This is a genomic window from Providencia sp. PROV003 (genome assembly GCF_045040775.1).
Classification (GTDB): Bacteria; Pseudomonadota; Gammaproteobacteria; order Enterobacterales; family Enterobacteriaceae; genus Providencia; species Providencia huashanensis.
In genome coordinates this window covers 230686-288356 of the sequence record NZ_CP096369.1, presented here as the reverse complement: position 1 = coordinate 288356, position 57671 = coordinate 230686, and the positions used below count along the sequence as shown (strand labels likewise).

Annotated in this window: 42 protein-coding genes, 1 tRNA gene and 3 rRNA genes (2 of these 46 only partly in view); 29 read left to right on the top strand and 17 right to left on the bottom strand. The window is 40.1% G+C overall.

All coding sequences use genetic code 11. From position 1 onward, the window contains the following. Positions 1-685: the 5' portion of a phosphoribosylamine--glycine ligase gene (gene purD, locus M1F14_RS01170; RefSeq protein WP_042849014.1), read on the bottom strand. It extends 599 nt beyond the left edge of the window; only the first 685 of its 1284 coding nucleotides appear in the window; it begins with the start codon at positions 683-685; its stop codon lies off the left edge, out of view. Between the two features lie 17 nt (positions 686-702). Then, positions 703-2292 (bottom strand): bifunctional phosphoribosylaminoimidazolecarboxamide formyltransferase/IMP cyclohydrolase, encoded by a 1590-nt coding sequence (gene purH, locus M1F14_RS01165; protein WP_042849013.1) that lies wholly within the window; start codon positions 2290-2292, stop codon positions 703-705. 829 nt (positions 2293-3121) lie between these two features. Here purH and M1F14_RS01160 point away from each other — a divergent pair. The 9 genes from M1F14_RS01160 (at position 3122) to aceK (ending at position 16672) form a co-directional block, all read left to right on the top strand. Next, a 16S ribosomal RNA gene (locus M1F14_RS01160) occupies positions 3122-4661 on the top strand. A 133-nt stretch (positions 4662-4794) separates the two neighbouring features. Then, positions 4795-4870, top strand: a tRNA-Glu gene (locus tag M1F14_RS01155). 357 nt (positions 4871-5227) lie between these two features. Next, a 23S ribosomal RNA gene (locus tag M1F14_RS01150) occupies positions 5228-8136 on the top strand. Between the two features lie 146 nt (positions 8137-8282). Continuing rightward, positions 8283-8398 (top strand): 5S ribosomal RNA (rrf, locus tag M1F14_RS01145). The 16S, 23S and 5S rRNA genes sit together here with 1 tRNA gene alongside, the layout of an rRNA operon. A 928-nt stretch (positions 8399-9326) precedes the next feature. Then, a complete protein-coding gene (locus M1F14_RS01140) occupies positions 9327-9527 on the top strand; it encodes a hypothetical protein (protein ID WP_071547640.1) in 201 nt (66 codons plus the stop codon). Between the two features lie 1038 nt (positions 9528-10565). After that, positions 10566-11495, top strand: coding sequence for a homoserine O-succinyltransferase (metA, locus tag M1F14_RS01135; protein ID WP_048608842.1), 930 nt, complete (start codon positions 10566-10568; stop codon positions 11493-11495). Positions 11496-11860: 365 nt separating this feature from the next. Then, complete coding sequence (gene aceB / locus M1F14_RS01130) at positions 11861-13459, top strand: malate synthase A (RefSeq protein WP_042848541.1); 1599 nt, start codon at positions 11861-11863, stop codon at positions 13457-13459. 55 nt (positions 13460-13514) lie between these two features. Continuing rightward, positions 13515-14822: an isocitrate lyase gene (gene aceA, locus M1F14_RS01125; protein WP_181469028.1), complete on the top strand. Its 1308-nt coding sequence runs from the start codon at positions 13515-13517 to the stop codon at positions 14820-14822. A gap of 107 nt (positions 14823-14929) precedes the next feature. Continuing rightward, a complete protein-coding gene (aceK, locus tag M1F14_RS01120; RefSeq protein ID WP_042848538.1) occupies positions 14930-16672 on the top strand; it encodes a bifunctional isocitrate dehydrogenase kinase/phosphatase in 1743 nt (580 codons plus the stop codon). A gap of 94 nt (positions 16673-16766) precedes the next feature. On the opposite strand, the gene M1F14_RS01115 is transcribed toward aceK, so the two are convergent. Then, a complete protein-coding gene (locus M1F14_RS01115) occupies positions 16767-17408 on the bottom strand; it encodes a bifunctional 4-hydroxy-2-oxoglutarate aldolase/2-dehydro-3-deoxy-phosphogluconate aldolase (protein WP_181469029.1) in 642 nt (213 codons plus the stop codon). A gap of 27 nt (positions 17409-17435) precedes the next feature. Then, entirely contained in the window at positions 17436-19286 is a 1851-nt protein-coding gene (gene edd / locus M1F14_RS01110; protein ID WP_048608838.1) for a phosphogluconate dehydratase, read from the bottom strand. Positions 19287-19577: 291 nt separating this feature from the next. Between edd and M1F14_RS01105 the strand changes: the two genes are divergently transcribed. The 3 genes from M1F14_RS01105 (at position 19578) to M1F14_RS01095 (ending at position 22537) form a co-directional block, all read left to right on the top strand. Continuing rightward, positions 19578-20399 carry an N-acetylmuramoyl-L-alanine amidase-like domain-containing protein gene (locus tag M1F14_RS01105; protein WP_232370509.1) on the top strand — a complete coding sequence of 274 codons (822 nt, stop codon included), beginning with the start codon at positions 19578-19580 and terminating at the stop codon, positions 20397-20399. Between the two features lie 448 nt (positions 20400-20847). Then, complete coding sequence (locus M1F14_RS01100; protein ID WP_173424841.1) at positions 20848-21111, top strand: helix-turn-helix domain-containing protein; 264 nt, start codon at positions 20848-20850, stop codon at positions 21109-21111. 568 nt (positions 21112-21679) lie between these two features. Then, positions 21680-22537 (top strand): N-acetylmuramoyl-L-alanine amidase, encoded by an 858-nt coding sequence (locus tag M1F14_RS01095; protein WP_042848535.1) that lies wholly within the window; start codon positions 21680-21682, stop codon positions 22535-22537. Between the two features lie 89 nt (positions 22538-22626). On the opposite strand, the gene iclR is transcribed toward M1F14_RS01095, so the two are convergent. Then, entirely contained in the window at positions 22627-23457 is an 831-nt protein-coding gene (gene iclR, locus M1F14_RS01090) for a glyoxylate bypass operon transcriptional repressor IclR (protein WP_042848533.1), read from the bottom strand. 202 nt (positions 23458-23659) lie between these two features. On the opposite strand from iclR, the gene metH reads away from it, so the two are divergent. From metH to M1F14_RS01075, 3 genes are all read left to right on the top strand, one after another. Next, positions 23660-27343 carry a methionine synthase gene (gene metH / locus M1F14_RS01085; protein WP_181469031.1) on the top strand — a complete coding sequence of 1228 codons (3684 nt, stop codon included), beginning with the start codon at positions 23660-23662 and terminating at the stop codon, positions 27341-27343. Positions 27344-27410: 67 nt separating this feature from the next. After that, positions 27411-28001, top strand: a complete 591-nt coding sequence (locus tag M1F14_RS01080; protein WP_173424840.1) for a hypothetical protein — start codon at positions 27411-27413, stop codon at positions 27999-28001. Positions 28002-28203: 202 nt separating this feature from the next. Continuing rightward, positions 28204-29640: an SEL1-like repeat protein gene (locus M1F14_RS01075; RefSeq protein WP_230233525.1), complete on the top strand. Its 1437-nt coding sequence runs from the start codon at positions 28204-28206 to the stop codon at positions 29638-29640. Between the two features lie 52 nt (positions 29641-29692). Here the strand turns inward: M1F14_RS01075 and lysC are convergent, their stop codons facing one another. Further along, a complete protein-coding gene (lysC, locus tag M1F14_RS01070; protein WP_181469033.1) occupies positions 29693-31069 on the bottom strand; it encodes a lysine-sensitive aspartokinase 3 in 1377 nt (458 codons plus the stop codon). A gap of 40 nt (positions 31070-31109) precedes the next feature. Next, complete coding sequence (locus M1F14_RS01065; protein ID WP_155405749.1) at positions 31110-31271, bottom strand: hypothetical protein; 162 nt, start codon at positions 31269-31271, stop codon at positions 31110-31112. A 359-nt stretch (positions 31272-31630) separates the two neighbouring features. Between M1F14_RS01065 and pgi the strand changes: the two genes are divergently transcribed. From pgi to ubiA, 3 genes are all read left to right on the top strand, one after another. Further along, entirely contained in the window at positions 31631-33277 is a 1647-nt protein-coding gene (pgi, locus tag M1F14_RS01060) for a glucose-6-phosphate isomerase (protein ID WP_048608830.1), read from the top strand. 319 nt (positions 33278-33596) lie between these two features. Next, a complete protein-coding gene (ubiC, locus tag M1F14_RS01055) occupies positions 33597-34100 on the top strand; it encodes a chorismate lyase (protein ID WP_071547646.1) in 504 nt (167 codons plus the stop codon). Between the two features lie 152 nt (positions 34101-34252). Further along, positions 34253-35107, top strand: a complete 855-nt coding sequence (gene ubiA, locus M1F14_RS01050; protein WP_042848521.1) for a 4-hydroxybenzoate octaprenyltransferase — start codon at positions 34253-34255, stop codon at positions 35105-35107. An 85-nt stretch (positions 35108-35192) separates the two neighbouring features. Here ubiA and plsB read toward each other — a convergent pair whose 3' ends face one another. Further along, the gene (gene plsB, locus M1F14_RS01045) at positions 35193-37694 is read right to left on the bottom strand and encodes a glycerol-3-phosphate 1-O-acyltransferase PlsB (RefSeq protein ID WP_042848520.1); all 2502 of its coding nucleotides are present in this window, start codon (positions 37692-37694) and stop codon (positions 35193-35195) included. 126 nt (positions 37695-37820) lie between these two features. On the opposite strand from plsB, the gene M1F14_RS01040 reads away from it, so the two are divergent. Both M1F14_RS01040 and lexA read left to right on the top strand, forming a co-directional pair. Beyond that, positions 37821-38195, top strand: coding sequence for a diacylglycerol kinase (locus M1F14_RS01040; RefSeq protein ID WP_042848519.1), 375 nt, complete (start codon positions 37821-37823; stop codon positions 38193-38195). A 135-nt stretch (positions 38196-38330) separates the two neighbouring features. Then, on the top strand, positions 38331-38948 hold the full coding sequence (lexA, locus tag M1F14_RS01035; protein WP_042848518.1) for a transcriptional repressor LexA: 618 nt from the start codon (positions 38331-38333) through the stop codon (positions 38946-38948). A 197-nt stretch (positions 38949-39145) separates the two neighbouring features. On the opposite strand, the gene zur is transcribed toward lexA, so the two are convergent. Beyond that, the gene (zur, locus tag M1F14_RS01030) at positions 39146-39661 is read right to left on the bottom strand and encodes a zinc uptake transcriptional repressor Zur (RefSeq protein WP_042848516.1); all 516 of its coding nucleotides are present in this window, start codon (positions 39659-39661) and stop codon (positions 39146-39148) included. A 939-nt stretch (positions 39662-40600) separates the two neighbouring features. On the opposite strand from zur, the gene M1F14_RS01025 reads away from it, so the two are divergent. The 7 genes from M1F14_RS01025 (at position 40601) to M1F14_RS00995 (ending at position 47032) form a co-directional block, all read left to right on the top strand. Beyond that, complete coding sequence (locus tag M1F14_RS01025; protein ID WP_042848515.1) at positions 40601-41197, top strand: fimbrial protein; 597 nt, start codon at positions 40601-40603, stop codon at positions 41195-41197. 93 nt (positions 41198-41290) lie between these two features. After that, positions 41291-43777, top strand: a complete 2487-nt coding sequence (locus M1F14_RS01020) for a fimbria/pilus outer membrane usher protein (RefSeq protein WP_048608803.1) — start codon at positions 41291-41293, stop codon at positions 43775-43777. Positions 43778-43811: 34 nt separating this feature from the next. Continuing rightward, complete coding sequence (locus M1F14_RS01015; protein WP_071547649.1) at positions 43812-44549, top strand: fimbria/pilus periplasmic chaperone; 738 nt, start codon at positions 43812-43814, stop codon at positions 44547-44549. A 68-nt stretch (positions 44550-44617) separates the two neighbouring features. Continuing rightward, entirely contained in the window at positions 44618-45067 is a 450-nt protein-coding gene (locus tag M1F14_RS01010) for a fimbrial protein (protein ID WP_226619011.1), read from the top strand. A gap of 10 nt (positions 45068-45077) precedes the next feature. Then, the gene (locus tag M1F14_RS01005) at positions 45078-45572 is read left to right on the top strand and encodes a fimbrial protein (RefSeq protein ID WP_042848511.1); all 495 of its coding nucleotides are present in this window, start codon (positions 45078-45080) and stop codon (positions 45570-45572) included. Beyond that, positions 45572-46111 (top strand): fimbrial protein, encoded by a 540-nt coding sequence (locus M1F14_RS01000; RefSeq protein ID WP_181469035.1) that lies wholly within the window; start codon positions 45572-45574, stop codon positions 46109-46111. The genes M1F14_RS01005 and M1F14_RS01000 overlap by 1 nt, the downstream gene beginning before the upstream one ends. 63 nt (positions 46112-46174) lie before the next feature. After that, positions 46175-47032, top strand: a complete 858-nt coding sequence (locus M1F14_RS00995) for a hypothetical protein (RefSeq protein WP_042848508.1) — start codon at positions 46175-46177, stop codon at positions 47030-47032. A 70-nt stretch (positions 47033-47102) separates the two neighbouring features. Here the strand turns inward: M1F14_RS00995 and M1F14_RS00990 are convergent, their stop codons facing one another. The 8 genes from M1F14_RS00990 to M1F14_RS00955 all read right to left on the bottom strand — a co-directional run bounded on the left by M1F14_RS00990 (position 47103) and on the right by M1F14_RS00955 (position 55483). Further along, positions 47103-47579: a FidL-like protein gene (locus M1F14_RS00990; RefSeq protein WP_042848506.1), complete on the bottom strand. Its 477-nt coding sequence runs from the start codon at positions 47577-47579 to the stop codon at positions 47103-47105. Between the two features lie 98 nt (positions 47580-47677). Next, a complete protein-coding gene (locus M1F14_RS00985) occupies positions 47678-48415 on the bottom strand; it encodes a helix-turn-helix domain-containing protein (protein WP_232370510.1) in 738 nt (245 codons plus the stop codon). Positions 48416-48868: 453 nt separating this feature from the next. Continuing rightward, a complete protein-coding gene (locus tag M1F14_RS00980; protein ID WP_042848504.1) occupies positions 48869-50863 on the bottom strand; it encodes a TonB-dependent siderophore receptor in 1995 nt (664 codons plus the stop codon). 133 nt (positions 50864-50996) lie between these two features. Beyond that, the gene (modD, locus tag M1F14_RS00975) at positions 50997-51842 is read right to left on the bottom strand and encodes a ModD protein (RefSeq protein WP_042848502.1); all 846 of its coding nucleotides are present in this window, start codon (positions 51840-51842) and stop codon (positions 50997-50999) included. Beyond that, complete coding sequence (locus tag M1F14_RS00970) at positions 51839-52657, bottom strand: class I SAM-dependent methyltransferase (RefSeq protein ID WP_181469036.1); 819 nt, start codon at positions 52655-52657, stop codon at positions 51839-51841. The genes modD and M1F14_RS00970 overlap by 4 nt, the downstream gene beginning before the upstream one ends. Positions 52658-52668: 11 nt before the next feature. Next, positions 52669-53436: an ABC transporter ATP-binding protein gene (locus M1F14_RS00965; protein WP_042848499.1), complete on the bottom strand. Its 768-nt coding sequence runs from the start codon at positions 53434-53436 to the stop codon at positions 52669-52671. Continuing rightward, complete coding sequence (locus tag M1F14_RS00960; protein WP_181469038.1) at positions 53433-54449, bottom strand: iron ABC transporter permease; 1017 nt, start codon at positions 54447-54449, stop codon at positions 53433-53435. The genes M1F14_RS00965 and M1F14_RS00960 overlap by 4 nt, the downstream gene beginning before the upstream one ends. Further along, complete coding sequence (locus M1F14_RS00955; RefSeq protein WP_048608789.1) at positions 54446-55483, bottom strand: ABC transporter substrate-binding protein; 1038 nt, start codon at positions 55481-55483, stop codon at positions 54446-54448. The genes M1F14_RS00960 and M1F14_RS00955 overlap by 4 nt, the downstream gene beginning before the upstream one ends. Positions 55484-55682: 199 nt before the next feature. On the opposite strand from M1F14_RS00955, the gene gntR reads away from it, so the two are divergent. Continuing rightward, positions 55683-56678 carry a gluconate operon transcriptional repressor GntR gene (gene gntR, locus M1F14_RS00950; RefSeq protein WP_042848495.1) on the top strand — a complete coding sequence of 332 codons (996 nt, stop codon included), beginning with the start codon at positions 55683-55685 and terminating at the stop codon, positions 56676-56678. Positions 56679-57208: 530 nt separating this feature from the next. After that, positions 57209-57671 carry the 5' portion of a gluconokinase gene (gntK, locus tag M1F14_RS00945; protein WP_042848493.1) on the top strand. It continues 80 nt past the right edge of the window, so 463 of the gene's 543 nt are visible here — the first part of the coding sequence; it begins with the start codon at positions 57209-57211; its stop codon lies off the right edge, out of view.

Here is a 57671-nt window from a genome sequence, read left to right as displayed (position 1 = left end):
CGCCTGTATTTGGGCCAGTATCGCCGTCACCTACACGCTTGTGGTCTTGGCTTGTTGCCATTGGGATGACATTTTCACCATCGACCATTACGATAAAGCTAGCTTCTTCACCATCAAGAAACTCTTCAATTACGATCCGATGCCCTGCATCACCAAACGCATTGCCAGCCAACATATCATGTACTGCATCTTTAGCTTCTTGCAGAGTCATCGCAACAATAACGCCTTTGCCTGCCGCAAGCCCATCCGCTTTAATCACGATTGGCGCACCAACTTTATCTAAGTAAGCCAAAGCGGGTTCTATTTCAGTAAAGTTCTCATATGCTGCGGTTGGAATATGATGACGAGCTAAAAAGTCTTTAGTAAACGCCTTAGAGCCTTCAAGTTGGGCAGCACCTTGAGTTGGACCAAAAATAGTTAGCCCAGCTTGTGTAAATGTATCAACAACACCAATAACTAAAGGAGCCTCAGGACCTACAATGGTTAAATCGATTTGATTATCTTTCGCAAATTGTAGTAATCCATCAATATCAGTAGCAGAAATATTAACGTTCTCAATAGCTGGTTCTAATGCGGTACCTGCATTACCCGGTGCCACATAGACTTTATCGGCTAGAGGAGACTGAGCCGCTTTCCACGCTAAAGCATGTTCACGACCACCGCCACCAATAATTAATATATTCATTATTAAACTCCTAATAACTAGTGACGGAAATGACGCATATTTGTGAAAATCATTGCGATGCCATGTTCATTTGCAGCATCAATGACTTCATTATCGCGAATCGACCCGCCAGGTTGGATCACACAAGTCACTCCAACAGCGGCAGCGGCATCAATACCATCACGGAATGGGAAGAATGCGTCAGATGCCATTGCACAACCTGCAACTTCTAAGCCTTCATCGGCAGCTTTGATCCCAGCAATTTTTGCTGAGTATACTCGGCTCATTTGACCAGCACCGATTCCCACTGTCATGTCATTTTTGGCATAAACGATGGCGTTTGATTTCACAAACTTAGCGACTTTCCAGCAGAATAAGGCATCTTTTAATTCACGCTCAGTTGGTTGGCGCTTTGTGACTATGCGTAACTCTTCGGCTTCAACCATACCTAAATCGCGGTCTTGGACTAATAAACCACCGTTGACACGTTTAAAATCTAAGCCAGCAACAGGTTTACTCCATTCGCCACATTCAAGTACGCGTACATTTTGTTTGGTTTCAAGAATTGGCAGTGCATCCTTAGCAATCGAAGGCGCGATAATCACCTCAACGAATTGGCGCTCAATAATTGCCTGTGCAGTTTCTTTATCTAATGGGCGGTTAAAAGCGATGATACCGCCAAAAGCAGAAGTTGGGTCAGTTTTAAACGCTTTGTCATAAGCGGTGTGAATATTATTGCCAATTGCGACACCACAAGGATTAGCATGCTTAACGATCACACACGCAGGCTCATCAAATGACTTAACGCACTCAAGGGCTGCATCAGTATCAGCAATATTATTATAAGAGAGTGCTTTACCTTGAATTTGTTGTGCAGTCGCGATAGACGCTTCTTTTGGGCTTTCTTCTATATAGAACGCCGCATCTTGATGACTATTTTCCCCATAACGCATATCTTGTTTTTTGATGAAATTTAGATTCAATGTGCGAGGGAAACGGCCAGAAGGTTGTGTGGTATCACCATAATAAGGGGCAACTAATTCACCGAAGTAATTAGCAATCATACTGTCATAAGCAGCTGTATGCTCAAATGCTTTGATAGCAAGGTCAAAGCGTGTTGACCAATTAAGGGAGTTTTCGTGACCATCCATTTCATCAATAATGGTTTGGTAATCATTACTATTTACCACAATTGCAACGTCTTTATGGTTTTTTGCTGCGGAGCGTACCATTGTTGGACCACCGATATCGATGTTCTCAACAGCATCTTCAAGTGTGCAGTTTGGTTTTGCTACTGTTTGAGCAAAAGGATATAAATTCACAACTACCATGTCGATAGGTGCAATATCATGGGATTGCATGATGGCATCATCAGTACCACGGCGACCTAAGATCCCTCCGTGCACTTTTGGGTGCAATGTTTTTACCCGACCATCCATCATTTCAGGGAACCCTGTGTAATCTGACACTTCAGTTACTTTAAGTCCTGATTCAGCTAGTAACTTTGCAGTACCACCAGTAGATAGAAGCTCAACACCACGTTGAGATAGCGCCTTAGCGAATTCAACAACCCCTGTTTTATCAGACACACTAAGCAGGGCACGACGAATAGGACGAAGCAGTTGCATGAGATAGATCCCTTGGATTTGAATAAATAAGGCAATAACAATATCTAATTAGCGAAAAGCCAGAGTGCTCTTCTTATATACCTATTTATAAAAGCAGTGCGGAATTTGCAAGCTTCTTCAATAGCAATATATAAGTCACTAACAATTTCAGAACATAAAAATAAAATCAATGCTGAAATTTCGCGCTAATTGTAACGCAAACGTTTGCGTAATGCGCGATAAATTTTAAATTATTTTTAGCCTGTGGATAATTTCGTGGATAACTCAGTATAAGTGGGGGTTTTGCTGTGGAATGCAGCAGTTGAACTAAAAATGCCAAAAAATCTTAAAAAAAAGGTTGCGAGATTTCTGAGACCCCCTATAATGCGCATCCACTGACCGGGAACAAGACAACGCAAAGCGCGATGAACACTGAAACGGCAGCGAGAGATTCTGAAAAGAAAAAGCAAAAAATTGCTTGACTCTCACAGAGGAAAGCGTAATATACGCCACCTCGCGACAACGACCTAAGTTAATAAAAACTGAGTCGAATTTCCAAAAGAAATGTCGCAACGCTCTTTAACAATTTATCAGACAATCTGTGTGGGCACTCACAGGACACTATCAAAAAAATATTTGATTTTAAGTCTTGAAGAGTGACTAACACGTTAATTCATATATATGAAATAAAGTAGTAACGCTTATTTTGGAAGGATAACGCGAAGGCAAGCAGAGATAACCCGAGACAGTACTTAGGTACGGCGAGGGGAAGCGATGTGAAGCCGACAACGTTAGCCGAACAAAAGAACGTTACGGTCAGTAAGACATTCTTTGAGCATCAAGCTACTTTTAATTGAAGAGTTTGATCATGGCTCAGATTGAACGCTGGCGGCAGGCCTAACACATGCAAGTCGAGCGGTAACAGGGGAAGCTTGCTTCTCGCTGACGAGCGGCGGACGGGTGAGTAATGTATGGGGATCTGCCCGATAGAGGGGGATAACCACTGGAAACGGTGGCTAATACCGCATAATCTCTTAGGAGCAAAGCAGGGGAACTTCGGTCCTTGCGCTATCGGATGAACCCATATGGGATTAGCTAGTAGGTGAGGTAATGGCTCACCTAGGCGACGATCCCTAGCTGGTCTGAGAGGATGATCAGCCACACTGGGACTGAGACACGGCCCAGACTCCTACGGGAGGCAGCAGTGGGGAATATTGCACAATGGGCGCAAGCCTGATGCAGCCATGCCGCGTGTATGAAGAAGGCCTTAGGGTTGTAAAGTACTTTCAGTCGGGAGGAAGGCGTTGATGCTAATATCATCAACGATTGACGTTACCGACAGAAGAAGCACCGGCTAACTCCGTGCCAGCAGCCGCGGTAATACGGAGGGTGCAAGCGTTAATCGGAATTACTGGGCGTAAAGCGCACGCAGGCGGTTGATTAAGTTAGATGTGAAATCCCCGGGCTTAACCTGGGAATGGCATCTAAGACTGGTCAGCTAGAGTCTTGTAGAGGGGGGTAGAATTCCATGTGTAGCGGTGAAATGCGTAGAGATGTGGAGGAATACCGGTGGCGAAGGCGGCCCCCTGGACAAAGACTGACGCTCAGGTGCGAAAGCGTGGGGAGCAAACAGGATTAGATACCCTGGTAGTCCACGCTGTAAACGATGTCGATTTGAAGGTTGTTCCCTTGAGGAGTGGCTTTCGGAGCTAACGCGTTAAATCGACCGCCTGGGGAGTACGGCCGCAAGGTTAAAACTCAAATGAATTGACGGGGGCCCGCACAAGCGGTGGAGCATGTGGTTTAATTCGATGCAACGCGAAGAACCTTACCTACTCTTGACATCCAGAGAATTTAGCAGAGATGCTTTAGTGCCTTCGGGAACTCTGAGACAGGTGCTGCATGGCTGTCGTCAGCTCGTGTTGTGAAATGTTGGGTTAAGTCCCGCAACGAGCGCAACCCTTATCCTTTGTTGCCAGCGATTCGGTCGGGAACTCAAAGGAGACTGCCGGTGATAAACCGGAGGAAGGTGGGGATGACGTCAAGTCATCATGGCCCTTACGAGTAGGGCTACACACGTGCTACAATGGCGTATACAAAGAGAAGCGACCTCGCGAGAGCAAGCGGAACTCATAAAGTACGTCGTAGTCCGGATTGGAGTCTGCAACTCGACTCCATGAAGTCGGAATCGCTAGTAATCGTAGATCAGAATGCTACGGTGAATACGTTCCCGGGCCTTGTACACACCGCCCGTCACACCATGGGAGTGGGTTGCAAAAGAAGTAGGTAGCTTAACCTTCGGGAGGGCGCTTACCACTTTGTGATTCATGACTGGGGTGAAGTCGTAACAAGGTAACCGTAGGGGAACCTGCGGTTGGATCACCTCCTTACCATTGAAGTGTTTTTGTGAAGTGCTCACACAGATTGTCTGATAGAAAGTAGAGCAATAGGCTATACGTGGGAGACTTACTTGAAAGAGTAGGACTTGCATGAGATACCGCAGCAGTATGTGCAATATCTTGTGTCCCCTTCGTCTAGAGGCCTAGGACACCGCCCTTTCACGGCGGTAACAGGGGTTCGAATCCCCTAGGGGACGCCAATTGCGCCGATATCGAGTGAAAGACGATGTCCCCAATAATGATTAAGCCAATTACCTTGTAGTTGGTTTAACAATTATGCTCTTTAACAATCTGGAACAAGCTGAAAATTGAAAACAACGCACATTGTTTATCGCTTAAACAATGTGAGAGTCTCTCAAAAATCTCAACTTGAAGTGTTTTTCAAACACACAAACGAGTGGCATGAGCGAGCAGTGTGAAATTCAAGGCGGCTAGCGCACAGCAAGCGCAGCGTACAATAGTACGTGAGCATTGCGAGCACTACCCAACGAAGAAGTTCACCACGCACAGCCATGACGTTAAGTGTCGTCTGATAAGAAGACACCTTCGGGTTGTGAGGTTAAGCGACTAAGCGTACACGGTGGATGCCTAGGCAATCAGAGGCGATGAAGGACGTGCTAATCTGCGATAAGCGTCGGTAAGGTGATATGAACCGTTATACCCGACGATTTCCGAATGGGGAAACCCAGTGCAATTCGTTGCACTATCGTTTGATGAATACATAGTCAAACGAAGCGAACCGGGGGAACTGAAACATCTCAGTACCCCGAGGAAAAGAAATCAACCGAGATTCCCCTAGTAGCGGCGAGCGAACGGGGAGCAGCCCAGAGTCTTAATCAGCATTAGTATCAGGAGAACGGTCTGGAAAGTCCGGCAGTAAAGGGTGATAGCCCCGTATCTGAAGATATTAGTGTTGTGAACTCGACGAGTAGGGCGGGACACGTGTTATCCTGTCTGAATATGGGGGGACCATCCTCCAAGGCTAAATACTCCTGATTGACCGATAGTGAACCAGTACCGTGAGGGAAAGGCGAAAAGAACCCCGGCGAGGGGAGTGAAATAGAACCTGAAACCGTGTACGTACAAGCAGTGGGAGCCTTGATTTATCAGGGTGACTGCGTACCTTTTGTATAATGGGTCAGCGACTTATATTCTGTAGCAAGGTTAACCGTATAGGGGAGCCGTAGGGAAACCGAGTCTTAACTGGGCGAATGAGTTGCAGGGTATAGACCCGAAACCCGGTGATCTAGCCATGGGCAGGTTGAAGGTTGGGTAACACTAACTGGAGGACCGAACCGACTAATGTTGAAAAATTAGCGGATGACTTGTGGCTGGGGGTGAAAGGCCAATCAAACCGGGAGATAGCTGGTTCTCCCCGAAAGCTATTTAGGTAGCGCCTCGTGAACTCATCTTCGGGGGTAGAGCACTGTTTCGACTAGGGGGTCATCCCGACTTACCAACTCGATGCAAACTACGAATACCGAAGAATGTTATCACGGGAGACACACGGCGGGTGCTAACGTTCGTCGTGAAGAGGGAAACAACCCAGACCGCCAGCTAAGGTCCCAAAGTCATAGTTAAGTGGGAAACGAAGTGGGAAGGCTCAGACAGCCAGGATGTTGGCTTAGAAGCAGCCATCATTTAAAGAAAGCGTAATAGCTCACTGGTCGAGTCGGCCTGCGCGGAAGATGTAACGGGGCTAAACTATGCACCGAAGCTGCGGCAGCGATATGTAAATATTGTTGGGTAGGGGAGCGTTCTGTAAGCCTGTGAAGGTGTACTGTGAGGTATGCTGGAGGTATCAGAAGTGCGAATGCTGACATAAGTAACGATAATGCGGGTGAAAAACCCGCACGCCGGAAGACCAAGGGTTCCTGTCCAACGTTAATCGGGGCAGGGTGAGTCGACCCCTAAGGCGAGGCAGAAATGCGTAGTCGATGGGAAACGGGTTAATATTCCCGTACTGGTGATAATTGCGATGGGGGGACGGAGAAGGCTAGGCTGGCCGGGCGACGGTTGTCCCGGTTTAAGGATGTAGGCAGGTGAATTAGGCAAATCCGGTTCACTATATGCTGAGGTCTGATGACGAGTCACTACGGTGGCGAAGTAGCTCATGCCCCGCTTCCAGGAAAAGCCTCTAAGCTCTAGATTATCACTAATCGTACCCCAAACCGACACAGGTGGTCAGGTAGAGAATACTCAGGCGCTTGAGAGAACTCGGGTGAAGGAACTAGGCAAAATGGTGCCGTAACTTCGGGAGAAGGCACGCTGGCGCTAGGTGAAGTGGTTTACCCATGGAGCTGAAGCCAGTCGCAGATACCAGCTGGCTGCAACTGTTTATTAAAAACACAGCACTGTGCAAACACGAAAGTGGACGTATACGGTGTGACGCCTGCCCGGTGCTGGAAGGTTAATTGATGGGGTTATCCGTAAGGAGAAGCTCTTGATCGAAGCCCCAGTAAACGGCGGCCGTAACTATAACGGTCCTAAGGTAGCGAAATTCCTTGTCGGGTAAGTTCCGACCTGCACGAATGGCGTAATGATGGCCAGGCTGTCTCCACCCGAGACTCAGTGAAATTGAACTCGCTGTGAAGATGCAGTGTACCCGCGGCAAGACGGAAAGACCCCGTGAACCTTTACTATAGCTTGACACTGAACATTGAGCCTTGATGTGTAGGATAGGTGGGAGGCTTTGAAGTGTGGACGCCAGTCTGCATGGAGCCAACCTTGAAATACCACCCTTTAATGTTTGATGTTCTAACGTTGCCCCGTTATCCGGGGTGCGGACAGTGTCTGGTGGGTAGTTTGACTGGGGCGGTCTCCTCCCAAAGAGTAACGGAGGAGCACGAAGGTTGGCTAAGCATGGTCGGACATCATGCGGTTAGTGCAAAGGCATAAGCCAGCTTGACTGCGAGAGTGACGGCTCGAGCAGGTACGAAAGTAGGTCTTAGTGATCCGGTGGTTCTGAATGGAAGGGCCATCGCTCAACGGATAAAAGGTACTCCGGGGATAACAGGCTGATACCGCCCAAGAGTTCATATCGACGGCGGTGTTTGGCACCTCGATGTCGGCTCATCACATCCTGGGGCTGAAGTAGGTCCCAAGGGTACGGCTGTTCGCCGTTTAAAGTGGTACGCGAGCTGGGTTTAGAACGTCGTGAGACAGTTCGGTCCCTATCTGCCGTGGGCGTTGGAAGATTGAAAGGGGCTGCTCCTAGTACGAGAGGACCGGAGTGGACGCACCACTGGTGTTCGGGTTGTCATGCCAATGGCATTGCCCGGTAGCTAAGTGCGGAAGAGATAACCGCTGAAAGCATCTAAGCGGGAAACTTGCCTTGAGATGAGTCTTCCCTGACCCTTTAAGGGTCCTAAAGGAACGTTTAAGACTAAGACGTTGATAGGTTGGGTGTGTAAGCATAGCGATATGTTGAGCTAACCAATACTAATGAACCGTGAGGCTTAACCTGACAACACCGAAGGTGTTTTAGAGATTGAGAGATGAGATTGATTCAATGAGCGTGAGAAGCCGAGAGGCGAGGGACATGGCAGCTTGTTCAAGATTGCAGTTCTGGTTTAGTGACGAAATGTACTAAACGGGAACAAACCGAATTTGTCTGGCGGCAATAGCGCGGTGGTCCCACCTGACCCCATGCCGAACTCAGCAGTGAAACGCCGTAGCGCCGATGGTAGTGTGGGGTCTCCCCATGTGAGAGTAGGGAACTGCCAGACATTAAATTAGTGAGAAAGCCACCCAATGGGTGGCTTTTTTGCGTTTGGGGGTTAGGTGATGAGGCGTGGCAGTGTGGAGCGAAGAGTGAGGTGTTCAGTCTCAGGGCGACTCTGATTGTGAGGGCTCTGCCTAGGGGAATGAGGCATTGAGACCACTGCATATTTTATTATCCTGTAGGCTAACTTCTAACTTCTAACTTCTAACTTCTAACTTCTAATGTCTAGCTTTTAAATTAACAGTCTGATTAGCAGAGGACTAGGTTAACCCCTCATTAGTACAGAGATATTCTTTTCCTGCCCATCTCGTTTTAACTTGTTTATTCCTTTATTCCTTTATTCCTTTATTCCTTTATTCCTTTATTCCTTTATTCCTTTATTCCTTTATTCCTTTATTCCTTTATTCCTTTATTCCTTATGAACTGAGCGGACTCTGTTTTTGTAACCCATCATCCTGATTTTTTATTCCTCAAGTTTTCGTCTGGCCGTGATTTGAGGCGGTGTTAATCCTCCCTCAACGGTGCAATAACATTGTTATGTTGAATAAGTGTGTGGAATTTAAAGTAGTAAGTAACAGCTCACTTATCGAGGTTGGTTTAACACATTGAGAAATAAAAATAAATCAATCAGCTAGGGGAGAGACTAAAGCTAGGAGTAGAGAGGTTTAGCATCAGCTCATCCGAAAAGTGTAATGATATTGGTATGGTGGATAGGTGTGTCGTATTTGAAGTGGTAAGTAACAACTCACTGAGTTGGGGGGAGCAAATACAGAGTGAAGCTAGCGTGAGCTTGGCTGTAGAGTAAGGACTGAGCATGGCATGAGGAAGTTGGGCATCTGTTCACTCTGAATGCACAGTGATATTGATGTGTTGAATGGGCATGTCGGATTTAAAGTAGTAAGTAACAACTCACTTATTGGGGGGAGTTTAATATGTTAAAAAACAAATTAAATCAATTGCCTAAGGTAGAGGCTAAGCTGGGAGTAGAGATGTTTGGCACTAGTTCATGCGGAAAGTTTAATGATATTGGTATGGTGAATAGGTGTGTCGTATTTGAAGTGGTAAGTAACAACTCACTGAGTTGGGGGGAGCAAATACAGAGTGAAGCTAGCGTGAGCTTGGCTGTAGAGTAAGGACTGAGCATGGCATGAGGAAGTTGGGCATCTGTTCACTCTGAATGCACAGTGATATTGATGTGTTGAATGGGCATGTCGGATTTAAAGTAGTAAGTAACAACTCACTTATTGGGGGGAGTTTAATATGTTAAAAAACAAATTAAATCAATTGCCTAAGGTAGAGGCTAAGCTGGGAGTAGAGATGTTTGGCACTAGTTCATGCGGAAAGTTTAATGATATTGGTGTGGTGAATAGGTGCGTCGTATTTAAAGTAGTAAGTAACAACTCACTTATCGAGGTTGGTTTAATCCACTGAAAAAATAAGAATAAATTAATCAGCTAGGGAAAGGCTAAGCAGGGGGGAGAGATGTTTGGCTCTAGTTCATGCGGAAAGTGTAATGATATTGGTATGGTGAATAGGTGTGTCGGATCTAAAGTAGTGAGTAACAACTCACTGAGTTGGGGGGAGCAAATGCAGAGTAGAAGCTAGCGTGAGTTTGGCTGTAGAGTAAGGACTGAGCAAGGCATGAGGAAGTTGGACATCTGTTCACTCTGAATACACAGTGATATTGGTGTGTTGAATAGGCGTGTCAGATCTAAAGTAGTAAGTAACAACTCACAAGTTTTGGGATATAGGGCATTTTAGAGCTTAAATTAACGACTACATATTATTTTAGTAATAGCTAAAGCTGCCATTTGATAATGACATAAAGACGTTTATTAAATAATTTTTGGTACAGTATTTTGAAATAATTTTGCGATGTATAACTAAATAATACAGTCACTGCTCAGCTGCGATGAATACTGCCCTAGTTTTACCTAATGCTTAAAACGTCTAAGTAGAATATCTATCTATAAAATATCACTATTGATTAAAAAATATATAAAATCAATACATTATAAGATAGGTATACTCAAGTTAATGCCATGACAAATGAATCTACGTGAAATTATTTCAATTAGTCTTGAAAAGCTCGACAAGGTAAGTAACATTGGTTAGATTATTTAGCATTCTAGAAGTCTAAACGTATAAAAGTATATAAAAGGGGATGAATGATGCCAATTCGTTTACCAGACGAGTTACCCGCAGTTAATTTCTTACGTGAAGAAAATGTTTTTGTCATGACAACGACAAGAGCTAGCCTTCAGGAGATCCGTCCCTTGAAAGTGTTAATACTGAATTTAATGCCTAAAAAAATAGAAACGGAAAATCAGTTCTTAAGGCTTTTATCTAATACACCATTACAGGTTGATATCCAGTTATTGCGTATTGACCAAAGGGAATCTAAAAATACTCCTACAGAGCATTTGAATAATTTTTATTGTGATTTTGAAGATATTAAAGATCAAAATTTTGATGGTTTAATCGTAACAGGAGCTCCGTTAGGGCTAGTTGAATTTACCGATGTATGTTATTGGGAACAAATAGAAAAGGTAATTAGATGGGCGAAAAGCCATGTTACTTCAACGCTCTTTGTGTGTTGGGCCGTACAGGCTGCATTGAAAGTTCTTTATGATTTGCCAAAATGGACTAGAGAAGAAAAACTTTCAGGCGTATATCAGCATGATACATTGGAGCCGTATGCATTATTAACGCGAGGGTTTGATGCTTCATTCTATGCTCCACACTCTCGTTATGCGGATTTCCCTGAAGAGCTTATCCGCAAGCATACCGATCTTGAAATTTTAGCCAGTTCAGAAGAAGCTGGTGCTTATTTATTTGCATCAAAAGATAAACGCTTGGCATTTGTTACTGGCCACCCTGAATATGATAGAGATACGCTCGCTCAAGAATACTGGCGAGATGTTGATGCAGGTATTTCACCAGAAATCCCATGTAATTATTTTAAAAATAATGATCCTAATAAAGGCCCAACAATTAGCTGGCGAAGCCATGGGCACTTACTTTTTTCGAATTGGCTTAATTATTATGTGTACCAGATCACACCATTCGATCTTACTCACATGGAGCCTACACTAGATTAAAATAAGGGATGTTGAGCTTAAAATGTTTGTTATGTCACTCTAACTAATTATAGTTAGCATTTTATTTAGATTAATATTCCAGAAAATTTACAATATTTAAAACTAAAGCAGCCATTTATGGCTGCTTTTTTTATTTTTGGGGTAAATTATTTAACAATTTTACTTTTTAGTAATTGTTTTATTTAACAAGTGCTTAACACTATTTATCTTGTTATAAGAATCATTGTTCAAAAATAAATAATTGTAAAATGCCATTAATATCATAAAGATAAGGTGTATTTTATATAAAATGGAAACGGTTTTTGATTTATTTGTTATTTGATCGTAAGCTTAATTCATAGTCAGATGTGAATGAGGAAAGGTCAATGGAAAATCAATTGTTAATATCAAAGTTAGCATTTTCAAAGGAAATATCTCAGCAAGATACTAGGGTCTTACATAATGATTCTATTGAGTTTCTTTCAAATTTGGTTGAGGCGTTTTTACCACGTCGTGAAGAGTTACTAAAACAAAGAACCATAAGGCAACAAAAAATTGATGCGGGCGAATTGCCGGATTTTATTTCGGAATTTGATTCCATTAAAAAATCAGAATGGAAAATACAGAATATACCTGAGGATTTACGTGACCGCCGGGTTGAAATAACAGGTCCTGTCGAACGAAAAATGGTTATTAATGCTTTGAATTCTAACGTTAAAGTATTTATGGCTGACTTTGAAGACTCTCTTTCTCCCTCATGGGAAAAATTGATTGATGGGCAAATCAATTTAAGTGATGCAATTAATGGCGATATTTCTTACACCAATGAAAAAGGTAAGGTTTATCAGCTTAAATCTGACCCTGCTGTTTTAATTGCACGTGTACGAGGGCTACATCTAGACGAAAAGCATGTATCACTTGCGGGAAAAAATATTCCGGGGGGGCTATTTGATTTTGCACTTTACTTTTTTAATAACTATCAAGCGTTGTTGAAGAAAGGAAGTGGGCCTTATTTTTATATCCCTAAATTGGAATCTTGGCAGGAAGCAAAATGGTGGAGTGATGTATTTAGTGCTGCAGAAGATGCTGTCAGTTTGCCTCGTGGAACAATTAAAGCAACAGTTTTAATTGAAACTTTACCTGCGGTATTCCAGATGGATGAAATTTTGTATCACATGCGTCACCACATTGTCGGGTTAAATTGTGGTCGTTGGGATTATATTTTTAGTTATATCAAAACATTAAAAGAGCACCCAGATAGGGTACTACCCGATCGCCAAGTGGTTACGATGACCCAAGATTTTCTAAGTGCTTATTCACGTTTGCTTATTAAAACTTGTCATCGTCGTGGGGCTTTTGCTATGGGGGGAATGTCCGCATTTATCCCAAGTAAAGATGAAACAGAGAACCAAGCTATATTGGCTAAAGTAAGAGCAGATAAAGAGCTTGAAGCAAAAAATGGTCACGATGGTTCGTGGGTTGCTCACCCAGGTCTTGCAGATACAGTGATGGATGTCTTTAACCAAGTTCTAGGAGAGAACACCAATCAACTGCATGTTACTCGTGATTCTGACGAACCAATCACAGCGGAGCAACTATTAAAACCTTGCGCAGGCGAACGAACCGATGCAGGTATGAGGGCAAATATTCGGGTCGCTGTGCAATATATTGAAGCATGGATTTCAGGTAATGGGTGCGTTCCTATCTATGGCTTAATGGAAGATGCTGCTACCGCTGAAATTTCTCGAACTTCGATTTGGCAATGGATCAGGCATGAAAAGTCACTAACCAACGGCGAAAAAGTGACAAAAGCGTTGTTCGAAGAAATGCTAGATGAAGAGCTTCAAGTTATTCAAAAAGAACTTGGTGATAAGCGTTTTCAGCATGGTCGTTTCCGTGAAGCAGCGGAGCTAATGCGCCAAATTACGACACAAGATGAACTTATTGAGTTCTTAACTATTCCTGGTTACCAATTATTAGATTAGTAACAACAAATATAAATTCGATAAACCCTACATATTCTTATAAAGGAAGTTAATCATGACGACATCGCGCTTAGACCAAATTGCCCAATTAGAAAATGAATGGAAGAAACCACGTTGGAAAGGCATTAATCGCCCGTATTCTGCTGAGGAAGTTATCAAACTTCGCGGTTCTGTTAATCCGGAGCATACCCTTGCTCGTAGGGGGGCAGAGCGCTTTTGGGAACAACTGAATGGCAAATCTAAGAAAGGCTACGTCAATGCACTAGGTGCATTGACGGGTGGGCAGGCATTACAACAAGCGAAAGCTGGTGTTGAGGCCATTTATCTTTCTGGTTGGCAGGTTGCTGCTGATGCAAATACAGCCTCAAGTATGTACCCTGATCAGTCACTTTACCCAGTTGATTCGGTTCCTTCTGTCGTTCAGAAAATTAACAATACTTTTCGCCGGGCAGATCAAATTCAATGGGCGAATGGCATTGGGCCAGATAATAAAGAATATATTGATTTCTTTTTACCGATTATTGCAGATGCAGAAGCCGGTTTTGGTGGGGTATTGAATGCCTTTGAGTTAATGAAAAATATGATAGAAGCAGGGGCAGCGGCTGTGCACTTTGAAGACCAATTGGCTGCGGTGAAAAAATGCGGTCATATGGGCGGTAAAGTATTGGTTCCGACTCAAGAAGCTGTTCAAAAATTAGTTGCCGCACGTTTAGCCGCTGATGTCTCTGGTGTACCAACGATCCTGATCGCAAGAACTGATGCCGATGCAGCTGATCTTCTGACATCTGATTGTGACCCATATGATTCGGCATTTGTCACTGGTGAGCGTACTTCTGAAGGGTTCTTCCGGACTAACGCAGGTATCGAGCAAGCGATTAGTCGTGGTTTGGCATACGCGCCTTATGCAGACCTCGTGTGGTGTGAAACATCAAAACCAGACTTAGATGCTGCGCGCCAGTTTGCTGAAGCAATTCATGCTAAATACCCAGGTAAATTATTGGCTTACAACTGCTCACCTTCATTTAATTGGAAGAAAAATTTAGATGATTCCACAATCGCACGTTTCCAATATGAGTTGTCAGCCATGGGTTATCGCTTCCAATTTATTACTTTAGCGGGCATTCATAGTATGTGGTTCAACATGTTTGACCTTGCACATGCTTATGCACAAGGTGAAGGTATGAAACATTACGTGGAAAAAGTGCAAGAGCCTGAATTTGCGGCGATAAATAAAGGCTATACCTTCTCTTCTCACCAACAAGAAGTAGGTACTGGTTATTTTGATAAAGTTACAACGGTTATTCAAGGGGGGACTTCTTCAGTCACTGCTTTAACAGGGTCGACAGAAGAAGAACAATTCTAGTTAATTGGCTTCATTTCATTCGGTGTCCTTATTGGTTAGGTGTATCTATTAATTTGCAGGCACGTTGAGTGCCTGTTTTTTTTAAATTAGTTCAAATAGGAGCGAGTATGATACTCACGACTGAACAGATAATAGCCCAAACCATTCTACAAGGATTTGATGCGCAATATGGGCGTTTTCTAGAGATAACCTCAGGAGCTCAGGAAAGGTTTGAGCAAGGGGATTGGCATGCTATCCAACATGCAATGAAAAGAAGGATCCAACTTTATGATCACCATGTTGGTTTGGTTGTTGCCCAGCTACAATTCATGGGGTTAGTTCAATCTTTAACACCAAACAAACTATCAGAAATAAAAAATGTGTATAAAACGTTGTTGCCAGATTACCCACGCTTCGAGATAGCAGAAAGTTTTTTTAATTCAGTTTATTGCCGTTTATTTCAACACCGAGACCTTACACAAGATAACTTATTCATTTTTACTTCTCAGCCTGTAAGGCGGTTTTCTATTTCCCCTCGGCCATTGGCTTGGGAGTATCAGGTTGATGATAATCTGTATGGGTTACTATTTTCGATTCTAAGTGGGTTACCATTAAGAATAAAATGGCGAAATTTAGAGTTTGATATTCATTGTATTATCAATATATTGCACTCACGGTTTTCAGGATTTGAAAAGCGAAAAGTCTGTTTTCATATTGCCAATGAACTGTTTTATCGTAACAAAGCTGCTTGGTTAGTTGGTAAAATTTATATTGATGATGAAGTCTATCCATTTTTACTTCCCATTCATCATGATGATGATAAGCAAATTTACATCGATACCTGCCTCACCGAATTTGATGAAGCGAGTATTGTGTTTGGCTTTGCTCGCTCTTATTTTATGGTGTATGCACCTTTCCCTGCGGCATTAGTATTTTGGCTGCGGGAAATTTTGCCCAGTAAATCCATTGCTGAATTATATATGGCGATTGGTTGTCAAAAACATGGAAAAACAGAGTATTACCGTGAGTATCTTGCTTATATTAATTTTGCCCGTGAGCAATTTACGCTTGCACCAGGTGTTAAAGGAATGGTGATGCTTGTATTTACAGCGCCTTCTTTTGACCGTGTTTTCAAAATTATCAAAGATAAGTTTGCCCCACAAAAGGATGTCACGAAAGAAAGGGTGCAGGAATGTTATCGGCTTGTCAAAGAACACGATAGAGTTGGGCGTATGGCAGATACACAAGAATTTGAAAATTTTGTGATTGATAAAAGCGCTATTAGTGAAGAATTGATGACAGAGCTATTAAACGAGGCTCCTTCACAAATTGAAGATTTAGGAGACCAAGTGTTGATCCGCCATTTGTACATGGAAAGAAAGATGGTGCCTTTAAATATCTATATGGATAACGCAAATGAGGAACAGCTAAAAAGTGTTTTGAATGAGTATGGCTTGGCAATTAAACAGTTGGCGGCGGCGAATATTTTCCCTGGTGATATGTTATTTAAAAACTTTGGTGTTACGCGTCATGGTCGGGTTGTTTTTTATGACTACGATGAAATTTGTTATATGACAGAAGTTAATTTCCGTAAAATTCCTGTGGCATTATATCCTGAGCAAGAGCTCGCTAATGAGCCATGGTATAGCATTGGTGAACAGGATGTTTTTCCTGAAGAATTTGTTTCTTTTATTTGTCAAACGGCAGAAATTGGTGATTATCTGCGACGTTATCATGCCGATTTATTTTCGGCAGATTACTGGCAAAAGTTGCAAAAGCGAATTTTGGCAGGTCATGTCGAGGATGTTTATGCATATCGAGAAGAGCTACGTTTTTGCCATAGGTTTAATGAAATAGCTTATGATTCATGAGATAGAAAATTGATAGGGTTAAAGAAAGCTACATTGAGAACGACTCAGTCAGTAGTATCGAATCGTTCTCAACGGTAAATAGAATTTCGCTGTTTTAACGCTTTGCACCCAATACTGCTTCTTGGGCAAGTTGGGTTATTTTTTCGTAGTTGCCAGTAGTTAAAGCCTCTTCGGGCACTAACCAAGAGCCACCAATACACAGAACGCTCTCTAGTTCTAAATAACTACGATAGTTTTCTGGTGAAATTCCCCCTGTTGGGCAGAACTTTACGTGTGAGAAAGGGCCGACAATGGCTTTTAAGGCTTTAACGCCACCATTCGCTTCTGCTGGGAAAAACTTGAATGCTTTCAAACCATAATTCATACCCAGCATTAGTTCTGAAACCGTTGAAATGCCGGGGATCAGTGGGATATTTCCTTGGGTTGCAGCACTCAATAATTCTTCGGTTAAACCGGGGCTAATAGCAAATTTAGCGCCAGCTTTTGTCACATCAGCAAGTTGTTTCGCATTGAGTACAGTCCCTGCCCCAACAATGGTGTCAGGGACTTCTTGAGCAATCAGGCGAATTGCTTCAATTGCACATTCGGTACGTAATGTGACCTCAAGTACATTAACGCCGCCTTTCACCAAGGCTTTAGCGAGAGGGACGGCTTGTTCTAGTTTTTTAATGACAATGACTGGGACCACAGGGCCTTGTTTGAGCACGCTTTCAGCGGTTATGTTCCAATTATTCATTTTTTATTCCTATTTAATACCAATAGATTAAAAATCAATGCTACAAGCACCTTCTTCTGCGCCAGACAAGTTTCTTCTTAATGCGCCAAAAAGTTCTCTGCCACAACCGCTACGTTCTGCGATTAAGTCCGGTTTGAAAGATTGTCGTTTGTTTAATACAGTGTCATCGACAAGTAATTGTAATTCACCAGTTAACGCATTTACTCTAATGATATCGCCATCTTTTACTTTTGCGAGTAATCCACCGTTATAGGCTTCGGGAGTGACATGGATTGCGGATGGAACTTTACCTGATGCTCCTGATAGCCGGCCATCAGTCACTAAGGCAACTTTATAACCTTTATCGATAAGCACTCCCAGTGGTGGCATTAATTTATGAAGTTCAGGCATCCCGTTAGCGGATGGGCCTTGGAAGCGAACTACGATGATACAATCTCGATTAAGGTTGCCTGACTCAAAGTGTTTTGCGATATCATTTTGGTTATTAAATACTACCGCAGGCGCTTCAATAATTTGATTTTCTTCGGGGACCGCGGACGTTTTCATCACAGCACGGCCTAAATTACCTGAGAGTAATTTAGTACCTCCATGGGGTGAAAAAGGCGTGTCAATTTCAGCAATAACATCTGTATTGAATGAATGTTTGGGGCCTTCTCGCCATTCAAGTTGCCCGTTATTTAACCAAGGCTCTAATGTGTAACGCGTTAAACCAAAGCCTGCTACAGTATGAACATCTTGGTGTAACAAGCCTTTTTGCAGCAGTTGGTGGACTAGTAATGCGACGCCACCTGCGGCTTGAAATTGGTTGATGTCAGCTTGGCCATTAGGGTAAATTCGGCAAATGAGCGGTACAATTGCAGAAATATCAGAAAAATCATCCCAGTTGATAATGACCCCGGCAGCTCTAGCGATGGCAACAAGGTGCATCGTTAAATTGGTAGAGCCGCCAGTTGCTAGTAAGGCAACAATACCATTGACGATAACTTTTTCATCAATGAGGCGACCAATTGGTAAATAATGGCCAGATTGCTCGGTTAACCGGGTAATTTGCTGTGCTGTTGCATCTGTTAGCGCATAGCGTAATGGGGAATCAGGGGGGACAAACGATGCACCTGGTAAGTGTAACCCCATGACTTCCATCATCATTTGGTTTGAATTAGCGGTACCATAGAATGTGCAGGTACCAATACCATGGTATGATGCTGCTTCAGCTTCTAATAACGCGAGTCTATCGACTTTTCCTTCCACATACAGTTGGCGAATACGTACTTTTTCTTTATTAGGTAGGCCCGTGGCCATCGGCCCAGCAGGGACAAATATAGCAGGTAAATGCCCAAAAGAGAGGGCTCCAAGTAATAAGCCTGGAACAATTTTATCGCAAATACCCAAATAAAGAGCGCCATCAAACATATTATGGGATAAACCAATTGCTGTAGACATCGCGATGACATCTCTACTTAGCATAGAGAGTTCCATCCCATCTTGCCCCTGAGTTACACCATCACACATGGCAGGGACACCAGCTGCAACTTGCCCAATAGAACCCGATTCAAGTAACGCTTTTTTTAGTTGTTCAGGGTATTTATCATAAGGTCGATGAGCAGAAAGCATGTCATTGTAAGAGCTGATGATAGCAATATCAGAACGCGTCATACTTTTAAGGATCTGCTTTTCATCATTTTGGCAGGCAGCAAAACCATGAGCAAGGTTACCACAAGCCAGCGAGGCTCGATGGACAGTTGTACTACGAGCACGTTCAATTTTATTGAGGAAAGCTGCTCGAGCTTGTGCAGAACGAGAGATAATGCGCTGTGTAATGCGCTCAAGTTCCTCATTGAGTGCTGGAGATTTTGTCACTTCAGAGATATTAGAACTCATGGTAATTGCTCCATCATGCAGACCTATAGTCAATTAATCTGCAAGTCATGTAAGTTGTGCTTATCGTTATACCTATTCCAGATAACGTTACAAAATAAATGTTACCGGTAACATTGTTAAATGAAAATAGAACAGTTGCAATATTCAAAATGAATATTTGAAGTTATATGTGATCTTAATCAAGGTTGACTATGGAATAAATCGAACAAGAAATGGACTAAAACTCATGCTATAGTCATTAAATAGAAGCAGTTGCCTGCAAAATTAAGGTAAATTGGGAATATTGTTAATGTGTATACTAAAAATTCAAATAGTGGGCGAATGCGTCGCTTAGTTACTGCAACCTTGATGTTGCTAATGGTTAATTATGTCCAAGCTCAGGTAGTGTTGACATCGGGGTCGCATAAAATTTTAACCAGTATATTCAACCAACAAAATGAAATGCAGCGATATCATTCAACATCGGCAGAAAAAATTGATGTGCTCACTCAGTATTTTTTAAATACCCCCTACGATAAACAAACGTTAAATATGAGCCCACTCTTTGCTGAAAACTTAGTCGTTAATTTAGAAGCGATGGATTGTATGACCTTTATTGAGTACGTTGAGGCATTTAAAGGGGCTGAAAATAGTGCACAATTTTTTAGGAACCTGACTAGTATTCGTTATTTTAATCAAGATGTTACATACAAAAACCGCCGCCACTTTTTTTCGGATTGGGCACAAGGTGATAGCGCGGTTGCAGAGGACATTACGGCTAAAATTAGCCCATATGCCGTTAACGTTTCTAAGCAGCTTAATTTAAAAGGTAATCGAAAGACGTATATTTTAGGGTTGCCCATTACCTATAGAGATATAAACTATATTCCATCTAAATATATAGATAATGATTTGATTACAAGGCTTAAGACCGGTGATTATATTGGTATTTACTCAACGAATAGAGGCTTGGATGTTAGTCACGTTGGTATTGTAATACAAAAAGGAAACAAAACAATTTTTAGGAATGCTTCTTCATTACGTGAAAATTTCAAAGTTAGTGATGTTGAATTACAGCACTACATACAAGGAAAAGAAGGCATTATTGTATTTAGGTCAAAAATAGATTATTAATCTGTTAATTGGTGGTTATTGAATTGAAAAATGAACTTTTGACCTAATTATATTGTATAAATATGAGTTAATCTTTGTTTTTATATGGTATAGCTGCGAATATAAAATATATTTTAAATTAAAATATTCTAAGAATTGAAAAACATAATCATTTTTATTGGTTGCTAATTATTTCTAGTGACATTTAAAGTGTAAAATTATATTAAATTATCGATTTGATCAAGAAAAACCAACAAAAGACATTATGTAATTAAGAAGTGAAAAACTTTTTATAAAGCAATGCATTGCTACATAAATAATACAAAGGTCTCATTTTTTTGTATATAAAAAACATGTTTACCTATCAATTAATATGTATTTGATTGTTCATAACTATTTTAAATGATGAAGATTAATTTTATAATGAATATTACTAGCTAAAAATTTTTTTTCTTATTTAGGAGATGGTATGCATATGCATATAGTTAAAAAGGAAAATATTTATGCTTTATTAGGAAATTATTTACGAAAAGCTAGGGTGAGCAAGGGGTTATCAGGCAATGAATTAGGTTCGGTCATTCATTTGAGCCAGCAGCAAGTATCACGCTATGAACTAGGAATTAATAAATTAAGTTTAGATAAATTAATTGAAATTGTCATTTTTCTCGATATTGATATTAACGAAATAACTAAAATTATTTCTAAACAGGTAGAGAATGAAAAAAAGAGTTAGATGGGGTTAGTATCTTTATTTGGGTAAGTTTTTATAACTATTTTATATTATTAGAAAAGTATTAAACTTAAAAAACATGCTTTGAATCATAATTTTAATTTATAGGAAATAACCAATTAATTTGACTAATCTCCTTTGGCACTATTTATTGTGGTAATTACTTAAAGGAAAAAACTGATTTTAAAATAAATTCTATAAATATAAATAATCAATTGTATTTTTAAATTGAATTTTTATGATTTTATATATGGTTAGGGACGGGGTTGTAGCTAACTGATTATTATAGATAAAAATATAGTGCTATTGATCAATAAACCTTTTCAGTTTCAGTAAAGGGCTTAAAAGGTTTAACGTGAATATTCATGTGCATTTTATCAAATTTCTTATTTATAAGTAACCTTTATTATTATACATAACTAGTTGTTATTTATTTTATATTATTACTTTTTATCTTGAACCCTGCGTTTTTTCCTACTTTTTTTCTTTAAGATGTCATTATTTAATAGTGTTCCCTATAACATTATGCTTAAATAAAACTTAACTAATTATGAGTTAAGGTTATGGTTTTATGTTCAAATATATAGGGATATTATTTGTGTTTTTGCTTGTTGGTTGCTCGATTTCAGCATCTAATAAAGGCTACTACCTTGATAATCGTTACCCATCAAGAAATACGAGTGAACGGATTCAATATATTATTTTACACTACACTGTTTCTAATGATGCACGTTCGATAGAGCTTTTAACAAAAGGGAATGTGAGTTCACACTATCTTATTCCCAGTAAACCTGAATTTAAATACGGTAAACCAGTTGTATTACAATTGGTACCCGAACAGCTAAAAGCTTGGCATGCTGGTTATAGTCGTTGGCAACATCAAAAAGGTTTGAATGACACTTCCATCGGTATTGAGATAGTAAATCCCGGTCTTCAAGAAAATAGCCTTGGGAACCAAACTTGGGTACCTTTTAATGAATCGCAGATTGTTGCATTGATTCCATTAGTTCAAGATATTATGCAACGGTATAATATACCGCCTGAAAATATTATCGGTCATAGCGATATCGCACCATTACGTAAACAAGATCCAGGTAGGGCATTTCCATGGCAGCGTCTTGCTCAGCAAGGAATTGGTGCATGGCCTGATGCTAAAACAGTTAGTAAATACTTAGCGGGGCGAAATGCTAACGAACCCGCTAATGTGTTACGTGTTCAAAAGGCTCTAAAATTTTATGGTTATTCGGCGATCCCTCTATCTGGCGAGTTGGATGACCAAACCAAAAAGACATTGCGTGCCTTTCAGCTGCACTTTCGTCAGCGGGATATTGAAGGGTTAGCCGATGCAGAAACAGAGGCAATTGCGTTAGCCTTAATTGAAAAATATCGAGATATGGAAAATTTCAAATTATTTGAGCAAACGGAGTAGTTATAAATATAAGCTACATAATGGTTAACATTGCTGATGAGTATAATAAAAGTGAAATGAGGTTTGGGCCTCATTTCACTTTTTGTCATTTAACGGTTTGCGCCGTACTCACGGCTAATTTCTTTTGCAGCCTTGATAACCATCGCACCTAATTCAGTAATGCGGTCATCTGTAATACGTGATAACGGCCCTGAAATAGAAATAGCAGCAAAGGCTTCTTTATGTTCATCATAAATACAGGCACCAATGCACCTTAAGCCTAAAGCATGCTCTTCATCATCATAGGAAAACCCTTGTTTTTTAGCTTGTTGCAAGTTTTCTTTTAAGGCTGATGGGTTAGTTAACGTGTATGGAGTATAGGCATGTAACCCTTTGCGGCTTAAAAGAGGGATTAGCTTTTCTTCGGGTAAGTTTGCAATAAACGCCTTACCGGCTCCAGAGGCGTGTAAAGGCAGTTTCCCGCCAATAGGTGCTGACATCCTCATTAATGCGTTGCATTGCACTTGATCGACAATAACAGCATCATATTCCGAGTGGTCGAGGATAGCTAAATTGACGGTTTCCCCTGACCCATCCATTAAACGGCGTAATATAGGGTGAACCAACGCTAATAAATTACGACTTTCTAAAAAGCTACTTCCAATAATAAAGGCATGAGATGCAATAACCCATAAGCCAAGATCGCCCGTTTGGCGCACAAAACCATGCTGTTCTAATGTCATCAACAGTCGATGTGTCGTTGAATTTGGTAAGCCAGCTTGTAATGCAAGGTCAGTGAGTGCAATGCCACCGGTGGATTCAGAAATGTATTCCAACAGTGTCAGCCCACGACTTAATGATTGAACTTGCCCCGCAGCGGTAGCTCCACTTGCTGGCCCTTTTGCTTTTTTTATCTTTTTAGTAATTGGTGCCGTTGCCATTAAGTCTCTCCTGACGGTAATTTTGTTTCTATTATGTACTATCTCACCTAAAAATACTCATCGGATCAGTTGAAAGACCGATTTTATGCAACCTGAAAAACTCTCATCATAACAGCGAATTTTCGAGTTAAAAGTTGTGATAGGATGTTATAAGTAAAAATTTGACTTATTTCTCAGTGTTCCATTTTAGGAGGGCAGTGCAGTGTCCGAAAAAATTAATCAATTAGAACAAGAATTAAAAAAACGTATATTGGTATTAGATGGTGCAATGGGAACAATGATCCAACAACATAAGTTGTCGGAAGAACAATTTCGTGGGGATAGGTTTGCTGACTGGCCCTGTGATGTGAAAGGTAATAATGACTTATTAGTACTAACCCAGCCTGAGATTATTAGAGATATACATCATCAATATTTTGCAGCAGGTGCAGATATCGTTGAGACAAACACCTTTAACTCCACGCCTATTGCGATGGCTGACTATAAAATGGAAGCTATTTCCGATGAAATTAATGAAGCTGCTGCACGTATTGCGCGCGAATGTGCCGATGAATGGACACGGAAAACGCCAGAGCAGCCTCGCTATGTGGCGGGTGTTTTAGGCCCAACCAATCGTACGGCTTCTATTTCTCCGGATGTAAATGACCCTGCTTATAGAAATGTTACTTTTGATCAACTTGTTGAAGCTTACAGGGGATCTACACGATCTTTAGTTAAAGGTGGGGTCGATCTAATTATGATCGAAACTATTTTTGATACCTTAAATGCTAAAGCGGCGATTTTTGCAGTTGAAACAGAATTAGACGCGCTAGGTGTTTCGCTGCCTATTATGATTTCAGGAACTATTACTGATGCATCTGGGCGTACTTTATCGGGGCAAACGACAGAAGCATTTTATAACTCATTGCGTCACGCGGCCCCACTTTCATTTGGTTTGAATTGTGCACTGGGTCCTGATGAACTTCGTCAGTATGTTTCAGAGCTATCAAGAATTGCTGAGTGTTATGTCAGTGCTCACCCAAATGCCGGCCTGCCAAATGCATTTGGTGAGTATGACCTTGATGCACAAAATATGGCTGAACAAATTCATGAATGGGCAACAGCAGGTTTTTTAAATATCGTCGGTGGGTGTTGTGGCACAACACCATTACATATTAAAAAAATGGCGGAAGCGGTGAAAGGGGTGATGCCGCGTCAGTTACCTGAATTGCCTGTTGAATGTCGTTTATCAGGTTTAGAACCATTGAATATCAGCAAACAGTCACTGTTTGTAAATGTTGGGGAAAGAACGAACGTAACGGGTTCAGCAAAATTCAAAAGGCTGATTAAAGAGGAAAACTATTTAGAAGCGTTAGATGTGGCGCGCCAACAAGTGGAAAGCGGTGCTCAAATCATCGATATCAATATGGATGAGGGGATGCTGGACTCCCAAGCTGCTATGGTACGTTTTCTGAATTTAATCGCGGGTGAACCTGATATTGCTCGTGTTCCTATTATGATTGATTCTTCAAAATGGGAAGTCATCGAAGCTGGGCTTAAATGTATACAAGGTAAGGGAATTGTTAACTCTATCTCCATGAAAGAGGGGGTTGAAACCTTTGTCGAACACGCCAAACTGCTGCGTAAATACGGGGCTGCGGTGGTTGTTATGGCCTTCGATGAGGTAGGGCAAGCCGATACACGTGAGCGTAAAATTGAGATTTGCCGACGCGCCTATCAGGTGTTGACCGAAGAGGTTGGCTTTCCCCCTGAAGATATCATTTTCGACCCAAATATTTTTGCTGTCGCGACAGGGATTGAAGAGCATAATAATTATGCTGTTGATTTTATTGATGTTTGTAAGGATATTAAACAACAACTACCACATGCCATGATATCCGGTGGGGTATCGAATGTTTCCTTCTCTTTCAGGGGGAACGACCCAGTCCGTGAAGCTATCCACGCCGTTTTCTTGTACTACGCCATTCGTAATGGAATGGATATGGGGATCGTGAATGCAGGGCAATTAGCCATTTATGACGACCTACCCGCTGAGTTGAAAGATGCAGTTGAAGATGTGGTATTAAATCGCCGTAATGATAGTACTGAGCGGTTACTGGAATTAGCGGAAAAATACCGCGGGGCTGGTGCTCAAGAACAGCAAATCCAACAGGCGGAATGGCGAGGTTGGGACGTAGAAAAACGTCTTGAATATTCGCTTGTTAAGGGGATCACTGAATTTATCATTCAAGATACAGAAGAAACTCGCCAACGTGCATCAAGCCCCATCGAGGTTATTGAAGGCCCGCTGATGAACGGGATGAATGTTGTGGGGGATCTGTTTGGTGAAGGAAAAATGTTTTTACCACAAGTGGTGAAATCTGCCCGGGTGATGAAACAAGCAGTTGCGTATTTAGAACCGTATATTCAAGAACTTAAACAATCGGGAAGTAGTGCTGGTAAAGTGTTGTTAGCAACAGTTAAAGGGGATGTTCACGACATTGGTAAAAATATTGTTGGCGTAGTGCTTCAGTGTAATAACTATGAAATCATCGACTTAGGCGTGATGGTGCCATGCGAAACAATTTTAAAAACGGCACGTGAGCAAAATGTCGACATTATCGGCCTGTCAGGCTTGATAACGCCATCCCTTGATGAAATGGTTCATGTGGCAAAAGAGATGGAAAGACAAGGCTTTACGTTGCCGTTATTGATTGGGGGGGCAACAACGTCGAAAGCACATACCGCAGTGAAAATTGAACCTAACTACAGTGGACCAACCACGTACGTCCAAAATGCATCACGTACTGTTGGTGTGGTTTCAGCGTTATTGTCTGATACTCAAAAAGCAGATTTTGTTGAGCGTACTCGCCGTGAATATGACACGGTACGTTTACAACATGGGCGTAGACGACCAAAAACACCACCAGTCACTCTTGATATTGCCCGAGCCAATAAGGTGAAAATTGATTGGTCTAATTATCAGCCGCCGGTGCCGAAATTTTTGGGTATTCAAGAGGTCAATGCATCAATAACAACCTTACGTGAATATATTGACTGGACGCCATTTTTTATGACGTGGTCGCTCGCTGGGAAGTACCCACGTATCTTAGACGACGAAGTCGTGGGGTCAGAAGCACGTAAATTATTGAATGATGCTAACGCGATGTTAGATAAGCTCGAAAAAGAACGTTTACTGACACCAAAAGGTATTTTTGGCTTATTCCCCGCGAACTGTGTTGGTGATGATGTTGAAATCTATACAGACGAAACACGCCATCATGTGCAATCAGTGAGTTTGAACCTACGTCAGCAAACCTTAAAGACGGATTTCCCGAATTATTGTTTATCTGATTTTGTGGCACCTAAAGACAGTGGTAAAGCCGATTATATCGGTGCATTTGCTGTTACTGGTGGTTTAGAAGAGGATGTGCTGGCGGATGAATACGAAAAACAGCATGATGATTATAATAAAATTATGGTTAAAGCGCTGGCGGATAGGCTTGCAGAGGCATTTGCTGAATTTTTACATCAACAGGTTCGTATGCAGTATTGGGGTTATGCGAAAGATGAAAATTTAAGTAATGACGAGTTGATCCGTGAAAATTACCAAGGTATTCGGCCTGCACCGGGCTATCCAGCTTGCCCTGAGCACACAGAAAAAGAGAAGATTTGGCAGCTATTAGATGTTGAAAACCAAGTGGGAATGAAACTCACTAGTTCATATGCGATGTGGCCTGGGGCATCTGTATCAGGTTGGTATTTTAGTCATCCAGATAGCAAATATTTTGCAGTGGCTCAATTACAGAAAGACCAAATTGAAGATTATTCAAAACGTAAGGGGCTGTCGGTGACGGAACTTGAGCGTTGGTTAGCACCTAATTTAGGCTATGACCCAGAAGATTAATAAAACAGTGTATTGATTTTTCAGGTGTTCGGCACCATCTTATGGGTAAAGACATTAAAGGGGTCTAATGATGAGCTATGAATTTATTATTGAAAATGAACTGCCGCATTCAGTGGCATTTCCTTATCAGATCCAAAACAGTGCGGCGCCTGAAACATTTCTCATGAGCGAAGATGCGGTCAGTGCGATGATGAGTATCTTACAAATTATGGACAAACTCGATACGGATGAGTCCCTTGATGAGCACTGTTTTAACCAAATTTGGCTAAAAAGCGAGTTAACACCGGCGCGTGCAGAAGAAATTTATTTATTTCTGGAAGAGCGTTTAGCCGTAGAACCAGTGCCTTCACAAGACGAAATAGCTGCATTTCATCAAGCACAACTAGATGAAAACAAACTGTTATCGCAAGAAAGTAGTAAAGAAGGCATGATCCCAGTCCATAAATTTTCTACCAATGATGGTTGGTTGGTCACGACTAAAGAATGTGAATGGATAGCTGAAGTTTTCGCCCCAGAATTAGTGAGTGAAAACCACTTTGTTGTGTCGCAAATTTCTGAGTTATGCAAAATTAGTCACCAAAAACTGGAACATTTACTGATTGAGTGGGGTAAATTCAATTTATTTGCCAGTAAACATGGTGGTTACCGCGTTAATTAAGCCTTTGATAGGCTAATCTTTGGTTTAGGTAGTGGCCGTTTTAGCGATGAATGAACACTACCTAAATTTTTCGACGAAATTTCTTCCTAATAGCGTTTTTTCAGCTTGAATCCCTTATGAATTTTTTATTGGAATGTTATGTTAATAACATAACGCCAATGAATGGGTAATGGTGATGAAATTACGGTATTTATTTCTAGCAGTGTGTTTGAGCACTGCGTCTTTGGCTCAAGCGACTTCGGAAGCTCCTTCTACAAAAAATAAGCCGCTAGAAACCGCAAGTCAGGCCAACGATGTCGTATTTCCTGATGATTTTAAAGCTAAATTAAAATCTGCTAAGGAAGGGGATGTCGATGCGATGGTGGATGTCGGGCTAGCCTATATGGATGGAACCGATTTTTTGCAGAGCAATGATCAGGAAGCTTATCGCTGGTTTAAAAAAGTTTCTGATTTAGATAATACAGATGGCGATTATTATTTAGGTATGCTGCTGCAAAATCAAAAAAAATTTAAACAAGCGGAGTACTGGTATCGCCGAGGCGCTGAAAAAGGGGATGCTTATTGCCAATATGCCATGGGGTATTTATATGAACATGGTGTAGGAGTTGAGCAAAACTATCAGCAGGCTAAAGCATGGTATTCAGAGGCTGCGGAGCAAGAGCATGCAAATGCACAGTTTGCTATGGGATTATTTTATCATGATGGGCTTGGTGGCGAAGTTGATTATTCAAAGGCTCGTGAATGGTATGAAAGAAGTGCGGTAAATAATGTTGCAGCGGCGGTTAATAACCTTGCTGTTATGTATGAAAACGGTGACGGGGTAGAGCAGGATGATGATACGGCCGTTTACTTGTATCGCCAAGCCGCAAATATGGGTTCAGCAATTGCGCAAGTCAATATGGGCGATTTTTATCAGGAAGGCCATAACTCGATTGAGAAAAATAGTTATCAAGCCATGTATTGGTATAAAAGGGCTGCGCAGCAAAACAATGCTTCGGCGCAACTGGCTATTGCAAAAGTTTATGAGCTTGGCAATGGGGTAACTAAAGACTTAGCTGAAGCATTCACATGGTATGAACGAGCTGCACAAAACAAATCATTTGAAGCAGGAATGAAGGTCGCTGAGTTTTATGAGAAAGGGTTAGGTGGCATTCAAAAGAACCCTGTAAAGGCAGTAGAATGGTATCAAAATTTAGCCAATCAGGATTATAACGCAGCACAAATTAAGCTCGCCAAATTATATTTGGCTGGTGAATGGAAAGAAGCCGATGTTACGCAAATTGCAAATTGGTTAATACTGGCACAAGGGGATAGCATTGAGGCGAAAAATCAATTAGCAATTTTCTATTTAACGGGGACTGGCGTTGCGCAAAACTCGTTAAAGGCCCGAGAGCTTTTGGAAAATGCCGCATTTAAGAAAAACAGCGATGCACAGAATAACCTTGCTGTAATGTATGCTCGTGGCGAAGGGGGAGAAAAAAATATCTTCCGTGCAGTCATGTGGTTTGAGCGCGCAGTCGAACTCGGTAATGCCACTGCCAAACATAATTTAGTACTATTACAGCAGAACAAAGGTGTGAAAGCCGCAATGTTAAAGTACACTGACAGCGTTAAAACGAAAAATAAGTCAACTGATTGAATAAGAAGGCGATTATGAATATCGCCTTCTTTGTTTTAGAGCGGTAGTTTGGTTACTCGAATAAATTACTATGTAATGTACGAACGATATTTTCAGCATCGTCACCGGGAACCAGTAAACAAATATTGTGGCTACTGGCCCCGTAGCTGATCATGCGAATATTGAAAGATTCTAAAGCACCAAAGATTTGTTTCCCTAACCCATTTACTTGCGATAATTCATTACCGATGATGGCCACTAAGGCTAAGTTTTCTTCAACTTCAACACGGCATAGAGCCGAAAGCTCAGTCATCAGTGCATTAGTTAGCAAACTGCCATTTGTCCCTGTTGAACCGGTTGTATCTAAGGTTAGAGCGACACTCACTTCGGAAGTTGTGATTAAATCTACCGAGATATTATGACGTAGTAAAATCGTAAATATTTCAGCTAAAAAACCACGTGCATGTAGCATTTTTAGGCTATGCAGAGTTAATAATGTTTGTTTACGGCGTAGCGCTAATGCCCTGAATTGTGGTGGATTACTGGTTTTATCAGAAACAATGGTGCCACCTGCTTCTGGGGCTTTACTTGAACCAACGAAAACCGGGATACCAGCACGTACAGCGGGGAGTAGTGTTGCCGGATGCAAAATTTTTGCCCCAAAGGTTGCCATTTCAGCAGCTTCATCGAATGCTATTTCATCAATACGCTGTGCATTTGGCACGACCCGTGGGTCAGTAGAGTAAATACCTGGAACGTCAGTCCAAATATCAACGCGAGATAAGCTTAGGACTTCAGCTAGCAGTGCAGCGGTATAATCACTCCCACCACGCCCAAGTGTTGTTGTACGGCCTTTTGGATCACGGCCAATAAACCCTTGGGTAATAACTACCGATTCTGCTAAGCGAGGTAACAGCTGTTGTTCTGCAAGGGTTTTCAACTGCTCCAACTCAGGTTCTGCACGACCAAAACTTTCATTGGTTCTCATGACTTTACGGACATCAAACCATTGTGACTCGGTATTGCGCTGGCGGAGGACTTCTACGAATAATAGGGTCGACATTAATTCACCATGACTAACCATTTCATCCGTCAATGCGTCAGAAGTGGCGAGAGACGCGGAATCAGCTAAATGAGCGATATTATCAAGTAATCGATTGATTTCTTCACGGATCACATCAGCAGTTTGCAGATTATCAATAATCGCATATTGGATATCTTTAACTTTTTTCAGTAGCTCATTGCGTTTATCAATATCACAACCTTCAGCGAGTTCTATTAGCAAATTAGTGACTCCAGCGGAGGCAGAAAGCACAACGACTCGAGCATTTGGATTAGAAAGAATGATATTGGCACTATTGTTCATTGCCTCAAAGTTCGCGACACTAGTGCCGCCAAATTTTGCGATAACAAACTGACTGTTGTCTGATAAAGACGCTACTGTATTCATGGTATCGATCCCTGTCGTTAAACTATATTTTTATATAGATTTATCGGGTAATTAGCGTTGCGTCAATCAAGAATCGAAGTAAATCAGTAATTCTAATGATAGGTAATTCATTATCGGTTTTCTCAATATACTCGTCATCCTTCAAGCTGCATGGGTGTTGACTGCGCTCAGATAGCCGAATCACATACTTTTGTATGCTCATCGGTCTATCTTCCCTTGTCGCCTACATGCAACTCGAATGATTTAGCGTATATGGCGGTGGTCATCCTTCAAGCTGCATGGGTGTTGACTGCGCTCAGATAGCCGAATCACATACTTTTGTATGCTCATCGGTCTATCTTCTCTTGTCGCCTACATGCAACTCGAATGATTTAGCGTGTACGCGCTGCTGTTAAAGTTAAATGACATTGAAAGTGCGTATTTCAGTGAAAGAGTTAATTATGTCTGGAAAAGTGCCGTGGAATTGGGGAATATCAACATAACGCAGAAAACCGATAAGTCTCGTATCTTTGACGAGGTACAATATATTTATATTTTAAATTATTTTGGAGAGTGTTATCCATGAAAAGTATTAATCCAAGCCAAACGGCTGCATGGCGGGCGCTAGAACAACATTTTGCGCAAATGAAGGATGTTCATATGCGTGACTTGTTTGCGCAGGATAAAGACCGCTTTACTCATTTTTCGGCAACGTTCGATGGTCAAATCTTAGTGGATTTCTCCAAAAATAGAATTACACAAGAAACATTAGATAACCTGTTAGCGTTAGCAAAAGAAACTGAGCTAGAAAGCGCGATCAAGAGCATGTTCAGTGGTGAAAAAATCAACCGTACCGAAGACCGAGCGGTGTTACATACGGCTTTACGTAACCGTGATAACACACCGATTTATGTTGATGGTAAAGATGTAATGCCAGATGTTAATGCTGTATTAGAAAAAATGCAGAAATTTAGCGAGCGCATTATTCGCGGAGAGTGGAAAGGTTATACAGGTAAAGCGATAACAGATGTTGTTAATATCGGTATTGGTGGTTCTGATCTTGGGCCATTTATGGTTACAGAAGCATTGCGTCCATATAAAAACCATTTAAATATGCATTTTGTTTCTAATGTGGATGGCACACAAATTGCGGAAACGCTGAAGAAACTGAACCCTGAAACGACATTATTTTTAATTGCATCAAAAACGTTTACGACCCAAGAGACCATGACAAATGCGCATTCAGCACGTGAATGGTTATTGGCTACCGCAAAAGACGAACAGCATATTGCCAAACACTTTGTGGCACTATCAACGAATAGTGAAGAAGTTGCTAAGTTTGGTATTGATACTAATAATATGTTTGAGTTTTGGGATTGGGTTGGAGGCCGTTACTCTTTATGGTCAGCAATTGGCTTATCGATTATTTTATCCGTGGGTTTTGACAATTTCGTTCAGTTATTGAATGGTGCCCATGCTATGGATAAACATTTCACCCAAACACCACTAGAAAAAAACATCCCTGTACTGTTAGGTTTGATTGGCATTTGGTACAACAATTTTTTTGAATCAGAAACTGAAGCGATTCTGCCATACGACCAATATATGCACCGTTTTGCAGCGTACTTCCAGCAAGGCAATATGGAATCAAATGGTAAGTATATAGGCCGAGATGGAAAACCAGTTTCATACCAAACGGGCCCAATTATTTGGGGGGAGCCAGGAACCAACGGTCAACACGCTTTTTATCAGTTGATTCACCAAGGGACAAAAATGATCCCTTGTGACTTTATTGCGCCTGCAGTGACCCATAACCCGTTAGGCGATCACCATGAAAAATTATTATCTAACTTTTTTGCGCAAACTGAAGCGCTAGCTTTTGGAAAAACTCGTGAAGTTGTTGATGCGGAATTTGCTGCGCAAGGTAAAAATGTCTCTGACATGGAATATGTGGCACCGTATAAGGTATTCGAAGGTAACCGCCCAACCAACTCAATCTTATTGAAATCCATTACCCCTTATTCACTAGGGGCATTGATCGCAATGTATGAACATAAGATTTTCACGCAAGGGGCGATTTTGAATATCTTCACTTTCGATCAATGGGGTGTGGAATTAGGAAAACAATTAGCCAGCCGTATTTTGCCTGAGTTAGAAAATAGCGAAACAGTCAATAGCCATGATAGTTCGACTAATGGTTTGATTAATAACTATAAAGCTTGGCGTTAACCTTTCTTATTACGTCATATCACTGTCTTATGAAGAAAAAGCGGGAAGCTGTAAAAACTTCCCGCTTTATTGAGATAATGAATGACGGAGACTTGCCTAATAAATTCTTATTATTACGATGTTAATAAATTTTATTATCGTTTATAACTCGTTAGTAATTAAAAATTTATTCACTATTTTTTTACATTTTGTGTTGAAAATGTGACTTTTTATATAAATTGTTAGCTAACTTTAACCCTGTAGCAAAACAACGTGATATCCTACCGTCTAAGAAATACAGTAAATCATAACCATGTTATCCATGGTGGAAATTTAAGTAATGGATGAAACACTATTTACCTCCCATCCCATTCATTGGTTGGCTGAGGATGATAAAATAGTTCCTGCCAATACGTTAGATTGGTTGTTAGAACTTGGTTCCATGACAAAACGCTTTGAACAACACAGCCAGCAAGTTACCGTGATACCTTATTTAGAACGCTATGTATCGCAAGGTATGTTGAGCATTGAAGAGGCACAATCTTTACCTGAAAGCCCTCGTTATTGGGTCAGGGAAGTCGTCATGTATGGGGATGGTATTCCTTGGTTACTAGGCCGTACTGTCATTCCAGAAGAAACATTGACTGATGAAGACCAGCAATTGGTTGATATAGGTAGAATGCCTCTAGGGCGTTATTTATTCAGCCGTGATGGCTTAACTCGGGATTATATTCGCATAGGTTCTAGTGCTGGTCGTTGGGTTCGCAGTTCTCGATTAAAACTATCGGCTAAACCATTGTTATTAACAGAAATATTTTTACCTGAATCACCTGCATATCGTTAATTATCCTAAATATTTTAAATTTTCATAAATTCAGTAAGTACGCAACACCAACAAACATAAATCAGTGGCTTACAGAATTGAGTGGTATAAACATATACCCAATTTGAAGTATGATGGAATCGAATAAGGAGCACGACAAAGTGGAGGGAAGTATGACGCTAAGTAAATGGCATGCATACAGCCGTTTAATGCGTATAGATAGGCCCATTGGTTCACTATTACTCTTGTGGCCAACGTATTGGGCATTATGGATTGCAGCTCAAAGCACACCAAGTTTACATCTTTTGATCGTGTTTACTGCAGGGGTGTTTTTTATGCGTGCCGCAGGTTGCGTCATTAATGATTTTGCCGATCGTCATTTTGATGGTCACGTAGAACGCACTAAGCATCGGCCACTCCCTAGTGGGGATGTGACTGAAAGGGAAGCTAAAATACTGTTTGCGGGGCTTGTTGGCTTTTCCTTCTTACTCGTTTTAACGCTTAACTCAATGACAATTTGGCTATCTATTGCGGGCCTAGCTTTAGCATGGGTGTATCCTTTTGTTAAGCGAGTCAGTCATTTACCTCAGGTAGTATTAGGTGCTGCATTTGGTTGGTCAATTCCGATGTCGTTCTCTGCAGTCAATGAAACACTGCCTCTGGTGTGTTGGTTATTATTCTTAGTGAATATTATTTGGTCTGTGATTTACGATACACAGTATGCCATGGTTGACCGTGATGATGACTTAAAAATCGGTGTGAAATCGACAGCAATCTTATTTGGCCAATATGACAAATTAATTATCGGCTTATTGCAATTGCTGATGGTGGGTTTGCTGGTGGTTGTAGGTTCTTTAGCAGGCTTAGGGATAACTTATTATCTTTCTTTGGCGCTTGTTGCAGGGTTATTTATTTATCAACAACAACTAATGGTGAACCGCGAGCGTGCTCCTTGCTTTAAAGCCTTTATGAATAATAATTTTGTTGGTTTGATTTTGTTTATTGGCATTATGGTGAGCTATTTTTAGCGAGTAAATCATTTTCCATGAGCCAACAAAAAAGGTAATGTTTTTCAACATTACCTTTTTGCTTTATGGGCTTCACAAAACCGAACTAGTCTTTTTCTGGCTCAGTAGTTTGTGCCGTTACCTCGGGTATTGCTTCTTTCTTTTCTTCTGAAAATTCATCAGCTTGGCTAACACTTTCAATGGTTAAACGAATTTCTGGGGACATTAACCGCACAAGGACTGCATACAGTTTCTTGGCGTTAGTGGTAAAAATATCGTTTTCATTATTATCGATATAGCCTTCTTCTCTAAGCGTTTCAACGAGAGTTGAAAACACTGCTTTATCAAAGAACTCAGGGGCGTTAATACCGTGCAGCACAGAAAGGCGTTGAGCAAGGATGCGGCTTTCTTTTTCCAACGTATTACGGCTGATTTCAGGGCTGGCATTGAGTAATGACAGCGTGATTGCGTAGCGCTGTAGTGTTTCACGGACACCTGCTGCTAAGAGCTGTAATGGACGAATACGGCGTGGGTTCAACACTACCATATCGTCGTCTCTTAAGCAGATAAGCTTTTGATTATTCAGTTCATCAATTAGAGTATCTACCGTTTCACGCAGCTGTTCATCGTTATAACGCATAAACAATTCTGCTTTTAGGAACGGGTAGATTTGGCTCACTTGATAGTAAATTTCTTGACGGCTGATGCGTTCATGATGCAGCACAATACTGGTTATTAATGACGGTAGTACCAGTAAGTGATGGATATTGTTACGGTAGTAGGTCATTAAAACGGCATTTTCGCGAGGAAGAATAATAATATCCCCCATGCTGTCTTTTTCTACCTCGAATTTATCCATCTGCAATGCATGTTCGAGCAGTTGTTCCGGCGTTTTATTAGGCGTTGTCGCATCAGGCGTATACGGCACATTACGTAATAATTGCAGGTAACATTCCACTTGCTCAATGAGTTGTTCACGTGTTAATGAACGTTGGCGTGAGGCCAGTAAAGCCGTTGCACATAAATTTATCGCGTTAGCGGCGGCAGCATTATTGATATTTACCATAATGTTATCCGCTAACGAGCTAACTGTTGGGTTTAGCCACGATGGGCGCTGTGGCTCAATTGGATCAATTGAGTCACGCCAATCTGGGACACGCTGGTTCAGATAATGAGAAAGAGAAATTGGCTGACCAAAGTTCACATACCCTTGACCTAAGTTACGCAGTTTGCGCAACCCGCGGATCATGGAAAATAAACCTTCTTTCTCTTTTTCTGCCCCGCGCAGTTCTTTTGCGTAGGTCCCTACCTCCATTACGTGTTCATAGCCAATATAGATAGGCACAATAGTAATAGGGCGTGAGTCGCCACGTAGCATGGCTTGCAGCGTCATTGATAGTGTCCCGGTTTTGGGCTGCAATAAACGGCCTGTTCGGGAGCGCCCACCTTCAACGAAATACTCGATAGAGTAACCACGAGCAAACAGTTCACTTAAATATTCACGGAAAACCGTGGAATACAATTTGTTGCCTTTAAAAGTACGGCGGATAAAAAATGCGCCAAGACGGCGAAAAATCGGACCGGCAGGCCAGAAGTTTAGGTTAATACCAGCAGCAATGTGCGGTGGAACGAGACCTTGATGGTAAAGAACATAGGAGAGCAGTAAGTAGTCCATGTGACTTCGGTGGGAGGGCACATACACAATTTCATGACCATCTTGCGCTAATTGGCGAACGCGCTCAGCATGCTGCACGTTAATACCTTGATAGAGGCGGTTCCATGTCCAACTGAGCACACGGTCAGTTAAACGCACGGCTTCATAGGAGAAGTTCGCAGCAATTTCTTCCATCATATTCACTGCGTTTTGCTGCGCTTTTTTCAATGGAATTTTTTTACTGCGTGCTTCGTCTTCGACGGCTTTTTCAATTGCTTTTGAGGTCAGAAGCTTATTGAATAGTTCATAGCGGGCCGGCAGTTTCGGGCCAACCGCAGCAAGGCGCTGGCGTGAATAGTGAATACGGGCGACACGTGCCAGTTTATTGGCAATAATGGTGTCAGTACCGTGGTCCTGAGCCATTTTCCCAATAGAAACGGGTGGCGATAGGCGAACAAAACTGTCACGACCTAACCACAGGATAGCAAAAAACTTTTGCACCCCATTTAATAGTTTCAGTGGTGGTGCAGGGGTATGCCCTTCACGACCAGGAGAGCGCCCGAACATTACAGACGCGGGTAACATTTGAATATCTAGATTAGGGTTGTTTTTGTGCAAATCTAAATAAGCATGGAATGTTTTGACGGAATCTTTACGCGGGTCCGGTGAATAATAGCGAAATACGCGAGGGCCATCATCGATAAACACATAAGCAGGGAGCTTAGTGCCATTGATGTCGTTATCAACCAAAGGGTCAGGTAAACCGATAGCCAAGCATTGATGCCGTAGCGTTAGGAGGTCGGACTTAGAGTGGTAAGGCAATACATACAGTGTTGGCCTGTTAGTATCAAGCTGCAACTCTGCAATGGGGTCCGATGGAATTAGTTTACTTTTTACCAATAATTTAAGTGGTAAATTCAACGTGTTGTAATATATTTTACGCCATAGTGACATAAATGATTATAGCCTCTTGTTAACAATGCTGCGCAATCATACCAGAAATCTACTGGCAGATCTGTTACTGACAATTCACTTTGACCGTAAAAATCGATTATTGTTTGTATTTTTTAAGGAATAAATATGGCAAGTCAAACTAAGGGCTTTACCCGTGTAATTAAAGCCGCGGGATATTCCCTTAAAGGGCTAAAAGCCGCTTGGGTAAACGAAGCGGCTTTTCGTCAAGAATCTGTTGCAGCAGTAATTGCGATTATTATCGCCTTTTTCTTAGATATCAGTTATATAGATAGAATACTGCTAATTAGTTCAGTGGTGCTGGTGGCGATTGTTGAGCTATTAAATAGTGCCGTAGAAGCTGTTGTTGACCGTATTGGTAGTGAATACCATGAGCTTTCAGGCCGCGCGAAAGATATAGGCTCTGCCGCAGTGTTTGTCAGTATTGGTTTAGCACTTTTTATTTGGGCTCTGGTTTTATGGCAACGTTATTTTGCCAGCTAGTTAATAAAAACAGTTTAAAGTCGAAAAAGAAGTCAATCGATAACAAATGCCTAAATTCAGCAATTTAACTGTTCCAAATCTTCATTTACCTGTATATACTCACAGTCTGACTGTATAAACAAACAGGGGAACGGAATGAAAGCACTGACGGCTCGACAACAGCAGGTTTATGATCTGGTGCGTGATCACATTTCGCAGACGGGTATGCCTCCTACACGTGCTGAAATAGCAGCAAGCCTGGGTTTTCGTTCGCCTAATGCGGCAGAAGAACATTTAAAAGCCTTGGCTCGCAAGGGTGTAATTGAAATTGTTTCTGGGGCATCACGGGGTATCCGCTTGCTTCTTGAAGAAGAAGCTGATGATCAAGGGCTACCTTTGATTGGGCGTGTTGCCGCTGGCGAACCTTTATTAGCGCAAGAACATATCGAAAGTCACTATCAAGTTGATCCAGAACTCTTCAAACCTCACGCAGATTTTCTATTACGTGTGAATGGTATGTCGATGAAAGACATCGGTATTATGGATGGTGACCTACTAGCGGTTCATAAAACACAAAATGCACACAATGGCCAAGTGATTGTTGCGCGTATTGATGATGAAGTGACTGTTAAACGCTTTAAACAGCAAGGTAATCGTGTTGAGTTAATTGCTGAAAATCCTGAATTTGCACCAATTATTGTCGATTTACGCGAACAAAGCTTCACAATTGAAGGTTTAGCGGTTGGCGTGATCCGCAATAGTGATTGGTATTAATTCTTAAATTATCAGGTTGGTAAGCGGTAAGTTGACGCTGCTTGTTTGATAATTCAATGATTGCTGGCAGATTTCAAATTGATGTGTAGAGATCTGCCTGCTTTACTTGTTCCTTTTCTTTTGTCTCTTTTCTTTGCATCTCATCGAATATTCTTTTCTTATATAAGCAACACCGTTAACTCTACCACTTCTATTTATTACTTTTTCTTTGTAGTAATAGGCTGTTGATGGTCATGGTGGCAATGTGCGTGATCTTGGCAGCTATCAATCTCATCACAGTTTTTACATAAGCCATGGTTTTCAACCACAGTATGACGCAAACGGAACTGGTTGGTTTCCGCTAGGCTGATAATAGCGGCTTCAATGGTTGTGCAATCACTTTCAGTTACGCTACCGCAGTGGTCACAAATTAACATCACTGAAATATGGCTAGGGTTATCAAAGTGGTGACAAACGACATAACTGTTGGTTGACTCTATTTTATGAATAAAGCCTTGTTCCATTAAAAACTCAAGCCCACGGTAAACGGTAGGGGGCTTTGCTTGTGGTTCAACTTCACGTAATAAGTCTAATAAATCGTAGGCACTGATAGCACCGTGTTGTTGCGCGATAAGGCGTAATACAGTTTCTCTCTGTGGAGTCAATCTAACGCCTCTTGACTGGCAAATGCGTTCTGCCATTACCAGTATCTTATCTTCATTCATTTTTTTCATTTTACTGACCCCAACTTCGAAAACAAAGTATCAACTATGGTAACAAGTTTATCATAGTTTTCTGACTGAAATAGCTTGAAAAGAAAAAGTGAAAGGATGAAGACAGCTATCTAGCTAAGCTTTGTTAGATAAAAAAATGAAAAATAAAATTTATAACTCATGAAGGAGATAAAGAAGATATTTTTATATACAGCATTATCAATATATAAATAACAAAAATTAAACATTTAATTTTTAAAAGGGTAACTAGTCTAAAACAATTCTTTGAAACTAAGTGTTACCTTTTGATATAAATTTTAATTAAGATTTATCTTATCTGAAATTTTATTTTTCCTATAAATGAGTGATAAAATTTTTTTTCCTTGGATTTTGTTCAATTAAGTTACTATTTATAGATTAAATATATTAATTTCCTCTGCTGTATAGTTTTATATTTTAGTGGCTAATTTTGTTTATTTTGAAATATTTTGAAAATCTTATAAATAGAAAGTGAAGATTTTATATAAATTTTCCTAAATGACATATTTGATTCATATATAAATGAGTTGTTTTGGTTTTTTATTTTATATTTAAGTGAATATAGGGTTATTATTCTATATAAACTCACCTCAAGTGTGATTTTTGACAATATATATTGAGATTGTAGAATTGACATCAGAAAGAATTGAAGCGTATGTATAAATATTCATTTAGTTTTCTACGTCAATTTTTAAAAGTTACAGCGAAAATTGAGTTGTTAATTAAAAAGCAAGAAAACTAGTGTAATGGATTTACGTTTTTAAAAAAGATGATAAATGAGAAGGACCTTATTTATATATAACCCTCTAATCTGAAAGAAGTTTATAAAGCTGGAGTGCTGAAAAACTTTACTGATAAGCGCAAATTATCAATAAAAATCAGAAAGAGGAAAATCCTTCCTACTTATTTAAGGAAATGTTTATGAAATTGAATAAATTAGCATTAACTCTAGCTATTGGTTTTGGGATTGGTTTCTCTGGAGCTGCATTAGCTGAAGATCCTGTCGTTCCAGCAAAAACAGTAGAAAGCTCACAAGGTGAAATCCGTTTCACTGGTTTCATTAACGATGTTCCATGTTCAATTGATGCAAATAACCTAAAACAACTAGTTGAGTTTGGTGAAATCGCATTACATGAACTGACATCAAACCAATATCGTTCAGACAGCAAAGATTTCGATATCGTATTGAAAAATTGTTCAACTGAAACTTACAAAAACGCAAAAATCACGTTTACTGGTCCAACAATCTCTGGATTCCAAGGCTTTACAGGTGAATTACTTGGTTTAGGCGGAAAAGTTAAAAACGCAGGTATCGTAATTACTAACGGTGCAGACAAAGTTGTTGAATTTGGTAAAGCATTCCCAGGTACTGGTGACGGTTATGCGTTAAATGCAGGAGATGGCAAAGAAACAACTCTACATTTTGCAGCATATGTTAAAGGTAATGAAGATGCTAACGCTAAAGCAACAACGGGTAGTTTCAATACTGTTGCTAACTTCAAAATCGTATATCAATAAGACTTATTTGAGTTAGATAAATAGAAACATGTGGCGTATGGAAGGCCATATGTTTCTATACCTTTTTACTTTGTTTGATAGGCGCATAATTAAATGAAAAGCATAAGACTCAATTTAATTACAAAATTAATGCTTTTAATATTAACGCCGATGTTTGTATTTTCCGAAGAGGCTATTGATTTTAACACGGACTTTCTTGAAACAGACAGCACTGAAAATGTCGACTTCAGTAAATTCTCTCACGCAAATTATATTCCTCCTGGAAATTACTCATTAGCGGTATCTGTTAATAGAGTTAAAATTTCTATGGAGCAACCTATTATTTTTTTTACACCTGATTATGACGATAAAATATCTCTTGCATGTATTACACCAGAGCTTTATAAGCAACTCGGTTTACAAAGTAATTGGAGTAAAAAAGTAACGTGGTTGCATAATGACCAATGCTTAGATATTCGTTCTATTCCTGATATGAGTATTCAGGGTGACTTAGCAAAAAATAATGTCGATATAAATATTCCTCAAGCATTTATGGAGTATCAAGACCCTAATTGGGATCCTCCATCTCGTTGGGATGATGGTATTTTAGGTGCGTTTATTGATTACAATGCAACTGGGCGTATTGTTAATAAGCGTACTGGTGATAAAGGGACTGAGTCTGGTATTACTGCGACAGGAACCATGGGGACAAATATCGGTGCATGGCGCGTTAGAGCAGACTGGCAGACTCAAAAGGGTGAGTTAAATAAAGGTGGCCAATCATGGTCATGGAACCAACTTTACCTGTATCGCGCAATTCGAGCGTTAAATTCACGCTTAACATTTGGTGAGCAATATTTATCTTCTGAATTATTCGATAGCATACGTTATGTGGGAGCGAGCTTAGAAACTAATGAATCTATGCTTCCACCTCGTTTACAAGGGTATGCCCCTGAAATTGCGGGAGTTGCAAAATCAAATGCAACGGTGATTGTTAAACAAGATGGCCGAATTATTTACCAGACAGAAGTAAGCCCTGGTCCATTTAGAATTCAGGATGTTAACTCTTTTGGAGGAGGGACATTAGACGTCTCTGTTCAAGAACAGGATGGTAATGTCACAAATTATAAAGTTGAAACTTCGAGGTTGGGAACATTAACGCGACCAGGGCAACTTATTTATAAACTTGTTTTGGGTAAGCCAAGTAAAAATGAGCATAGTACTCAAGGGCCTGTATTTAGTTTAGGTTCTTTATCGTGGGGAGCAACAAATAACACGACTGTTTATGGTGGGGTTTTAGGTTCTTCAGAATATCAAAATATTGCGTTAGGGATAGGGCGTGATTTCGCTCCATTTGGTGTGCTTTCAGGTAATATTAGTGTATCTAGAGCGGAGATGGGAAGAGCGGATAATCATCGTACTTTGACAGGGAACTCCTATAATTTAACATATTCTAAACAGTTCGATGATATCAATAGCCAAATTACATTTGCAGGCTATCGATTTTCTGAAAGAAACTATATGAATATGAGTCAATTTATTGATAGGCGTTATAATGATAGCACGATGGATAGTGGTAAAGAATTATATACCATTATATTTGGTACGGCGTTTCCTGAATATAATACAAATATGTATTTAAATTACTCGCATCAAACTTATTGGAACCGTTCTTCAACTGACCAATATAACCTAACGGTTTCTAATTATTTTGATATAGGGAAAATAAAAAATTTAAGCTTAAGTTTAACTGCATATAAAACCAAATCTCATCAAAATGATGATAATGGCGTTTATTTAAATTTAAATGTGCCATTAAATGATAATCAAGCAAGTATTAGTTATTCAGGCTCATTTTCTAGTAATAGTAGTCATAATGTCAATTACTATGACCGTATTAATGAGCGAAGCACATATTCTATTTCTGCGGGAACGTGGGATAAAAATAAAGTAACGACATCAGGTATGTATAACTATGATGGTGATGCAGCACAAGTTAATATCAATGGAACGTACACTCAGGACAATCAAACTGCATTATCTATGCAACTAAAAGGTGGGCTAACAGTTACTCCAGAAGGTGGAGCATTGCATCGTAATACCTCAATAAATGGAGGGTCAAGAGTCTTAATCGATACGAATGGTATTGAGGGGATCCCTGTTCGAACTGGAGTAACACCCATTAAAACAAATCGTTATGGTAAGGCTGTTATCACAAGTATCATGGATTTCAACCGTAATAATTTACGGATTGATATAAATAGCATACCGGATAATGCCGAAGCATTGGATTCAAACCAATATGCAACCTTAACTGAGGGGGCGATTGGTTATCGGAAATTCAATGTGATTAAAGGTGAAAAAATATTAGGAACTATCAGTTTAGAAAATAATAGTTATCCACCTTTTGGATCATCCGTTATCAATGAGAAAAATATTGAAGTTGGAATTGTATCAGATAATGGGTTTGTTTATTTAGCAGGTATTAATCAATCAGATATCCTTAAAGTTAAATGGGGTGATAAATCATCATGTCATATTCAAATACCTGAAAAAATAGAAATTGGCATGGAAAAAACAATATTATTACCATGCAAATAATTATAAGTAATGTATTAACGTCAACGGTGAAAATATGAATATAAGTCTAAATGCTAAAATAGTAACAGTAATGAGTTTGTTTTTATTAATGCAATCGGCTTATGCGGCTATTGCGCTTGATAGAACTCGTGTTATTTATAATGAAAATGATAAATCGGTGAGTATGGGGCTTACAAATGAACACTCAACAAGCCCATACTTAGCACAAGCATGGATAGAAAATGATAATAATGAGAAAGTTACATCGCCTTTTATTGTGACTCCGCCGGTTCATAGAATAGAAGCAAATTCTAAAAGTCAAATTAAAATCCAATCTTTGCCAGCTATTTCTCAGTTACCAAAGGACAGGGAAAGTATCTATTATTTGAATGTACGGGAAATTCCACCACGTAGCGAAAAGGCCAATGTTCTACAAATTGCATTACAAACAAAAATTAAGATTTTTTATCGACCGATAACGATAATGATAAAAGAGCGTATGGAATTTATCCCACAAGAAAATAATATAAAAATTGTTAAGCGTGGTGCTGATTATTTAGTAAAAAACCCATCACCTTATTTTTTATCAATTACTAAATTGAAAAAAGGTAATACAGACGTTACAAATTTTGAGCCAGTCATGATAGCCCCTTTTGATGAATCCAGTTTAGGTACGGTTTCTGGAGGCTTAGGCTCTATGCCAACCTTAGTTTATCTTAATGATTTTGGTGGTGCGGTTGATTTGAAATTTAGTTGTCAAGCAACAGAATGTTCCGTAGTACCTAGAAAATAAGGCTAATGATTATGTCCATTAATTTTATGATATCCAGAAAAAATGTAATGCGGATATTGGGGGTTTTAATGACTTTTAATATATCAAATGTATTTGGATTTTCAGGATTCTTATATATTGATATTAAAGGTGAAGTTTTATCCAAACCTTGCACAATCAATAATGGACAAACCATCGAAATAGATTTTGGCGATGTTATGACGACTCGTGTTCAAGGTGAAGTTTATAAAGAGCCCATAGAGTATACGGTGAGTTGTAAGGATGGAATTAAACCTAAATTAAACATATTTATTGATGGACTCTCATCTTCATTTGATCAGGGGTTATTAAAAACAAGCGTTGGAAATTTGGCTGTGCGTTTTACAGCAGATTCAAAAGATTTTCCACTTAGAAGTAAACGTTCTTTTAATTTTGCAAATCCTGCAAAGCTTGATGCGATATTAGTTAAAAAAAGTGGAACAGACCTTCCTGCAAAGAGTTTTACAGCGACAGCAACATTGAAAGTGGAATATCAATAAGGACTGAAACATGTTGAATGTAAAAATGATTATGAGTGCAGTCTTATTGATGGTCTCATTGCCTTTTGTTTCAAATGCAAAGGATTATGAGACTGAAATCAGTATAAAAGGTAATTTAATCACGCCACCACCATGCCACATTGATGATGGCAAAGATATTGAAGTAGATTTCGAGACTATTTCAGTTAAATCGATACAAGGTAATGATCAGAAAAAACAAGTAAATTACCAAATTCAATGCGGTGACAATAAAAATAATTGGGCCATGTACTTAAAATTAAATGGTGCGAAAAGCGCTTTTGACCTTAATGGAATAAGTACAGGGGTCGATAATCTTGCTGTTAAGTTTCAATTAGCAGACCAAGATTTAGAGCTTGGAAAAAAGTATTTGATTGACCCAAGTTCTCCTGGCGTTTTATGGGCTGTTTTAATACGTAATGGAAATAATGAAATAAAAACAGGTGATTTTGTTGCCAATGCAACGATGGTTGTGGAGTACGAGTAATGAAAAAAATCAACCAGCTATTATTAATCGGATTTTTTAGCTTTACAGCTAGCCATATTGTTGTAGCAGCAACAAATAATGTCAAAATAAAAGGAAGGTTGGTTAACTCACCTTGTGTGGTTTTGCCTGAAAATAAGAATGTTGAGGTGGATTTTGGTGATATCCGTTTACTGGATATTTATGACCCAACATATCAATTACCGCGACGTGAAATGACGCTTACTCTATCTAATTGTGATCTCAGTATTGCAAAGAGAATGAAAGTAAAAATTTCTGGGGCTGAACATGGTCAGATGCCAGGTTTTATCGCCCTGACAGGTGTAGAATCTAATCCAGGCTTAGGCATCGGTTTTAAGCTCAGTAGTGGTGAGGAAATTAAAATCAATCAGGTTTCTCCATTAATTCCTATTACTCAGTCAGGAAAAAATGAGTTGAAGTTTGATACTTTTCTCAAAGCGACACCTGATTCTATTGCTAACCAGCAAATTAAAACCGGGCATATTTCGGCAATCGCTACGTTTTTATTTGAGTATGAGTAATTCTATTTTCAGACGCCTACTTTTATAGAAATAACCTCTAATTCAACTATAAAGAGATTTAAAATGGGAAAAAGAATACAGCAATTACTATTTATACCTCTTTTTTTAATTACATCAATAAGCTATGGTTCAACATATTTTTCATATGTGGAAGATATAGTAAAAGGAAATGGATATACCTATTACTATCAGATGGATTATTGGAAAGCAAACTCACCTACGGAGCCGAACCCTTGTGTTTCCGTATTAGGTAGCAAAGGGGCTAAGAATTGTTATTTTAGTATAAACCATTTGCATTCAGGAAAAACTAAAGGGGGAATAGCTTCCCGAGCTGATTGGTCATGTGGGATTAATTTTGCTAATTATCCTACTATGGCTTCGATAATTGAAGCAGCACAATCACAGTGTGGGTTGACATTCCCTCGTAGAGGAGAGAGCCGCCATAGTGGTTCGATCACTACTGATGAATGTGTGGGGATTTTTGTAGGAGAAACTGCGAAAAAAAGCTATGCAACAATGTTACCTGGGGGAATTTGTGGTATTGCTCCGCCACCAGCAGGTAAATGTTACTTTACTTCTCCTGATGGTAACGGAGGTATACTTGAACTCAATCATGGGTCATTAAACGCTAATGAATTAAATGGCAACATGCAAACAAGCTTATTTTATGTTATTTGTAACCAAGATATGAGTGTGAAAGTCTCATCAAACTTACAATATGATGATGTAAATTTAAGACCAGATGGTTCATTAAAATCACATGTTACATTAAATAACCGTTCCGCAGCGATTGGAATTGTACAGTCGGTTCAAGAGAATAAAGTTTGGCCTGTGCGTGTAGAGTCGACTTTGAAAACAAATGGTACTGTTATTCCAGGGAAATTTAGTGGCCGCATTACACTGGTTCTTACTATCCCATAATTTAAACTATATTTTGTATTCGTCATTTTCCCATGTTGACGGTTTTGCCTACTATTTAGTAGGCTTTTTTTTACTTGATATTACAGGTAAAGGAAGAGTAGCTTTCATCATTTAATATATAAATGTTATCATCCATTTTAGTAATATTGACATAGTATTTTATTTTATCTTTTTCTAACTGAATGAACTTGGAAAAAATGGACTCGGGTGTACTATCGGATGATGTAATAGACAAAGTTTTAAAGTTAATAACATAATTATTTTTATAGTCAACGGCGTGATAATCAAAGTAAACGGCTCTATCTAAACGATAGGTTACCTCATTGTTTTTAATATAACCGTATAAATTCATTCGGCCATGATTATCTTGATCTAATTGGATGGCAACTTTTGATTTCATATTCAATCCATCTTGATTTCCATTATCTTTAATCCAAACAATTTCAGAATGGCATATTTTTATCTCATTTTGTTTTTGTTTCAAGGTATATGAGGTGATTGATGCAGTGGAGACTAGAAGAATAGAGACAATAATATATTTTTTCATTTAAATTCTCTGATCGTTTATTGATACACAATCATATTTATTATTCATTTCTTTGCAGATACTAAGGGAAAAATTTTTATCAAATGAATATGTTCTGTTTAAATTAATAAAAGAATAATACGTTTTGGTTCATTACAGGAGATATTATATTTATCGAGTCTGGCTTGTATAAAGCTTATGTTTTCATTTGAAACCTTTCCTATCATGCCTAGGGGGGTCTGTATAACACAGTTTTCCCGGGCACTTAAAGTTAAATAACTACTTGTAGCATTAGCTTTAGGTGTTAAGTTATAAATGAATAGATAGGCTAAGTAACAAACTGTTAACGTTGATATTGCTAGTAATATCAATTTGATAGGTTTTTTATTTACTTGTGAACTTTTAACTTGATGATTTTGTACTGTGATTATTTTTTGCTTATTGACTGGAGTTGGGCCAAATTTTATTTCAGTTTCTTGCTTATCTAAATCTTTATCGATAATTTCATTTTCGTGGATAGAAATATGACTATCAAGGCGGAACCCTTTTTTAGGTACCGTCACGATTGATTTAGGATCAATACCAATCTGCTCAAGCTTTTTTCTTATTTCACTGATGTAAGTGTTTAAATTATTATTTGAACCTACAAGACCGTACTCTTCCCACACATTAGTAAGAAGTTCATCTCGTGTTGCGATTCCTTTTTTCAGATTTAATGAAATAATCTCACCGAACAATCGAGATGCTGTTTTTGATAACTCAATATATTGACTGCGATCAAGTTTTAAGAAAATTAAACTTGAGTTTTCCTCGAAAATATATTTATCATCAATGGTGTAACCATGTAAATTATTCATAAATACTTTCTGCTCTCTCTAAATTAAAGGCTTAAATAGCATTAAGTTATAAAAATGTAATTATTTAAAGTTATCTTTAATTAATTTGAGGTAAGTGATTTTTTGAGTTTTTATTTTTGTACTTATAGTCTAAATAGGGAATCAATTAACTTCAAGTATTGTGGGGTGAGCATTTTTGTGGTTTGTTAACAAATTTATTGAATTGAACTGATTATCGTTATTTAACGCTGAATTTTTTTATTTTAGTGAGATTTAAGTCTTAATTTAAATCATCTATGTTGTAAAAAAAATATATAAACCTATAGAGTTGATGGCATTAGAAATAATTTCATTATTTGGTGTTTGCAGTAAGTAAATGTACTTAGCTTTTGAGATTTTACTTATGCTATAATTTAAACTCTAATGCAATTTATATTAGGCAAAGGATTAAACCTCTGCCTAATATATTAAATGTTAGTATTTATATTCAATACCTAACCAATAGTTACGACCTTCTTCTATATAGCCATTGGTGTATTCGTAGGATTTATCAAATAGATTATTTACAGAGGTGTTGACTGAAATACCTTTCCCTAATTCATAATCGAAACGAAGGTCAGTTTTGGCGAACCCACGTACTTTGCTGTCATTATCGACATAGTTAAATGCCCAACTTCTTGCTTCTTCGGTAAGCGTAATGCTAAACGGTTCGTAAGGAGTCAATTTCACCCAAGCAAAGGCTTTGTGGGTAGGTAGCTCGGCGACATGTTTGACACTGTAGTGTTTTGGATCAGCATGAATATAGCCGTAGTTTAAGCCTGCTTCTAACCAATCGGTGATTTGCCCTGTTGTTCCTATATCAATGCCAAAGTAGTCGACTTTGCCACTATTGCGGTTTTGTAGCAAATCACCGCCATCAGCATTTTTGCCAATATGGTGTGCCATGATGGCATCCGAAACGTGGTTATAGTAAACACTGGTTGTGTAGGTCCATTGTGGTGTGACATATCCTTTGTAGGTTAAGTCGTAGGTAAGGGCACGCTCTGCATCAAGGTGAGGGTTAATAACGAAGGAATCATCACTCTTCATTTTGTTTTTTGTATAACGCTCTTTTTGCGTTGGGAAACGGCTTCTTTCTGACACAGAAAATTGGATGGTATCTTCATTCGTTAAGTGGTAGCGAGCCATCACTTCCCAGTTAAATGCATGTTGGTTATTTCCATCATAGGTATTAAAGTCGCCTGATTTATAATCATAACGTTTACTATCAGCACTTTTGCGCCAGTCATAGCCAATACCGCCGACAATATCTAGCTTATCAGTCGCAACCCATTGATATTCCGTAGCAATGGAATAGGTATTATCTTTATAGCGGTCGAATGGCACATCTCTTTTAGACCTAGCGCGGTGTATGTCTTCTTTCCAGTGTGCGGCAAATGAAAGCATATCTAATTCACGCACCGTGAAGTCAACACGCATATCGGCACCATTGCTATAGTCATCATAACGACTGTAGTTGTAAGTACCTTTCTTATAGTCTTTCACAGACTTATATTGATGGAGTGTATTCTTAAAGGTATCGTGATATAGGCGGCTTTGTAGTGCGATATCATTAGTTATTTGAGTTGTACTATTGAAGTAGATGCTTTCTTTATCATAGGCAGGCCATTGCCAAATTTGTTGTTTCTTACTGGTAACGCTCGGTGCACTGTTTTTATCACCATCTTGTTTTAGGTAAGTAATCACATACTCGTCGGCTTCGCGGGGTGTCCAACCGACTTTTACCATCATACGTTTATCATCTGTGGCTGAATTCGGGCGGCGACCATTGCTACCTGCTAATGGATTGTTATTTTCTGCATCTGGTATTCCCATAAAACGCTGCTTATATTGGCTACCGCTAACTTGGATAAAACCTAGGTCGTTACGGCCACCTAAGCGTGCACTAATATTGTGAGCGTTATCTGCACCGCGGGCAAAGCCTTGGTTGAAGTTGATATTGGCTTCAAATGGCTTTTTAGGTGTAGCGGTCGTTAAGTTAATCGCACCGCCCATCAAGTTAGGCCCTTGCAGTAATGAGGTATAGCCTGTAGAGAGTTCAACACTCGCGAGTTCGCTAGTCATAAAACGCCCAAGATCAAGGGTGCCGTCATAAGGGACATACGTTGGGACCCCATCAAAAAAGATAGGGACTTGGCGGCTATCAAAACCTCGCACATTAACTTGAGTTTCGTTACGATTCCCTGACTTTTGAATAGAAACCCCTGGCATGGTACTCAATGCTTGTGCCACGTTGGTTTTATTCAACTGTGTCATTTGCTCTTGCGTGATAATATTCGCATCCGCAGCAAGTGGTGTACTCCAAACTGACATTACATCAGTATTTTTTTCGCTGTTAACTGAGGCGGCGTGCCCTTGCGCTGTGAATAAAGCCATCCCAACCAAATAGGTTATTTGTTTTATTTTCATTATGTCTTTCCCGTTTCATTAATTTCGATGTGTTGTTTTTTATATAACGATATGCGTGATTAGCCATAAGTTAATGCAGCCTACGGGGTAGGCTGTTTTTGGCAAATAGCTTTTTTTATGCGAACTTTTTCGGTTATTGTTTAAAAATGTTCACTTTTATGTCTCGAGGCGCCGCATAGTAGGGAGCTGATGTGACTAGCAACGGCACACCTATTTGGGCGAACTCTTCAATGGTTGTTAAATTAATTCCCCCTGCAATTGATAACTGGCAAGGAGAATGTTGCTGCTGTACGAGTTTTTGTAATTGCTGAATTTGGTCAGGTGGGAGTTTATCCAGTTGCACAATATCGGCCTGTGCCTCAATCGCCAAAACGGCCTGTTGGTAGTCATCGGCCTCAACAATAATCAGTTTTTCGGGGGCGTTTTGGCGCAATGTTTTTACATGTGTATGCCAATCATCTGGTTGTTCAAGGCACTGCCGGTGGTTGGTGAATAACAAGATACTTTCAGCACTACCTGCTCGATGAACAATAGCGCCCCCCGCCAAAATCGCAGTTAAGGCAAGGGGCTTAGTGTTTGGGATTGTTTTTCGCGTACAGGCTAGCTGTGCGTTAGGTTGATATTGTTTCAAGATACTGACCATTTGCTGAGTATAGTGACTCACACCACAACACCATTCGAGCACGTTTTGTGTGGCTTTCCAGCCCTGATGCAGGGCTTCAATAGGCCCAGTAGCACGAATTAGAATACTTTGAGGTTCAACGTGTTGGCCATCTTGAAAATGGCACTCACAACGGATACCGAGTTTTTCTAACATGCGTTTGGCGATGTGGAGCCCACTAATACAGCCGCCGTGTTTAGAGGAAAATGTCATTACACCAAGTTGGGAGTGTAGCCCTAAGGCGCGAGTGGTCAGGTCGCCGTATTGGATATCATCCAACAGCAATTGGTCGATTAATGCATCAGGTAAATAAATCATAATGTTAAATCGGCCTCATCGACAACATCCCATGAGACCATCGCCCAATCTCTTGATGGATAAGGAATTTTCTCACCTGACGCAGTTCGTGCATGATAGTAGTGATACAGAGCTTCTGTTTCTTGCGGCGTCATGTTTTTTAGTGACCAATTGACGCTATCGGCAAAGGCTTCAAAGCTATCAAAACCGCCTTTATTCGGGCTCTTAATAAAGTCTACACGGGCATTGATACCCATTTGGTGTAGGATATTCACTGCATAAATATAAGTTGGTAAACGTATTACTTCGCGACCAATTTCTCGAATAATATTTTCATCAATAAAGGTTGGGTTGATAGTATGAGTGGTGTAAACGCGCAGTTTTGTTTGGCGGTTGAGTTTTAGCAGCGCGGTTTTTAAATCATCCACTAATGTCGAACGGGAAGCGACGGCAATATCCACTTTAGACAGAGTGTCCCAGTTATCTTCCCACGCTAATTTTTCAAAGTGGGCATTGGAAATGCCGAGCTCTTTTGCACGAATTTTCGCCATTTCCAGCATGCCACCACTGTAATCAATACCAATGACCTCTTTGAATTGATTGGCGAGACACAGGCTAATAGAGCCTGGGCCACAGCCGACATCCAGTAGGCTTTGAGCCCCAGTAAAATCCATTAACTCACGAAACTGAACCAAATATGGGTCATTTGGATTGGCACAATTTTGTGCCATTTGTTGAGCTTTTTTATCCCAATGCTCAGGTTCTTTACGGGTGCGTTGTGCCTGCTGCATATGTTGCTGGTACATTTTTGCGAAATCAATTTGGTTAATTAACATGATCCCTGACCTTAACAAGAAAATGATGATGGAAATTGGAAGTGAGCTTCAATACTTTGCTCATCCACATTATAAAGTGCTGCCAAGTTAGTAAGTGTTAACATACTTTTTGATATCCCTTGCCTTGCTCTGTGTTGCTTATCAAGCAAGATAACATGGTCAGCGACCGCCGCAGCATGTTGTGGGTGGTGAGTTGACATCAATATCGTCATACCATGGAATTTAAGCTTTTCAATTTGTTCAAGTAGGCGTATTTGGTTACCAAAATCAAGGCTAGCTGCAGGTTCATCCATAATTAAGAGTAATGGCCTTTGTATCAAGGCTCTTGCTATCAATACTAACTGTTTTTCCCCCCCGCTCAATGTGCTGTACAGTCGAGTTGCAAGGTGTGGAATGCTGAGCCGCTCTAATTGTTGAAGTGCTAAGTTTTTTTCGGCATTACTGGGTACAGAAAATAATGAAATATGCGGGGTGAGCCCCATCATTACCATATCTAATACGTTGAAGGTGAAAGGGGTATCGTGTGCTTGAGGTACGTAAGCAATTACTTTCGCGATATCACGCTGTGATAGTGAATTTAGAGAGCGGTTATTCAGTGAAATATCACCACTGATCGCGGGCAGCAAACCTAAGATGGTTTTCATTAGCGTTGTTTTGCCACACCCATTGGCTCCTAGTAGGCAGGTAATTTCTTTTTCAGGCAAAGAAAGATTGATGTCATCAATTATTGCAGTGTGATGATAACCAATAGCGACATTTTTTAGGGTCATAATACTCATTTAACCCGCCTAGTTTGTAATAATATAGCCAAAAAGAAGGGCGCGCCGACGGCAGAAGTTAAGATCCCTAATGGAAGTTCGATTGCTGCAATAGTCCGAGCTAGTGTATCAGTAATAAGCAGTAAGATTGCCCCAATCGCCATTGAGGCAGGAAGCTGATAACGAAAGTTAGCACCCACTATCATTCGGGTGATATGCGGAACAATTAAGCCAATCCAGCCAATAATTCCTGCGATAGAAACAGCACTCGCAGTGAGTAACGTGGCACAAATAATGAAAATGGCGCGTGTCAAACTGACATTGACCCCGAGACTTTTGGCTTCTTCATCCGATAAGCTGAGTAAATTCATACGCCAACGCAATAGCAATAGTGGGATGATAGCAATGATCATGAGTGGCAAGACGGATATTAAGTCTTCTTGCGTAATGGAAGATAGGCCGCCAAGTAGCCAAAATGTGATAGAAGGTAGTTGTGTATAGGGGTCTGCAAGGATTTTCATTAAAGAGATAGCGGAGCCACAAATAGCACTGACCGCAACTCCGACTAGAACTAGCGAGAGGATTGGGTCATGTTGCCTTGCTAAGTGAGCAATAAAGCAAACTAAGGCAACGGTAATTAGGCCACCAATAAATGCAAACAGCTGGATATAAAATAGTGATTGACCGAAGAATATCCCGATAACCGCCCCGACACCAGCCCCTGCGGAAACACCTAAAATATCAGGTGAAACTAAGGGGTTACGAAACATTCCTTGGTATGCAGCTCCTGCAATAGAAAGCCCACCACCAATTAAAATCGCGGCCAATGTACGAGGGAAGCGTATTTGCCAAAAAACTGTTTCATGACGAAGGTCGTTCAATGTTGTTTGTGATGAAAGTGGGTTCACAAGCAGGTGATAAAGCTCACTTAAAGTGAGTGAGTACTTACCACTTGTAAGGGCAATAACCAAGCTGATAAGTAAAATAATAACTAATATGAAGGGTTTTGCGCCTTTATTAAGTCGTTCATTCATGATTTTTCTATCAGCAAGTCAACTTGCTCCGGCGTTAAAGATGAATGATAAAAAAGCTCAAAATATTCGGTAATATCGGATTTAATGTGTATTGCGATATTTTTATCAAAATGACTTTGTAATCGCCTCATGCCGAGTAGGCGGTTAATGCCTGGAGGCCCATCTAGCCAGCCGAATGGCATTCCACTGAATATAAGTAATTTATTGTTTTTAATCGCATTTAAGCCTTTCCACAACGGGGAGGTTGTCATAAACCCAATGGCTTCTTCATATTGCGTTATAATGATATCTGGGTTCCATTGATATAGTTGTTCCATCGAAACTGTGGTAAGACCATGGAAGTTAGGAATATCTACAACATTATGTAACCCAAGCATTTCAATGGCTTCAGTATGAATTGAGCCTTTAGCACCGGTTTCTAAACCTTTTGCTCCGCGTGCAAGGTAAAAACTCAGTGGTTTTTGTCGGTTTTTACTCGCAAATGAAATCGCATCATCTAGGTATCGCTGAGCAAGGTGGCTGAGCTTTTGGGCTTGTGGAATGGCACCAAGGATTTCACCTAACTGAGTGAGTTGTTGCGGTGAGTTTTGTAGCCCCCCAGAGATTAATAAATAAGGAATATTTGTTTGTTTGGCGACTTTCTCTCCTTGTGAGCGATAAGTTTCGTCTATATTTCCAGTGTCAATAATTAGGTCTGGGTTATAGGACAACAGTTGTTCAAGGGATAATGTGCTACCACGACCCGCTAAACGGCCATAAACAGGTAATTCAAGCCACTGTGGAGCGAAAAGGCCAGTTTGCCCTTTTTTTAGGGAGATAGAAGCGAACCCGACCATTTTTTCAGGGGCAAGTGCAAACAGTAATAAGTCTGAAGGTGGGCCTGAACTTATTACCCGTTGAATATTATTTGGCGCGGGGAGTTTACCAAATAGGGCTTGTTCAACTTTATAACGAGTTTGTGCAAAACTCGGTAAGCTGTAAAAAGTAGCGAGAACGGCACTCAATTTAATAAAATGCCTACGATTTATGGCCATATTTAAATTTAATCTATTCGTTATGATAATAATTATATAACGCGGAAATTAACGGAGTCATGATAGAGAGTCAACCACAAAAATGGCGTTCTTAGGAAAAATCGACGTTTATGTGATGTGAATCAGCAACAAAGATTGCTATCCAGCAAAAGATCGCAGAACATAGCACCGTTAACGAATGGGATATCACTTTGGAATTATGAAGAAAAAAAGACCTTCTTTGCAGGATGTTGCCGACCAAGTTGGCGTGACAAAAATGACGGTGAGCCGTTTTTTACGAAACCCAGAGCAAGTTTCGGAATCTCTGCGTGAAAAAATTGCTCAAGCTGTTGAAATATCAGGGTATATACCTAATAAAGCTCCTGATATATTGTCAAATGCAACAAGCCATGCAATTGGGGTGCTATTACCTTCATTGACCAACCAAGTTTTTGCTGAGGTGATCCGAGGTATCGAGGCAGTCACTGACTGTCATGGTTATCAAACGATGCTGGCACACTATGGCTATTTGCCCGAAAAAGAAGAGGAGCGGCTGATGTCGTTACTTTCTTATAATATCGATGGGGTGATTTTAGCTGAGCGTACCCATACGGAACGGACGCTTCGCATGCTGAAAACTTCAGGGATCCCTGTGGTTGAAATTATGGATAGCGTTTCCCCTTGTTTAGATACTGCCGTGGGGATTGATAACTTTGAAGCTTCCCGCCAAATGACTCAAGCGATGCTCGAACGCGGTTGTCGTCATGTTGTGTATTTGGGGGCAAGGCACGATGAGCGTACGTTTATTCGTTTAAAAGGCTATGAGCAAGCAATGTTGGATGCCAACCTTGAGCCGCGTAATCTGATGACAGAAGCCAGTTCATCATATTCACTAGGTGCTCAATTATTGCATGAGTGTCGCGCTAAGTACCCTGATACCGATGGCTTATTTTGTACTAATGATGACTTGGCTATAGGCGCTATTTTTGAATGCCAGCGCTTAGGTATTCAAATTCCGGAAGACCTTGCCATCTCGGGGTTCCATGGTCACGATGTGGGGCAAGTCATGACACCGAAATTAGCCAGTATTTTGACGCCAAGGGACCTTATGGGGCGAAAAGCCGCAGAAGTGTTGCTGGCGAGAATGTCAGGGAATAAGCTGACGGAGACACATTTTGATGTGGGGTTTTCTCTACTCACGGGCGAGAGCATCTAATTATTTCCCGTCATACTTCAAATTATAGGGGTGTTGGCTGCTTTCGGCTACTCAGGTCACATACTTATGTATGCTCCCTGAGATATCCTCAATTTGCCGCCTACCTCTAATTCGAATTATTTAGGGAAATAGTGTGGTTTAATATAGCCTTAAAGCTAAATTTCGGCGTATGCACTAAAAGTATTGGCTGCACTCACCAACCCTAGTCACATACTGGAGTATGCTCCTAGGGCTTGGCTCGTTTGCCGCCTAGCGACACCACGAATTATTTAGATGAATATTAAAGATGGGTTAATTGAAATTTAAAATAAAACATACTTTTAAATTTCTATATTGTTAGTGCCTCTTTTTTCTTTGCCTATCTTCACTAAACTCAGATTGAGATAATCATCACAGATCTGTTCTCTTCTTCGCCAATTTGATTGCTAAATAAATCCTCACTGCTGATAATGTTACCCGTAACTTGTTACCGGTAACATAACGGTATTAATTAAAAGCCAGAATAATTTTGAATGCCTGAGGAGTTTCCTATGAGTGATACCCAACAACAAAACTATGCATTTGTACTAATGGGGGTATCGGGTAGCGGTAAATCTGCAGTAGCAAATGGCGTTGCTCAGGAATTACATGCCGCCTTTCTTGATGGCGACTTTCTGCACCCTAAAGCAAATATTTTAAAAATGGCATCGGGTCATGCGCTAAATGATGATGACCGCCAACCTTGGTTAGTCGCATTAAACCAGGCAATTTTTGCTATGCAGAGAACAAATTCTATTTCTTTAGTTGTATGTTCAGCATTAAAGAAAAAATATCGAGATATATTAAGAGAAGACAATAAAAATTTATTTTTTATCTACTTAAAAGGGGATTCAGAGGTTATTGAAGAAAGATTAAAAGCCCGTAAAGGGCATTTCTTCAAACCTGAAATGTTAAAAACACAATTTGCAGCCTTAGAAGAACCCAATGCAGCGGAAACTGATGTTCATATAGTTG

Bases quoted from the DNA above. Each gene is read 5' to 3' on its own strand.
- purH (WP_042849013.1), bottom strand. From the start codon at position 2,292: ATGCAACTGCTTCGTCCTATTCGTCGTGCCCTGCTTAGTGTGTCTGAT.
- M1F14_RS01140 (WP_071547640.1), top strand. From the start codon at position 9,327: ATGTTAAAAAACAAATTAAATCAATTGCCTAAGGTAGAGGCTAAGCTG.
- metA (WP_048608842.1), top strand. From the start codon at position 10,566: ATGCCAATTCGTTTACCAGACGAGTTACCCGCAGTTAATTTCTTACGT.
- aceB (WP_042848541.1), top strand. From the start codon at position 11,861: ATGGAAAATCAATTGTTAATATCAAAGTTAGCATTTTCAAAGGAAATA.
- aceA (WP_181469028.1), top strand. From the start codon at position 13,515: ATGACGACATCGCGCTTAGACCAAATTGCCCAATTAGAAAATGAATGG.
- aceK (WP_042848538.1), top strand. From the start codon at position 14,930: ATGATACTCACGACTGAACAGATAATAGCCCAAACCATTCTACAAGGA.
- M1F14_RS01115 (WP_181469029.1), bottom strand. From the start codon at position 17,408: ATGAATAATTGGAACATAACCGCTGAAAGCGTGCTCAAACAAGGCCCT.
- edd (WP_048608838.1), bottom strand. From the start codon at position 19,286: ATGAGTTCTAATATCTCTGAAGTGACAAAATCTCCAGCACTCAATGAG.
- M1F14_RS01100 (WP_173424841.1), top strand. From the start codon at position 20,848: ATGCATATGCATATAGTTAAAAAGGAAAATATTTATGCTTTATTAGGA.
- M1F14_RS01095 (WP_042848535.1), top strand. From the start codon at position 21,680: ATGTTCAAATATATAGGGATATTATTTGTGTTTTTGCTTGTTGGTTGC.
- iclR (WP_042848533.1), bottom strand. From the start codon at position 23,457: ATGGCAACGGCACCAATTACTAAAAAGATAAAAAAAGCAAAAGGGCCA.
- M1F14_RS01080 (WP_173424840.1), top strand. From the start codon at position 27,411: ATGATGAGCTATGAATTTATTATTGAAAATGAACTGCCGCATTCAGTG.
- lysC (WP_181469033.1), bottom strand. From the start codon at position 31,069: ATGAATACAGTAGCGTCTTTATCAGACAACAGTCAGTTTGTTATCGCA.
- M1F14_RS01065 (WP_155405749.1), bottom strand. From the start codon at position 31,271: ATGAGCATACAAAAGTATGTGATTCGGCTATCTGAGCGCAGTCAACAC.
- pgi (WP_048608830.1), top strand. From the start codon at position 31,631: ATGAAAAGTATTAATCCAAGCCAAACGGCTGCATGGCGGGCGCTAGAA.
- ubiC (WP_071547646.1), top strand. From the start codon at position 33,597: ATGGATGAAACACTATTTACCTCCCATCCCATTCATTGGTTGGCTGAG.
- ubiA (WP_042848521.1), top strand. From the start codon at position 34,253: ATGACGCTAAGTAAATGGCATGCATACAGCCGTTTAATGCGTATAGAT.
- plsB (WP_042848520.1), bottom strand. From the start codon at position 37,694: ATGTCACTATGGCGTAAAATATATTACAACACGTTGAATTTACCACTT.
- M1F14_RS01040 (WP_042848519.1), top strand. From the start codon at position 37,821: ATGGCAAGTCAAACTAAGGGCTTTACCCGTGTAATTAAAGCCGCGGGA.
- lexA (WP_042848518.1), top strand. From the start codon at position 38,331: ATGAAAGCACTGACGGCTCGACAACAGCAGGTTTATGATCTGGTGCGT.
- zur (WP_042848516.1), bottom strand. From the start codon at position 39,661: ATGAAAAAAATGAATGAAGATAAGATACTGGTAATGGCAGAACGCATT.
- M1F14_RS01025 (WP_042848515.1), top strand. From the start codon at position 40,601: ATGAAATTGAATAAATTAGCATTAACTCTAGCTATTGGTTTTGGGATT.
- M1F14_RS01020 (WP_048608803.1), top strand. From the start codon at position 41,291: ATGAAAAGCATAAGACTCAATTTAATTACAAAATTAATGCTTTTAATA.
- M1F14_RS01015 (WP_071547649.1), top strand. From the start codon at position 43,812: ATGAATATAAGTCTAAATGCTAAAATAGTAACAGTAATGAGTTTGTTT.
- M1F14_RS01010 (WP_226619011.1), top strand. From the start codon at position 44,618: ATGACTTTTAATATATCAAATGTATTTGGATTTTCAGGATTCTTATAT.
- M1F14_RS01005 (WP_042848511.1), top strand. From the start codon at position 45,078: ATGTTGAATGTAAAAATGATTATGAGTGCAGTCTTATTGATGGTCTCA.
- M1F14_RS01000 (WP_181469035.1), top strand. From the start codon at position 45,572: ATGAAAAAAATCAACCAGCTATTATTAATCGGATTTTTTAGCTTTACA.
- M1F14_RS00995 (WP_042848508.1), top strand. From the start codon at position 46,175: ATGGGAAAAAGAATACAGCAATTACTATTTATACCTCTTTTTTTAATT.
- M1F14_RS00990 (WP_042848506.1), bottom strand. From the start codon at position 47,579: ATGAAAAAATATATTATTGTCTCTATTCTTCTAGTCTCCACTGCATCA.
- M1F14_RS00985 (WP_232370510.1), bottom strand. From the start codon at position 48,415: ATGAATAATTTACATGGTTACACCATTGATGATAAATATATTTTCGAG.
- M1F14_RS00980 (WP_042848504.1), bottom strand. From the start codon at position 50,863: ATGAAAATAAAACAAATAACCTATTTGGTTGGGATGGCTTTATTCACA.
- modD (WP_042848502.1), bottom strand. From the start codon at position 51,842: ATGATTTATTTACCTGATGCATTAATCGACCAATTGCTGTTGGATGAT.
- M1F14_RS00970 (WP_181469036.1), bottom strand. From the start codon at position 52,657: ATGTTAATTAACCAAATTGATTTCGCAAAAATGTACCAGCAACATATG.
- M1F14_RS00965 (WP_042848499.1), bottom strand. From the start codon at position 53,436: ATGAGTATTATGACCCTAAAAAATGTCGCTATTGGTTATCATCACACT.
- M1F14_RS00960 (WP_181469038.1), bottom strand. From the start codon at position 54,449: ATGAATGAACGACTTAATAAAGGCGCAAAACCCTTCATATTAGTTATT.
- M1F14_RS00955 (WP_048608789.1), bottom strand. From the start codon at position 55,483: ATGGCCATAAATCGTAGGCATTTTATTAAATTGAGTGCCGTTCTCGCT.
- gntR (WP_042848495.1), top strand. From the start codon at position 55,683: ATGAAGAAAAAAAGACCTTCTTTGCAGGATGTTGCCGACCAAGTTGGC.